We start from the raw sequence: 57,671 nt of genomic DNA, 5'->3' as shown, positions 1-57,671 counted from the left end.
CTTCTCCTTCTCCGACGACCTCTACGGGGCCGTCGCCCGGCTGCCGCAGGTCGCCTCCCTCAAGATCCCCGGCGTGCCGGAGGGACCGGGCGCCGCGGCGGCGCGCGTCAGCGAGATCCGGGCGCGGGTGCCGGAGGGGGTCACTGTCGGGGTCTCGGGGGACGCCGCGGGTGCGCGCGGGCTGCTCGGCGGCTGCGACGCCTGGTACTCGGTGATCGGCGGCATCTTCCCGCGGACGGCGCTGTCGATCGCCCGGGCGGCGCAGTCGGGCGACGACGCGGCGGCGATCGCGGGATCGGCGCGCCTGCAGCCCGTCTGGGACCTCTTCTCGGAGCACGGCGGCAGCTACCGCGTGGTCGCGGCGATGGCGGAGCAGCTCGGTCTCGCCGAGGCGCGCTGCCTCCCGCGTCCGGTCCGCGGGCTGGATGCACGGGCGCGGGCCCGGGTCGCGGAGGTCTTGGCGGAGCTGGGGCCTGTGCTGGAGTGATCCGCGGGCGGGTCGGCGGGAGGACAGGTCGGACGGCGTGGTCGTTCCGGACCGCTGGCGAGCGCGAGGAAGCCGGGAGCCTTCACACCGGGGGGCCGGACCGGTGTGGGGAAGTGCTCCCGAACGGAGCGAAAGGGTCGGAATCGGCGGGGCGGGCGATCAGGAACGGGCCTCTCCTTCGCTTCCGGAGCGCCTCGATCCGCCGCCGATGCGGTCGCCGAGCCGCCGACCGTTCCGCCCCTGCGGCGTCGTCCCTCCGCCGTCCCGCGACTGGCGCGCATCGACGGGTCGTCCGGCCGGTCCTCCGGCTAGCGTTGTGGGCACACCCCCCGCCGACCCGGACCGCTCCGCCGACCTCGTCGGCCCGCGGTCCCTGCACGAGGAGCTTCCGTGTCCCCCGACGATTCCGCAGGACCCCCCTCTCGAACTCCCGGCCTCCGGCGGCGCACCGTCGTCGGCGGCGCCCTCACGGGTGCTCTCGCTCTGGGCGCGGCGACGCTCCCGGCCGCCTCCGCCTCCGCCTCCCCCGTGCCCGGCCTGCCCGGGGAGAAGACCCGCACGATCAACGTGAGGACGAAGAACCGCGGCGTGCTCTACGACGTCCTCACGGTCTCGATCGCGGGTGACCTCGCGCGGATCTTCGTGCCGCAGACGGTGAAGCCGCGGCAGGCCGCGGCGGTACCGGTGATCTGGTTCATCCACTCCGCGCAGGCCGACCACACCTCGCTGTCCAGCGTCTTCGCGTACCCGGCCGAGCTCGCCGTCGAGCGGGGCGCCATCGCGATCTGCCAGACGCTCGGCGGAACGATCTGGACCAACGACACCGCGCAGAAGCACCAGCGGAACGGCTACGCCTACCTCTCCGGCCAGTTCCCGATCGCCGCGAGCTACCTCTGGGCGATGTCGGCCGGCGGTGCGCTCGCCTGCGAGGACTACGGCGCGCGGGTCTTCCCCGGCATCAACGGCGTCTACCTGGTCAACGGCGTCTACGACCTCCGCGACACCCACGACCGCACGACGCGGGGCCGCTTCTCGATCGGCGGTGCCTTCGGCGGCAGCACCGCTCAGATCGACTCCCACAACCCGAAGCGGCTGCCCGCCTCCGCCTGGGCCGGCGCGAACATCCGCGCGGTGGTGTCCGACACGGCCCACCCGGACCCGAGCGTGCCGCCGGCACTGCACGGGCTCGCCCTCGTGAAGAAGGCGACGGCCACGGCCAGGGAGGCGACCGTCCGGACGCACGCGCTCGGCCACAACGCACCGTCGTGGGTGAACCAGGACGGCATCGACGCGATCTTCCGCTGGCACGCCGGGCTGGCCGCCGCGCCGGCGCCGTCGGCGACGCCGACCCCGACGAAGACCCCCGTCGTCCGCCCGTCCACCGCGGGCCGCTGGGACTTCGACCAGGCGGACGCCCCGTACGCGGGAGAGCCGGGGTCTCCGTTCCGACCCCGCTGAGCGGTCCGGACGCGACGGCGTCCCTCGGGAAGCGCTGACCGTCACATGCGCTCGGCGCGGCGATCGGCGCAGCTGCGCGGGCCCGCCGCGGGACCGGGCGAGCACCCCTCCGCGGAGCTTCGCAGCGCCCTCTTCCGGACAGGGCCGCTAGAGGACATTGTCAGCGGCGGGACGGCCGTGCCACGGTTCGAGGACGGCCGATGGGGGCCGTCCCGATCGAAGGCAGCACATGCGCTCCAGCACCGTCCCTCGTCCGCCCGCCGTCGAGGACGGCACGTCGCAGCCGCGGGATCCAGGAGCGGCGCGGCGGCTCCGGCGGGGCCTGCTCGGGTTGACCGCGGCCGTCGCGCTCCTCGTCGGCACCGCCGTTCCTCTCGCGGCGGTCGCCGCTCCGTCCGCCCCTGTCCTCGGGGTGGCGGCCTGGGGAAGCGGCACCGACGGGAAGACCACGGTCCCGGCCGGGGTCGAGGGCGTCCTCTCCCTCGCCGCGGGCCGGACCCACAGCCTCGCCGCGAACGGCGACGGCGGGGTCGTCGCCTGGGGCCGCGGGTCGTACGGGCAGACCAGCGTCCCCGACGGTCTCACGGGGGTCGTCGCGGTCTCCGCCGGCGACTACAGCAGCCATGCGCTGAAGAGCGACGGGACCGTCGTCTCCTGGGGCTACGACGGCGACGGGCAGGTGTCGAGGAGTGCCGCGCTGACCGGGATCGTCGCGATCTCGTCCTCCCGCGACAACAGCCTCGCGCTCGGCAACGACGGCACCGTCACGTCGTGGGGCAGCAACGGGCTGGGCGAGGGCCTGGTCCCGGCCGGCCTCGGAGGCGTCACGGCCATCGCCGCGGGCCGGCGCCACAGCCTCGCCGTGTCCGGCGGGAGGGTGGTCGCCTGGGGCTGGGACCTCTACGGGCAGACCGACGTCCCCGCGGGGCTCGAGGGCGTGGTGGCCGTCGCGGCGGGAGAGACCCACAGCCTCGCGCTGAAGGAGGACGGCACCGTCGTCGCCTGGGGCGCGAGCTCCGACTCGGTCGTCGTCGACTACGGCCAGACCACGGTGCCGGAAGGCCTGTCCGGGGTCGTGGCGATCGCCGCCGCGTCCGACTACAGCCTCGCGCTGAAGGGCGACGGCACGATCGTCGGCTGGGGCCGGAGCTCGGCCGGGCAGCTGCAGTCCCCCGCCGGCCTCGCCGGCACGACGGCTCTCGCAGCCGGACCCGATCACGTGCTCGCCCGGGGCCCGCGTCCGGTCCTGACGGCGGATGCTCCTCCCGCGTCCGGGCCGCTCGGAGCGGCCGCCTCGTACACCTTCGCGGCCGACCGCCCCGCCTTGTTCGCGGTCGCCTCCGGCTCCCTCCCCGACGGCCTGACCCTCAGCGCGTCCGGGCTCCTCTCCGGCACGCCGACGACCGCGGGGACGTCCACCTTCGCCGTCTCCGCGCGGAACCCCTTCGGCGCCACCGTCGGGGCCTCGCACACGTTCGCCGTGGCGGAGACGACGGTCGCGCCGACCCTGGCCGGCGACCCGCCCGCCGCGACGGTGGGCACCTCGTACGACTTCGACTACAGCGTGACGGGCACACCGGCGCCGACGGTCTCGCTCGTCTCCGGAACGCTCCCCGCCGGCCTGAGCCTCGATGATCGTGGCGGCCTGACCGGGACGCCGACGACCGCCGGCCGCTCCACCTTCACCCTGCGGGCTCAAAACGCTGCGGGGAGCGCGGAGACCACCAGCACCGTCGTCGTCTCCCCCGCCGCCGCTGCACCGGCGATCTCCGGCACCCCCGGGCCGGGCGTCGTCGGCACCCCCTACGACTTCGGCTACACCGTCTCGGGCTTCCCCGCGCCGTCGGTGGCCGTCTCCTCCGGTGCGCTCCCGTCCGGCCTCACCCTGACTCCGGCCGGGCGCCTGACCGGGACTCCGTCCGCGCCGGGCACCTTCACGTTCACGCTGGCGGCCCGCGCCGGCACCGCCTCCGCGGAGACCACCAGCACCGTCACCGTCTCGTCGCCGACGGTCGCGCCGACCCTCTCCGGGACGGTCGCGGCCGGCGTCGTCGGCTCGGCCTACGACTTCCGCTACGCGGTGAGCGGCACGCCCGCTCCGTCGGTCTCCCTGGTCTCCGGCGCACTGCCCGCCGGGCTCACCCTCGACGCGACCGGGCGCCTCTCCGGGACGCCGACCACGGCCGGGACCACCACCTTCAGCATCCAGGCCGCGAACTCGGCGGGCACGGCTCGGGCGACGAGCACGCTGACGGTCTCGCCGAAGCAGGTCGCGACGAAGGCCGATCTGCGCGTCGACCTCTCCGGGCCGGCCTCGGCGGTGAAGGGGAGGACGCTCACCTACACCCTCATCACGACGAACGCCGGTCCGGCTGCGTCGGCGTCGGTCGTCTCGCAGGTCGTCCTGCCCGCGGGTGTGCAGTTCGTCTCTGCGACCGGCTCGTACACCAGGGTCGGGAACGTCGTGGTGTTCCAGCGGGCCGGCCTGGCGGACGGGCGGACCGTGTCGGAGAAGATCACGGTGAGGGCGGCCGTCTCGGGCACGGCGACCGCGCTGGCGGCGGCGTTCTCGACGAAGACGCCCGACCCGTCCATCCGCAGCAACGCGGACACGGCGAGCACGACGATCCGCTGACCGCGGGAGCGTGACGGCGGGCGGTCCCTCGCGGGCCGCCCGCCGTTCTCGATGCGGGAGCGTCGAGGTCCGCCGCGTCCGCGCCTCGTCTTCGACCGCTAGCCGGCCCGAGGGCGGTAGAAGCGCACGACCGGGAGGGCAGCCGTCGGAGCCTCGCGCACGACGATCTCGAGGCGCTGGATCAGGGCCGGGACGGTCGGCGTGGTCTCGAGCCGGCACTCGAGCTCTCCGTCGCGGCCCGGCAGGAGGAAGGCCGCCTGCGCCGCGGAGGCGCTCCAGAGCAGCCGCTCCACCAGCGGCCTCGCGGTCGGGTCCTCGGCGAGCCCGCCGATCTCCGCGATCGCCGTGGCGAGGCGGCGGGCGCGCACGTCGGCCGGCACATCGCTCAGCAGGTTGGGGCTGAACAGGGCGCCGCTGCCCGGCTCCCCCGCCCGGGTGAGGTCTCCCGCGACGATCGCGGCCTCGACGGCGGCGGCCGCGGCGAGCGTCGACGGGAGGAGGGTGATGGTCCGCGCCGGAGGAGCGGTGTCCTCGAGGGCGGCGCGGAGCAGTCCCGTCGCGGCGGCGGCGAGCTTCGCCCCGTTCGCGGTCGCGAAGACCACGGCCCCCAGGCCCGACTCCAGATGCCACCGCATGTTCGACGACCAGCCCGGCAGGCCGCCGGAGTGGTGGGCGATCCCGCCGAAGCGGACGTCGTGCTCGACGACGAGGCCGAACCCGTAGGCGGAGCCGTCGAGCGTGCTCTCGACGGCGCGAGGGCTCAGCGCGGGGACCGGCGTCCAGCCGCGCTGCATCTCGCGGCGGGACCCGCGGCTCAGCACCGGGTCGTCGTCCGCGCCGTCCTCGCCCTCGAACGCGGAGGAGAGCCAGCCGCTCCAGCGGGCGATGTCGCCGACCGCGCTGAACATGCTCGCGGCGCAGGCGCCCGCTCCGGTGCCGGTGACGGGGCGGGGCACCCAGGTCGCTCCGTCGTCGAAGGTGCTGAAGCCGGCCGCCAGATCCGTGCCGTCAGGGTAGTCGCCGCTGTCGTAGCGGGTGTCGTGGAGGCCGAGCGGCTCGAGGATCGTCCGCGTCGCGAAGGACGGGAAGTCCTCCCCGGTCACGTTCTCGACGAGCACGCCGAGCAGCCAGAAGCCGATGTTGGAGTACTGGTAGACCTCACCCGGCCGCTCCGTGAAGGTCAGCCCGCGGCGGACGACCTCGAGGAACTCCTCCCGCGTCAGAGCCATGACGTCGTCGGCCCAGCCGTTGTCCTCCGGGAGCCCCGAGCAGTTGCTGAGGAGCATCCTGACCGTCACGGGCAGCGGCCGGCCCGCGGAGTCGAGCGGGTCGGTGAACTCCGGCACGTGGTCGGCGACGCGGTCGTCGAGGCGGAGCAGCCCGCGGTCGCGCAGGATCAGCACCGCCGCCGCCTCGAAGCTCTTCGACATGGAGGCGATGCGGTGCACGGTCCCGGGCCCGGGAGCGGCCCCGTCGAGGCGGTGCTCGCCGCGGCCGTGGTGGACGAGGAGCCCGCTGCGGTCGAACAGGGCCCAGCTCAGCGAGGGGGCCGGCGGCGCCTCCTCGTCGAACCACCGGGCCAGCCGGTCCTGGAGCGGCGGGGAGAGGAGCGTCGGCCGAGGGAGCGTCATGCCCTCATCCTCCCGCACGCGGCACAGGCCGCCGCGGTCCCGCGGGTCGCCGCGGAAGGACGCCGTCCGGGCGCAGCCAGTCCGGGCGGCTCCGCTCGACCGCGTCCAGGACGTCCTCCTGCGTGCGGTCGCCGATCTCCGCGGCGACGATGATCCGGTCGTCGACGGGAGCGGAGGGGCCCGCCGTGCATCCGGCGAGCATCCCGATCAGCAGCACTCCCCCGGCGATGCGCCCCCTCGAACCCGTCCGCCCACCGTCGAGCGTCGCGGCGACGGCCGCTCCCGCGGGCGGACGGGTCCCGTCGAGAGCCCGGAGCGACCGCCGGCACCTGCGAGCCGGACGAGCAACTTCTCAGGTCCTCTTGCGTGTCGCAGGCGCGGAACCTAGTTTTGTCGAACCGGTTCGAAGCACTGTTGCTCCGACCCCGGACCGACGCCCGCCGTCGTCCGGCCGGCTGTCCCCACAGAAAGTGACCAGCGTGACAACGATGTCCTCCCCGAGGCGCGGCACCCGCTCCCTCGCCCTCGCGCTGAGTGCCGCGACACTCGCCGCCCTCGCCGTCGCTCTCCCGAGCGCCGAGTCGGCCTCCGCGGCCGACACCTCCGTCCCCGCCGACGCGCTCATCCTCCAGTACGACTTCGAGCAGGGGCAGGTGTCCGGATCCACGGTCGCCGACCTCTCGTCGAAGAAGCTCGACGGCACCGTCGTCAACAGCGCGAGAGCGACGTACGTCGCGGGTCGGAAGGCCGGTACGACCGCGATCGACCTTCCCGGGGGCGCGGCGGACTCGACCTCCGCGCCGTACCTGACCGTGCCGAACGGGCTCTTCCAGGGCGTGACGCAGACCACCGTCTCCGCCTGGACGAAGTGGTCCGGCACCGGAGGCTTCCAGTGGCTGTGGTGCCTGGGCATCAGCCCCGACGCCGCGTCGGCCTTCGCTCCGTCGTTCGACGGCGGCAGCGCCCGCGCGATCATCAAGCAGCTGAAGGACGGCGGCGAGACCGGGGTCTCCAGCTCCTCGCCGCTGCAGAAGGACCAGTGGGTCAACGTCACCGCGACGATGGACGGCACGACCGTGACCCTGTACCTCAACGGTCTGCAGGTCGCGACGGCTCCCGCCTCCGTCGACCTCGCGAAGCAGCTCTACTCCGCCTCCGCCTCCAAGAGCGGCAACATCGGCCGGGCGCTCTGGAACGTGCACCCCTACTTCGACGGAGCGATCGACGACTTCCGCGTCTACAACCGGGCTCTGACCGCCGCTCAGGTCCGGGGTCTGGCGGGCGACGCCGCGCCGGCCGTCTCCGGCGTTCTCTCGACGAGCGTCGCGGTCACCACCGGCATCGGCGTCGCGCCGGCCCTGCCGGGGGTCCCCGCCACCTACTCCGACGGCGTGAACCGCGACGCCCCGGTCACCTGGGAGAGCGTCCCCGCCTCCGCGTACGCGAAGCGCGGCACCTTCACCGTGAAGGGCACCGTCACCGGCCTCGGCACCGCAGTCACGGCGACCGTCACGGTGCGCGCACTCGACGAGATGACCATCGACCTCGGCACGAGCACCGGGGAGTTCATGGGCGGCGCGTCCGGCACCCTCTACGGGGTCTACGGCGAGGGCCTCCCCTCCGACAACCTCCTCGAGGGGATCGACCTGCGCACTGTCTCGACCAAGGCGCAGGACGGGCCGCAGCATCCGGGCGCCGACGCGCTCAGCGTCGCGAAGGCCGTCGCCGACACCTCGGACGGCGACACCTACATCTACATGACGGACATCTACCGCGGCTTCCCCTACGAGTGGCCGGGCAGCACTCCCCAGGAGAAGCTGGCCGACTACCAGGCGAAGATCGCCACGCAGGTCGACCAGGTGCTCGCGCTCCCCGAGGAGTACCAGGACAACATCGTGTTCGTGCCGTTCAACGAGCCCGAGGGCAACATGTTCGGCAACGGGAAGTGGAGCTACGACGGGAAGAGCTGGCTGGAGGACCCGACCGCGTTCTTCGCGGCCTGGGACAGCACCTACGCGCTGATCCGCGACAGGATGCCCGACGCCCGCATCGCCGGACCGAACACCAGCGTCCTCTACGACCAGGTCCGCGGGTTCATGACCCACACGCTCGAGCAGGACACCGTCCCCGACGTGATGACCTGGCACGAGCTGAGCGCCCCGGGTGAGATCCGCACCAACGTCGACCGCTTCCGGGCCTGGGAGGACGAGCTGTACGCGGGCACGTCCTACGCCGGGAAGCACCTGCCGGTGAACCTCAACGAGTACGCCTTCAACTACCACACCTCCGTGCCCGGCCAGATGGTCCAGTGGATCAGCGCGCTCGAGGACAAGAAGGTCGACGGCGACATCGCCTACTGGAACATCGACGGCAACCTCTCCGACTCCGCGGTGCAGGCCAACCGCGCCAACGGCCAGTGGTGGCTCCTCAACGCCTACGCCTCGATGACCGGCGACACCGTCGCGGTCACACCGCCCAAGCCCGGCCAGAGCTACACCCTCCAGGGCGTCGCGACCCTCGACACCGCGGCCAAGCAGGCGAGAGCCCTCTTCGGAGGCGTCGGCGGCTCGCAGAAGGTCGCGTTCGAGCGCATCCCGGCCGCCACCTTCGGCTCGAAGGTCCACGTGGAGGTCAGCGAGATCCGCTGGACCGGCCAGGTCGGCGACTCGGGAGCCCCGCAGACGGTGAAGGAGTTCGACGCGTCCGTCGTGGACGGCGCCCTCTCGCTCGACTTCGGCGGATCCCTCCCCGCACTCGACGTCGACTCCGCCTACGAGGTCGTCCTGACCCCGGGCGCCAACGCGTCGTCGCCGTCCGCCTCGCCCGTCGACTTCCGCCAGAAGTACGAGGCCGAGGACGCCCGCTACACCGGATCGCGGAATCTCAACGGACCCGAGGGCTCGCCGACCAACGTCGGCGGCTTCTACACCTCGGGCGGACGCAACGTCGGCGGGATCCGCACCGGCGGCGACCTGAAGCTCGACTTCGCGGTCACCGTCCCGAAGGACGGCGAGTACGACCTCAGCGTCTTCGCCAACTCCCTCAACACCTACGCCGCCAACGCCCAGCAGGGTCCGATCAACGCGTTCCTGAGCGTCGACGGCGCTGCGGAGCAGGAGATCCTCCTTCCGCTGGCCTACAAGTTCGTGGTCTGGGACCACGCGGACACGAAGGTGACGCTGACCGCCGGCACCCACACGATCTCGCTCGCCGCGAAGAACCTCGCCGGCACGAAGTCGACCGTGGGCGACGCGATCGTCGACAAGATCGAGCTCTCCCTCCCCAGCGCGGCCGCCGCGACCTCGATCCACGAGGCCGAGACCGGCACGCTCGAGAACGGAGCGACGGCCGACTACTCCCGCGCCGGCGTCTCCGGCTCGGGCACGGCGACGCTCACCAGCGGCGCCTCCACCACCGTCTGGGGCTACTCCGCGAAGGACGCGCCGTCCTCCGTGACGGTGGACACCCTGGGCGGCGGCACCGGCGACCTCTACGTCAACGACGTGAAGGTCGGGCCGGTGGGCGCGAGCTCGACCCGCCAGGTCTTCCTCTCGGGCGGCGTGAACAAGATCGAGGTCGTCGGCACGAGCGGCACGCTCCTCGTCGATCGGATCGTCGTCGGAGCGAGCGCGAACCCGCCCGCGACGACGAGCTACGAGGCGGAGGCGGCCACGATCACCGGCCCCGCCACGGTCCGCGACCTGTCCTTCGCGTCGGGCGGCAAGGCCGTCGGGAACATCGGCGGCGGACGCGACGGCGACTCGACCCTGACCTTCGGCGACGTGAAGGCCGAGCAGGACGGGACCTACGCGCTCACGCTGCGCTACTCCAACGAGGAGCAGTCCCCCGCGACGCACTACAACCCCGACCCGCTCGCCCGCCACGCGGACATCACGGTCAACGGAGTGACGCAGCGCGTGCTCTTCCCGCACACGTTCCACCAGAACCAGCTGTGGGACCTGAGCGTGCCGGTCACGCTCAGGAAGGGCTCGAACACCATCGCGATCACCTCGAAGGAGCTCCCGGGGTTCGACGGGACGACCTACCTCTCCGACACCTTCCCCGGCGTCCTGCTCACCTCGCAGTACGCGCCCAACATCGACAGGATCTCGGTCACGCCCTTCGTCGGGCGGACCACGAGCCTGACGGTGACCGGCACGGCGGCCTCGCGCTGCACCGCGGGGAAGGTCACGATCACGGGGACGGCGACCAACACCAGCGCGGTCGCCGCTGACATCACGATCGGCTCGGCCTGGGGCACGAAGACCTTCACCGGGGTCGCTCCCGGCAAGACGGTCTCGGCCGCCTTCAGCACCCGCGCTGCGAGCGTCGGAGCCGGCGCTCTCGACGTGCGGATCGCGGGGACGGTCGACGGCGCTGCCGCGAGCGGATCCACGGCACCGGCCTACGGTGCGGCGCGCTGCGGCTGATCCGTCCAGAACGCCCTCTACGCGGCCGGGCACCTCGTGCGCCCGGCCGCGTCGGCGTGTCGTCGGGACCGGACGGGCCGCGACGGCGACGAGCGCGCCGTGGACGAGCAGAGCGCCGGAGCCGCAGCGTCCGGTCCTCGGGCCGCGGACGCGGCGCCCGAGTTGCGTGCGCCGCGCCGCACTGCCACTCTCGACACGGTTCGAGCGGGGGTGGAGATGGCCACGATCGGAGACGTCGCGAAAGCGGCAGGGGTCTCGCGCAGCACGGTGTCGTACGTCCTCTCCGGCAAGCGCAGCATCTCCCCCGAGACGCGCAAGCGCATCGAGGACGCGATCGCCGAGCTCGACTTCACGGTCAACGCCGGAGCACGGGCGCTCGCGACGCGCCGCACCATGGCGCTGGGCCTGCTCGTCCACTTCGACCCGGACGAGTTCGCGCCCGCGATGGTCGAGTACGTGCTCCCCATCACGGCCCGCGCCCGCGAGCTCGGCTACGACGTGCTGCTGGCCACCGAGGCCGACGGGGCGGCTGCCGTCCGCCGGCTCACGCGCTCCGGCCAGGTCGACGGACTGATCCTCCTGAGCGTCGCGGACGACGACGACCGGCTGCCCGTCCTGCGCGCCTCGCGGCGGCCCGGTGCCGCCCTCGGCGTGCCCGCGGACGCCTCCGGGGTGGACGTCTTCGACCTCGACTTCGGCGACGCGGCCCGCCTGCTGATCGAGCACCTGGGCGCCCTCGGGCATCGGAGCATCGGTCTCGTCACCCCTCCTGAGCGCGTCTTCGACCGCGGAGGGACCTACGGGCTCCGGTTCCGCGAGTCGGCTCTCGAGACCGCCGGTCGGCTCGGGATCGAGCTGGTGGTGCGCCCGGCCGCCACCGCCGCCGACGCCGTCGAGCCGATGGTCACGGCGTTCCTCGACGACAACCCCGGCCTCACGGCGCTGGTCGTCCACAGCGACCGGACCATCGCGATGCTCCCCGCGATCCTGGGCCGACGCGCTGTCGCCGTGCCCGGGCAGCTGTCCGTCGTGAGCCTGTACTCGGCCGAGTTCGCCCGCGACTTCTCGCTCCCCTACAGCTACGTCGAGACGGGTGCCGCCGAGCTCGGCGCGCACCTGGTCGACACGCTCGTCGAGCGGATCGAGCAGCCGTCCCGCGGCGAGGAGCCGTCGATCCGCCTCCTGCCCGCGCGTCTCGTCGACCGCGGGAGCGCCCGCGCGGTCTGAGGACCGCTCCAGAGCCCCCGAGGCCCGGTCAGAAGCGCGAGGCGACCTCGTAGAGGACCTCGTCGTCGCCCGCGTAGACGCCGTCGCGCCGCGGCCAGTGCGCGATCACGTCCGTGAAGCCGAGCTCCTCCGCCCGGCCGGCCATGTCCTCGAACCGGGCGACGCTCTCGAGGGAGTAGTCGCTCCCGGAGTCGAGCGAGAGGTGGCGCTCGACGGTGCGCGGGTCGCGCCCGGCCGCCTCGAGCGCCGCGTCGAGCCGCCGGGAGAGGGACCCGACCGCCCGCCACCACTCCTCGCTCGACACTCCCTCCGGGCCGGTGGTGACCCAGCCCTGCCCGCGCTCGGCGACGAGCGCGAGGCCCTTCGGCCCGTTGGCGGCGAGGACGAACGGGACGCGGGGGCGCTGCACGGGCTCGCCCACCATGCGCGCCGAGCGGGCGGTGAACCACTCCCCCTCGAGGTCCACGCCGCCCGAGCCGGGCTCCTCGAAGCGCAGCAGCGCGTCGAGGGCCGTGACGAACTCGGTGAAGCGCTCGTGCCGCTGCCGGGGCGAGTAGTCGGGCTGCCCGAGCACGCGCGCGTCGAAGCCCGTGCCGCCCGAGCCGACCCCGAGGATGGTCCGACCGCCCGAGATCTCGTCCAGCGTCCCGATCTCCTTCGCGAACGGCACCGGGTGGCGGAAGTTCGGGGAGGCCACGAACGTGCCCAGGCGGAGCGTCTCGGTCACCATCGCGGCAGCGGTGAGGGTGGGGACGGTCGCGTGCCACGGCTGGTCGGCGAGGGAGCGCCAGGAGAGGTGGTCGTAGGTCCACGCGTGGTCGAAGCCCAGGCCCTCGGCCGACTGCCACTTCCGGCGGGCCTCGGCCCACGGGTCCTGCGGGAGGATGACGATGCCGTGTCGCATCGTCCGAGTGTACGAGCGCCGTCGGGTCAGAGCGCGGCGGGCGGCACCGGGGGCGGATCGGGCACCTCGTCCACGACCGAGCGCGGGACCATCAGGGTCGGCATCCGCACGCGCAGGCGCAGCGGTTCCCGCTCCGACGCGCCGAGCAGCTCGCGGGCGGCGCTCCGCACCTGCCGGGCGAGCGCCGGGTGCACGGCCCCCGGATCCTCGAACGCGGCGACCAGCTCGCGCAGCACTCGGGTGGTGCTCCGCGGGTCGCCCTCCTGCCTGGGCATCGGATCGGCCCCTCACTCTCGGCACGGCCGTCAGGGTCTCGGCGGTGCAGCGGATGTCTCGCGCCGACGGTAGGGCCGGGGACGGCGCCGTGGCACTGAGGTTGACAACGGGAGGTCCCGGCGGATCGCGGTGCGCGGGGTGCGATCCGCGGCGAGGGGGGCCCTGGCGTGGATCGACGGCCGCCGCCAGGAGAGCTTCATTCCACGACCGCGTCCGTCCGGTCGCGGCTACTCTCGGGGCGTGATCACGACGACGGAGCGGGTGGACGACTGGATCGAGGGCTGGTGCCGTGCACGCGGCGTGCAGCGCGTCCGCGAGGACGGAGCATGGCTGGTCGATGTCGGAGCGGAGTCGCGCACGCGGGAGCGGATCCTGGTCGATCCGTCGCCCTCCGCGCTGCAGGCGGGTGCCGAGCGGACGGCCGGTCCCCGGGAGTGGCTGACGGTCATCGGCCGGGGCGACGACGCCCGCCTCGCGCGCGCCGCCGGGCTGGAGCTCGTCGCGGGCGACGAGAGCCTGATGGCGGCGCTCCTCGGCCCCGGCCGCACCGCCGAGGGAGCCCTGCTCGAGGGAGCCGTGCTCGAGGCCGCCGACGGAGTGGCGAGCGTCCGGCTGCTGGTCGACGGAGTCGTCGCCGCTCAGGGCACCGCCGCCGTGCACGGGACGGTCGCGGTCCTGGACCGGATCGAGACCGATGCGCGGTTCCGCCGACGCGGGCTGGGACGGCGGGTCGTCGACGCCCTCACCGCCTGGGCCCGGTCCGAGGGCGCACGGAACGGTCTCCTCGTCGCCAGCACGGACGGCCGCGCCCTCTACCTCACCCTCGGCTGGGAGGTGGTCGCGCCGGTGCGCATCTGGCGCAGGGCCGCACTCCGAGATCCGGGACAGGGCTGCGCGGCCGCCGGGCGATGAATTCCCGATCCGCCCCTCCGGAAGCGCACGTCCGCGTGAGTGCGGAATCGCGCGCAGCGGACACAGGCGGCGGAGAACGGCGGAGCAGCAGTGGAGCGGCCGCCCGCAGATCCGAACTCAGCCGATAAAATCATCCTCGAAAGAGGGACACCGGCTATTGCTTACACGGCCTTGTCCGAGAAGCGGATCATCCGCTTCTCGGACTCGTGTCACCGCCCTCGTGTCGTCAGCCGAGTGCGCCCTTCTCGGCCGAGTAGAGCTGCTTCACCTGCTCCGCGGTCAGCGCCCGGTCCCACACCCGCAGTCGGGCGAGGGAGCCGGCGAAGCGGTTGATCATCGTGCCGTCCCGGCCGACCGCTCCGACCACGAAGTCGCCCGGAGCCGCGTTGAGGCCGTCGGGGTAGACGTAGGGGTTCTTGGCGTAGGTCGCGCCGAGCTTGTCCGTGTACACCGGGTACGCGGTGGCGGCGCCGTCGAGGTACGAGACCGCGACTGCGCCGTCGTACGTCCCGACGTGCAGCTGCCACACGCCGCGCGTGATCCGGCGGGGCTCCACCGAGTAGTCGCGCGAGTACGGGTAGCCGGGCGTCGGCCCGCCGAGCTTCGAGACGTGCATGCACACGCGCTCCCAGCCGCCGTACTCGGGGAGGTTGTTGAACAGCGCGTAGGAGCGCAGCGGCCCGACCGTCGACTCCTCCCAGACGCCCGCGATGCAGGCGCCGTCCGCGTCGGAGTTGAGCACCCACACCGCGATCGTCACCTGGCCGGTCGAGGCGCCCAGGTTGAGCGGGCCGACCTCGCCCTTGGGGACGACCAGGTGGTCCGTCGTCCCGTTGAGGGCGACTCCGGTGCCGAACGGCGTGGCGACGGCGCGGGCGGAGGAGCCCGCACCCTGCCGGAGCGCCGGAGCGCCCGCGACGGCCGAGGCGAAGGGGGCGGCGCTCTCGGCGAAGGACCACTCCGCGATCGGCGTGGGCACGGTGACCGTGGGGACCGGAGCGGCGTCGCCGACCACGAACGCGTCGAGGATCAGGTTGGTGCCGCTCGAGGAGGGATTGCGGCCGCTTCCGCGGCGGATGGTCACCGTGTGCGGCCCGGCCGCGAGCTGTCCGCTGCTCCAGACCGTCTGCTTTGATCGCGTCGCGGCGCTGTAGCGGTCGACGGACGCGACCTTGACTCCGTCGAGCTCGACGTCGTTGATGCCGGACGAGCCGGTGAGGCGGCTGATCCAGCTCACGCTGGTGCCCGTGAAGGCGAGGGTGGCGGAGGCGCCCGCGGTGGTCGAGTAGGCGATGCTGCCGCCGCTGTCCGTGCTCGCCTTCAGCGTCGACCACGTGCCGGTCGTGACGATCGGGGCGGCGCCGTTCTCGTAGGTGCCCGCTCCGGGCAGGGTCGTCGCCGGCGGAGGCGTCGCGTCGCCGACCACGAAGGAGTCGAGCAGCAGGTTGCTGCCGGTCGAGGCCGGATTGCGGCTGCTCCCCCGGCGGATCGTCAGCGTGTGCGGCCCGGCCGCGAGCTGTCCGCTGCTCCACACCGTCTGCTTCGAGCGGGTGGACGCGCTGTAGCGGTCGACGGAGGCGACCTTCACGCCGTCGAGCTCGACGTCGTTGATCCCGGAGGACGACGTGAGTCGGCTGATCCAGGCGATGCTCGTGCCGGTGAAGGCGAGCGTCGCGGAGGCGCCGGAGCTGGTCGAGTAGGCGATGCTCCCGCCGCTGTCCGCGGTGGCCTTCAGCGTCGTCCAGGTGCCGGTGGTGACGATCTGCGCGGCGCCGTTCTCGTAGGTGCCCGCGCCGGGCAGCGTGGACACGGGTGGCGTCTCGGGCTCGGGCTCCGTCTGCGGCACGGGGCCCTCGGCGATCCAGCGCTGGAAGGTGTCGAGCATCTCCTTGTTCGTGAAGCTCGGGACCTTGTGGCCGTCGGTGCCCTCCCCCGGGTGGGTGCGCAGCGTCGCCTCCTTCGCCAGGGGCAGGGCCGCGGCGTGCAGGGCGGCGCCGTGCAGGGCGAGCGGCACCATGACGTCGTCGGGAGATCCGGTGATCCTCAGCCGGGCGCCGCGCCACACCGACGCGGGCAGCCGCGCCGGGTTGGTGGCGGCGATCGCCGCCGCATCCGCGTACTCGGGGCCGATCTTGTCCGGCTCGCTCGCCGCGCGCTCCTCCATGTCGTAGGAGCTGCTGCAGAGGTACGCGCCCCGGATGTTCGGCACCATCCGCTTCCCGTAGGCCCAGGCCAGGAGCGGCCCGCCTCCGGAGTCGGAGCGCAGGAGGCTCGCGTCGATCCGCCACACCGACGAGGCCCAGGCGGCGACAGCGGCCTGGATCTCGATCGCCCGCGGGCTCGACCAGATGCTGCCGCCGTAGGTCGGGCAGATGCTGACGATGCCGCGGTCCACGGCGAGGTCGGCGGAGTAAGCGAACGCGCTCGAGAGCGCCGTGTGGGTGCCGTTGCGGGCGTGGTAGTACCAGAGCATCGATGCGCCCCTGGTCTGCGACGGAGGCGTCGCGTGCGGCACGAACAGGCGCGCCCGGTCCCCCGCGACGACGACGTCGATGATCTCGTAGCGCTTCCCGCCCGTCTTCGACGTGGCGGTGGACAGGCGCGAGACCTCGCCGGGCAGTCGGGGCACCGCGGTGAGGTCGCCGGCCGCGAGGGCCGGCGTCGCGAACGCGATCGCGCCCGCGCCGGCGACGGATCCGGCGAGGATCGTGCGGCGGGAGAGAGCGGAGAGGGCCTTGACGCCCGACCGGGAGCCGGTGCGGGAGGAGTCGGCGGAGTCGCCTACGGCAGTGTCCTGAGGAGTCACGGAAGAGAGAGCCTTTCCGATCGTCACCGTTCCGGGTACACCGATCGAAAGAGGAGGAGAAGGCGTTCAGTGAACGAGCGGCAGTGCTCGCGCTACTGATGCGGATCACCTTCTCCTCGAGAAGGAAAGGGAAGCCGGATCAGGCTAACAGAGGGGATGAGAAAGGGTTCAGTATTTCTACCCACCGCTTTATCAACCGGAAGAGAACGCACCAGGAATCGCTTATCCGGCCGCTTATCGTCCCTTTTCCGGTGACACGACGCGCGCCGGACACCGCCGTCTGGCAGGATGCCCCCGTGTCGGAGACGGGTCGGCTGCAGCGGGGCGGTGCCCTCCCCGTGCTCCTCGTGTTCCTCCGCCTCGGGCTGACCTCGTTCGGCGGGCCGATCGCGCACCTCGGCTACTTCCGCGAGGAGTTCGTGGTGCGCCGCGGCTGGCTGACCGATCGCGCGTACGCCGACCTCGTCGCGCTGTGCCAGTTCCTCCCCGGACCCGCGTCCAGCCAGGTCGGGATGGCGGTCGGCCTGCAGCGCGCGGGACTCGCCGGACTCATCGCCGCGTGGTGCGGATTCACGCTCCCCTCGGCGATCGCCCTGGTCCTCGTCGCCGGTCTCGTCGCCGCTGCGGGCGATGTCGCCTCCGCCGGCTGGCTCCTGGGCCTCCAGGCGGCGGCGGCCGCGGTCGTCGCGCAGGCCGTGCTCGGGATGGCGCGCTCGCTCGCACCGGACCGCCGCCGCGCGACGATCGCCGGCGCGGCGGCCGTCGCCGTGCTCCTCGCCCCGGAGCCCGCGCTGCAGGTGGCGGTGATCGCGGCGGCGGGCCTGGCCGGCGTCCTGTGGCTGCGCGGCGAGGAGGCGGCTCCGGACGAGGGCCCGGGCTTCGCGGTCCGGATCCCGACGGCGCTCGCGGTCTCGGCGCTCGCCCTCTGGGGGCTCCTCCTGGCCGGCCTCCCCCTGCTGGCCGCTCTCACGGGCGAGGGAGCGGCGGGTCTCGCCTCCGTCTTCTACCGCGCGGGCGCTCTGGTGTTCGGGGGCGGCCACGTCGTGCTGCCTCTGCTGGAGGCGCAGACGGTCGGCGCCGGCACGGTCGGGCAGAGCGAGTTCCTGGCCGGCTACGGCGCGGCGCAGGCGGTGCCGGGCCCGCTCTTCACCTTCTCCGCGTTCCTCGGCGCGGTGGGCGCGGGGACGCCGGACGGCGTTGCGGGGGCGGCGATCGCGCTGGTCGCGATCTTCCTGCCGGGCGCTCTGCTCGTGGTCGGCGTGCTCCCGTTCTGGCAGCGGCTGCGGCACCTGCCGGTCGCGCAGAGGGCGCTGGCCGGCGTGAACGCCGGCGTGGTGGGACTGCTCGGCGCCGCCCTCTACGACCCGGTGCTGACGGAGGGCATCGGCTCGACCGGCGCCCTGGCGCTCGCGATCGGCGCCTTCGTGGCGCTGACGCGCTGGACCGTGCCCCCGTGGATCGTCGTCCTCGCCGCCGCGGGCCTCGGCACCCTGCTCCTCTGACTCCCTCCGGGGACGACGATCCGGACCAGCCCTGGCAGTCTGGACGCATGAGGGCTCGGGGGACGACAGCAGCAGTGGCGACGACGGCAGCGGCGGGGCTCCTGCTGCTGGGCGGGTGCACCGCCGGCGGCGGGGCCGAGGCGGTCGCCACGGCGTCCGCGCCCGCCTCGCGGACGCCGAGACCCGCCATCACCGACCTGATCACTCCGAGCCCGACCCCCTCCGCTCCGGCGACCGCCGAGCCGGTCGGAATCGTCGTCGACGCCGGGCCGGTCGGCGAGGGAGTCCCCGCCACCGTCTCGGGCACCGGCCCGGCCGACGTGTCGTTCCAGCGGCAGGGCGAGTTCGCGGTCGTCCTGAGCCTGGACTGCTCGGCCTGCACCGGCACGGCGATCGTCACCGCCGCGGGCCGGATGACGCCCTTCGGCGAGGCCGCCGCCCCGATGACGGGGTCGTTCCTGACCGGGATCTTCCGCGACGACCCCGTCGAGCAGCAGGTGATCGTCCGAGCCGACGGGCCGTGGACGCTCGGCCTGCAGAGCTGGAACGATCTCGCGACGGTGAGCGGTGCACAGTCCGGCACCGGCCCGGCCGTCCTGTTCTTCTCCGACGACGTCCCGCGCGTGACGGTCGACTACACGCCCGCGGGTCCGGACGACTCGTTCTCCGGCCGCGTGTTCACGACCTCCGATCAGCCGCAGCTGTTCGGCGACTCCGTCGCCTTCTCCGAGGTGTTCGAGGCCGACCTGCCCGGCGTCATGGCCGTCCAGACCGAGGGGACCTGGACCGTCACGCCGACGCCCTGACCCGGGGTCGCGACGCGCCGGCCGCGGAGTCGGGGAACGGGCGCCCCTCGGCCCAGACCCGCTGCACGCGGAGCGACGCGTCGAGCAGGACGACGTCGGCGCGGTACCCGGGGGCCAGCAGGCCGAGGTCGCCACGGCCGAGCACGCGGGCGGGAACGGCGGTGAGGGCGGCGACGGACGCCTCCAGCCCGAGCCGGCCGGGCCCGACGGCGCGCCGCAGGGCCTCGTCCTGCGTGAGCGTGGATCCGGCGAGCACAGCGGTGCCCGCGAGCCGGGCGACTCCGCCGAGCACCTCGACGTCGAGCGGGCCGAGGCGGTGCGCTCCGTCGCCCGCCCCGGCCGCCGCCATCGCGTCGGTGACGAGCGCGATCCGCGCGGGAGCCGCCGCGAACGCGAGCCGCACCACCTCGACGTCCACGTGCCGGCCGTCGAGGATCAGCTCGAGCGCGACCCGCTCGTCTCCCAGGGCCACCGGGATCGGGCCCGGGGAGCGGTGGCCGATCCCGGGCATGGCGTTGAACGCGTGCGTGACCAGCCGGGCTCCGCGGTCGAACGCGGCCCGCGCCTGGTCGGCGTCCGCCTCGGTGTGGCCCACCGCGACCACCGTGCCGGCGCCGGCGAGCCGCTCCACCGCCGCGAGGGCTCCCGGCAGCTCGGGCGCGAGCGTGATCTGCGCGAGGCGTCCGCGGGCGGCGTCCAGCAGCCGGTCGACCGCGCCGGAGGAGGGGTGCACGAGAGCCGCGGGGTCGTGCGCTCCCCTGCGCGAGGGCGCGAGGAACGGGCCCTCGAGGTGCGCGCCGAGCACGAGCGGGTCGGCGGCCGCGAGAGCCGAGACCGCGTCCAGAGAGGACTCCAGCTGCTCCAGCGGCGCCGAGACCAGGCTGACCAGCGAGCGCGTGGTGCCACGGGAGCGGTGCAGCGCGAGGCCCGCGCGGATCGCCTCCGCTCCTCCGTCGAAGCCGTGACCGCCCCCTCCGTGCACATGGAGGTCGAGGAAGCCCGGGACAGCGGTGAGGCCCCGCGCGTCGTGCAGCTGCGCCCCCTCCGCCTGCGCCTGCCAGCCGGTGCCGCTGCCGGTCGCCGTGATCGCGCCGTCCCGCGCGAGGAGCCAGTGGTCCTCCACCGTCCCGGCCTCGTCGACCTTCCGTGCGCTGTGGATGATCAGCGCGGCGTGCGCCATGCGGTCGTCTCCTGGGTGTCGGTTCCGGATCGGCGGGGACTCCGCCCCCTCCCGACGATGGCACAGCCCCTGCCGGTCGAGCCGGTCCGACACCGATCACTGCGCCACCCCGGACGCATTCTGCGCCTCCGCGTCACGAACAGGGACCTCGCGCGTCTCCTGTGCATGCCTCCCTTGGACACCCGAACCTCCACCCCCCGCCTCGCCGCCTCCCGCCGGCCGCTCGACGTCGTCGCCATCGCGGCGGCCGCCCTCGTCAACGAGCGCTACCTCGATCGGCGCTTCACCGTCCACCACCTCGCCGCCGAGCTGCGGATGCCCGCCCTGCTGCTGCGGCTGCGGTTCCGCCGCTGCTACGGGCTCGGCCTCGACGAGCACCTCGCCCTCCGCCGACTCGAGCTGGCCGCCGTCCTGATGGCGAGCACCCCCGTCGCTCTCGGCGGCCTCGACCGCATCGCCCGGGGCTCCGGCTACCGAGGCACCGCCGAGCTGGACCGCGACCACCGGAGGCACCGCCGGTCCTCCGCGCTGGCCGCCTGGTTCCGGGCCGCCCCGCGTCCCGAGCGCGAGCATCGGCCCGGCACCCGGCCCGAGGAGGAGCTGCTCGCCGCAGCGCCGGGCGCCGCGACGCCGGACCGCCCCAGCAGCGTCCGCTCGGCACCTGTCACCCCGCTGAGGCGCCGCGCCTGAGCCCGGCCGCGGAGCGGTACAGTGCCACGATGCGCACCTCCGGAACCCGCCGATGACGGCCGTCCGCTACGTCGCGATCGGCGATTCCTTCACCGAGGGCGTCGGCGACGAGCGGCCGGACGGCACCCCGCGGGGCTGGGCCGATCTGACGGCCGCGGGATGGGCGGCGGCCACGGGCGAGCGGATCGAGTACGCCAATCTCGCGATCCGGGGCCGGCTCATCGCGCCGATCCTCGCCGAGCAGCTCGAGCCCGCGCTCGCCCTGGGCCCGACCCACCTCTCCTTCAACGGAGGCGGCAACGACATGCTGCGCCCGCGCGCCGACATCGAGCGGATCGCCGACGCCTACCTCCGCGTCCTCGAGCGCTGCGACGAGCAGGGCGTCGTGCTGATCGCCCTGGCCGGCGCCGACCCGTCGCCGCGGCTCCCGCTCGGCTCGCTCATCCGCCGCCGCGGGGACGCGCTGACCGACGCCGTCCTGCGTCGGACGAGCCATCGGACCGACGTGGTCGTCGCCGACAACTGGCACGACCCCGCTTTCGCCGATCCGGAGCTGTGGTCGGAGGACCGCCTGCACCTCGGCCCGCGGGGGCACCGGCGGGTGGCCGACCGGGTCCTGCGGGCGCTCGGGCTCACGCCGCACGCCGCGCTACCCGACGCTCCCGAGGCCGCACTCCGGCGCGGCGGAACCGTGCAGTACTACCGGCAGCACGTCGCGCCGTGGGTGCGGCGCAGGCTCACCGGCACGTCCTACGGGGACGGCCGCGCCGCGAAGTACGCGGGCTTCGTGCCGATCGACCCGGTCTGACGCCTCCTCCGAGGAGCACGGCCCTCGTTCGACGGGCAGGGACCTCCCCTGAGGCGCTCAGCGGCGACCTCTCGTGGCCGTTCGACGACGTCGAGCGCTCAGTGCCAGCCGTACCGCGCCGAGAGCACCCGGGCGACGGCGTCGTACCGAGCACGCTCCAGAGCTGCTCCTTCGCGACGCATCCCGGCGGGGTGCACGCGGAACACGCGCTCCGGGTCGACCCAGCTGGGGCGCCCGTCCGGGTCCCAGCCGCCGGTCCCGACGGCCAGGTAGTCGGAGTGCTCCTTCGAGCTCAGCCGCACGGCGAGCACCGTCCCCGACTTCTCGACCGCGAGCACGAGCACCGGGCGGTCCTTGCCGCGGCCGTCGTCCTCCTCGTACGGCACCCAGGTCCAGACGACCTCGCCCGGGTCCGGGTCGCCGTCGGGCGTGGGCGCGTAGCCCAGGCGGACCCCGCGGAGCCGCGACGGGTCGACCTCGACGGTGCGGCCCACTCCGCTCGCGCCCGGGGTCGGCGCCGTCGTGCTCAGGTACGGGCGCTGCGGGCGGGGCCCGGCGTCCGGCCGCGGGGCGACCGCGCGGCCGAGGAGTCGGAGGAGCAGGGACACGACCGAGCGCGAGGAGGGCACCCCGGAACCCTAGCCCGGATTCTCAGCCGCCCGCCCGCGGGGGCGCGCCCGGCGGTCGCCCGTCGCGGACGCGCCGACGGGGTGCCGGCTCCGGAGAGCCGGCACCCCGTCGGGTGCTGCGGATTAGGGCGTCAGTCCGCCAGGACGTAGCCCGCCTCTCCGTGGATGGCCGTGTCGATGCCGGCGATCTCGTCCTCGTTCTTCACGCGGAAGCCCATCGTCTTCTGGATGATCCAGCCGATGAGGAGCGTCATGACGAAGGAGTAGGCGAGGACGGTGAAGGCCGCGAGGGCCTGCTTGCCGAGCTGGCTCGCGTCGCCGGTGAGGAACAGGCCCACGCCGGTGCCGAAGAAGCCGATGTAGAGCGTTCCGATGAGGCCGCCGACCAGGTGCACGCCGACCACGTCGAGCGAGTCGTCGTAGCCGAGGCGGTACTTCAGGTCGATCGCCAGGGCGCAGACGGCGCCGGTGATGACGCCCAGGACGATCGCCCAGAACGGCGACAGGCTGGCGCAGGCCGGGGTGATCGCGACGAGGCCCGCGACCGCGCCCGAGGCGGCGCCGATCGAGGTGGGCTTGCCGTCCTTGATCTTCTCGACGACGAGCCAGCCGAGGATCGCGGCGGCCGGAGCGGCGATGGTGTTCAGGAAGGCGACGGCCGCGATGCCGTCGGCGGCGAGCTCGGAGCCGGCGTTGAACCCGAACCAGCCGAACCACAGCAGTCCGGCGCCCAGGAGCACGAACGGCGGGTTGTGCGGCTGGTGCGCGCCCTTGGTGAAGTTGACGCGCTTGCCGAGCACCAGGGCGAGGGCGAGGGCCGCCGCTCCGGCGTTGATGTGGACGGCGGTGCCGCCCGCGAAGTCGATCGCGCCGACGCCGTAGGCGATCCAGCCGCCGTCGACGACGGTGGCGTCGTCGCCGAGGGTGAAGTTGAAGACCCACGAGGCGACCGGGAAGTACACGACGGTGGCCCAGACGCCGGCGAAGACCATCCAGGCGCCGAACTTCGCGCGGTCCGCGATGGCGCCGGAGATGAGCGCGACGGTGATGATCGCGAACGTCGCCTGGAACGCGGCGAAGGCCAGCGTCGGGTAGGCCGACGTCTGCTCGCCGAGCGCGTCGTTGTAGATGCCCTGCAGGCCGATCTGGGCGGTGTCGATGCCGAGGACGCCGTCGATGCCGACGAAGGTGTCGGTCCCGGCGGGGCCGGACGGGCCGTTGCCGAACGCGATCGCGTAGCCGTACAGGACCCAGAGGACCCCGATGAGGCCCATGGCTCCGAAGCTGAGCATCATCATGCTGATGACGCTCTTCGCACGCACCAGGCCGCCGTAGAAGAAGGCGAGCCCGGGGGTCATGAGCAGGACCAGCGCGGCTGCGATGAGCAGGAACGCGGTATTGCCTTGATCCATTGTTGAACCTCTCGTGAGTGTGCAGAGAAAAGCCCGGAGCGAGGACGCTGCGTCGGAGCACGGCCTGGAGACACGCGGGTGTCGGGTCACCTCGGGTAGCCGACAGTCTGGTGGCGCGAGGTTTCGTCCCGTGAGGCACCGCGTTTCGCGGAGGTTACGGCCGAGGCCCCTGTGTAAAAAGCGCGTTACGGCGCGCTGGCGGACGGCACGACGACGACCCCGGGAACGCCGGGAGGAGAGCGGATCCGCCCCTAGGAGCGGGGCGCCATCGAGGTGAGCGCGATGAGCCGCGACATCGAGCGCAGGTACTTCTTGCGGTAGCCGCCGCTCAGCATGTCGCCGCCGAAGACCTCGTCGAGGGGCGTCCCGGAGGCGAGGACCGGGATCTGCGCGTCGTAGACCCGGTCGATGAAGGCCACGAGGCGCAGGGCGTCGGTCTGGTCGGTCAGAGCGGTGACGCCCCGGAGCACGATGGTGTCGACGCCGTCGATCACCTTGATGTAGCGGGAGGGGTGCACGGTGCCCAGGTGGTGCACGGCGTCCGCGAACGGGTCGTCGGTGACGACGGAGCCGGCGGGGGCGGCCGCGACGAGAGCGTCGATCTCCTCGTCGGTGCGCACCACGGCGTGGCCCTCGATGTCGCGGCGCCGGTAGTCGGTGCCGTCGATCCGCATCGTCTCGAAGTGGGCGGCCATCGACTGGATCTCGCGGAGGAAGTCCGCTGCGGCGAAGCGCCCCTCGCCCAGCGCGTTGGGCGGGGTGTTCGAGGTCGCGGCGATGCGGGTCCCGGAGGCGACCAGCTCGCCGAGGAGCCGCGTCATCAGCATCGTGTCGCCCGGGTCGTCCAGCTCGAACTCGTCGATGCACAGCAGCGCCGAGCCCTTGAGGAGCGAGACGGTCGCCGCGTAGCCGAGCGCGCCGACGAGTGCGGTGTACTCGATGAACGTCCCGAAGTAGGTGCGGCCCGGCACCGCGTGCCAGATCGCCGCGAGCAGGTGGGTCTTGCCGACGCCGAAGCCGCCGTCGAGGTACACGCCCGGCATGACCGCGGGGGCCTTCTTCCGGCCGAAGCCCAGGAAGCCGCCTCCGCCTCCCTTGGATCCGCCGCCGGCGGCGAACGCGCGGAGAGCCTCCACCGCGTCGGCCTGCGAGGGGTACTCCGGGTCGGGACGGTAGCTCTCGAAGGTGGCGCCCTCGAACTGGCGCGGGGGCACCAGCGTCGACGCGATCTCGTGCCCGCTGATCTGGGGCGAGCGGGCGGTCAGGCTGCTCGTCGATCGGACGTCGTCGGGGCTCACTCGCGTCTCGCATCCTGCGCACGGCGGGGTCCGTGCGCTCAGTGGCGGCGGCCGCACCGGGCACGGAGCCGCCGCGGTTCTGTGTCGAACTCTTACGGCGCCCTCCGTGCGGCGTCGTCCGCGGACGCGTACTGTCGCTGAAGGGCGGGCTCCAGCGTAGCCCGCCGTGGAATCACGCCCGCGCTCCGCGCACCATCCTGGAGGTCCTCCTTGTCCGTCGAAACCGATCCGTCGCCGAAGTTCGCCTCCTACGCGCACCCCGAACGGCTCGTCAGCGCCGACTGGCTCGAGCAGCGCCTCGGCACTCCCGGTCTCGTCGTCGTCGAGTCCGACGAGGACGTCCTGCTCTACGAGACCGGCCACATCCCCGGCTCCGTCAAGATCGACTGGCACACCGACCTCAACGACCCGGTGCAGCGCGACTACATCGACGGCGCCGCGTTCGCCGCGCTCGTCGGCGGCAAGGGCATCGCCCGCGACACCACCGTCGTCGTCTACGGCGACAAGAACAACTGGTGGGCCGCCTACGCGCTCTGGGTCTTCACCCTCTTCGGTCACGAGGACGTCCGTCTGCTCGACGGCGGCCGCGACAAGTGGCTCGCGGAGGGCCGCCCGACGACCACCGACGCCTCCTCCCCGGAGCCCGCCGAGTACCCCGTCGTCGAACGCAGCGACGCCGAGATCCGCGCCTTCAAGGACGACGTCCTCGCGCACTTCGGCAACCCGCTGATCGACGTCCGCTCCCCGGAGGAGTTCACCGGGCAGCGCACCACGGCGCCGGCCTACCCGGAGGAGGGCGCCCTGCGCGCCGGTCACATCCCGAGCGCGCAGAACGTGCCGTGGGGCAGGGCCGCCGCCGAGGACGGCACCTTCCGCCCCCTCGACGAGCTGAACGGCATCTACCGCGAGGGCGCGGGGCTGAAGGACGGCGACTCCGTCATCGCCTACTGCCGGATCGGCGAGCGCTCCGCCCACACCTGGTTCGTGCTGACCCACCTCCTCGGCTTCGAGGGCGTCCGCAACTACGACGGCTCCTGGACCGAGTGGGGCAGCGCCGTCCGCGTCCCGATCGTGCAGGGCGCCGAGCCCGGCGAGGCCCCCGCGGCCCGCTGACGCGTCACGACGGAGGCCGGGAGCGCCGATCCGCCCGTCGACGGGCCGGATCCGGGCTCCCGGCCTCCGCTGCGACCGCCCGCCGCCCCTCCCCCGATGAGACACTGGACCGGATGACCGACACCACGCTCCCCGACGCTCTGCGCGACATCCGCGAGGAGTTCCTCGCCCTCGAGAAGCCGGAGCGCCTGCAGCTCCTGCTCGAGTTCTCGAACGAGCTCCCCGACCTGCCCGAGCGCTACCGCGACCACCCGGACCTCTTCGAGCGCGTGGAGGAGTGCCAGGCGCCCGTCTTCATCGTCGTCGACGTCGAGGGCGGGATCGTGCACCTGCACGCCACGGCTCCCCGCGAGGCGCCCACGACGCGCGGCTTCGCGTCGATCCTGGCGCAGGGCCTGGCCGGGCTCACCCCCGAGCAGGTGCTCGCCGTCCCCGACGACTTCCCGCAGACCATCGGCCTCTCGGAGGCGGTCTCGCCGCTGCGCCTGCGCGGCATGACCGCGCTGCTCGGCCGTACCAAGCGGCAGGTCCGCGCGCACCTGGCCGCATGATCCTCCGGCCGCTCGTCCCCGCCGGTCCGCCGATCGTGATCGGCGAGGAGGGCGCGCGAGCGGCGGTCGCGGACGCCTGGCGTCCCGACGAGGCGGTGCGCGTGCGCCTGAACATGATCGCGAGCGTCACCGGCTCCAGCACCGGCTCCGACGGCACGAGCGAGACGCTCACCAACCGCGTCGACCGCACGATCCTCGGAGTCGTCCGCGAGCAGGCCGACGTCGTCCTCGTCGGAGCCGCGAGCGTCCGCGCCGAGGGCTACCGCGTCCCCCGGCGGGTCCCGCTCGCCGTCGTCTCCGCCTCGGGCGATCTCGCCGGGCACCGCCTGGAGCTGCAGGAGGGCTCCCGGGTCCTGCTGCTGGTGCCGGAGTCGCGCGGCGCGGTGGAGGGGCTCCCCGCCGGCGTCGAGGTGGTCCGGGTCCCGTCCTCCTCGGAGCGGATCGGCGTCGACGAGCTCCTGGAGGCTCTCGCCGGGCTCGGCCTGCACCGCGTCGTCTGCGAGGGCGGCGCCTCGCTCTCGGGCCAGTTCCTCGCCTCGGGCCGGGTCGACGAGCTGTGCCTCACCACCTCGCCGCGCGTCGTCCTGCCGGGCCTCCCGGTCGCGACGGGCACGGCCGTCGTCGACGACGCCTACGCCCTGACGCTCCTGGCCGCGGACGATTCCGGGGCCGTCTACGCCCGCTGGAGCCGCACGCGCTGAGAGCCGCCCACCCGGCGTGCCTCCGCGTCCCGGGCGCGTCGGAACCCTAGTCTGCGACCGTGCCCGAATTCCCAGCGTCGTCCCAGCTCCCCGAGGAGTTCCGGGTCGCGACGGAGTCGATCCGCGCCGCTGCCACGCGCGCCGAGCTCACCGTGTCCGAGATCGCCTCGCCGTCGGGTCTCGCGCCCTGGGCCCTCGCCCTGTCGGGCGACGTCGCGCCGCACGCGCACGGACGCGACTCCGAGCTGGGCACGGGGCGCTTCATCCTGCTCTACGACCCCGAGGAGCCCGAGCAGTGGGGCGGCCCCTTCCGTGTCGTCTGCTTCGCCCAGGCCCCGCTCGAGGTCGAGATCGGCACCGATCCGTTCCTCGCCGAGGTCGCCTGGTCCTGGCTCATCGACGCCCTCGGGGCGCGGGGCGCCTCCTATTCCGCCGCGTCCGGCACGGCCACCAAGGTGCTCTCCACCGGTTTCGGCGAGCTGGCCGCTCAGGGGGACGGTGCGCAGATCGAGATCCGCGCCTCCTGGAGCCCGGATGATGCGCAGCTCGCCGCTCACGTGGAAGGGTGGGGGGAGCTGTTGTGCATGCTCGCGGGTCTCCCGCCCGTATCGAGCGACGGTGTGACCCCGCTCGCCTTCCGACGGAACAACCGTGACTGATTACCGTGTCCTCTCCACGCCCGACGAGTTCCTCGCCGCGGTCGACGCCCTCGCCGCCGGCGAGGGCCCCGTCGCCGTCGACGCCGAGCGCGCCTCCGGCTTCACCTACTCGCAGCGCGCGTACCTGATCCAGGTCTACCGGCGCGGTGCCGGCGCGTTCCTCTTCGATCCCCCCGCCATCGGCCGGATGGACGCCCTGCAGGCGGTCATCGGCCAGGAGGAGTGGGTCCTCCACGCCGCCAGCCAGGATCTCGCCTGCCTGCGCGAGGTGGGCCTGGACCCGGTGCGGATCTTCGACACCGAGCTCGCCGCCCGGCTCCTCGGACTGCCCAAGGTGGGCCTCGGCGCCGTCGTCGAGGACCTCCTCGGCATCCACCTGGCCAAGGAGCACTCGGCCGCCGACTGGTCGACCCGCCCCCTCCCCCAGAGCTGGCTCGTCTACGCCGCGAAGGACGTGGAGCTCCTCGTCGACCTCCGCGACCGCATGGAGGAGAAGCTCATCGCCGCGCGGAAGACGCGCATCGCCCGCGAGGAGTTCGAGGCGACGCTCGCGCGCGCCCCGAAGGCGGTCCCGCCGGACCCGTGGCGCCGCCTCTCCGGCATGCACTCGCTCCGCGGCCCGCGCCCCCTCGCCGTGGCGCGCGAGCTCTGGCTGGCCCGGGACGCGTTCGCCCGCGAGCGCGACATCGCTCCCGGCCGCCTGATCCCCGACTCCTCGATCATCGCGGTCGCCCGCAACATCCCGACCAGCATCGGCCAGCTCTCGGGCCGCCGCGACTTCACTGGCCGCGCCAGCCGCGGCGAGGTCGAGCGCTGGTGGGCCGCGATCGAGCGCGGGACGACGACCGAGGACCTGCCGAGCCCGACCCGCCCGGCCGCCGACACGCTCCCCCCTCCCCGCGCGTGGGGCGATCGCAACCCGGCCGCCGACGCGCGCCTGAAGGCGGGACGCGCCGTGGTCACCGAGATCGCCGAGCTGCTCTCGCTCCCGGTCGAGAACCTGCTCACGCCGGAGCTGCTGCGCCGGGTGGCCTGGAACCCGCCCGAGCCGTTGACCGCGGAGTCGGTCGCCGCGGAGCTCACCCGCGCCGGCGCCCGCGCCTGGCAGGTCGAGGCCACGTCGGGCTCGATCGCCACCGCGTTTGTCGAAGCGGCCCAAGCGCCGGCCGAGGGCACCGAAACCCCTTCGTAGGAAGCGGCAAAGGATTCCGGCTGCGCGGTGCCGGTTCCTACGATCGACGGCGACCGTGAGTTCCTGGGAGGCATTGTGGCCGAGAGATCCGAAGTCGTGTTCGTCGACGGAGTCCGTACTCCGTTCGGGCGTGCCGGCGAGAAGGGCATGTACTGGCAGACCCGAGCCGACGACCTCGTCGTCAAGGCGATGATCGGTCTGCTGGAGCGCAACGGCGCGCTGCCGAAGGAGCGGGTGGACGAGGTGGCGATCGCCGCCACCACCCAGCAGGGCGACCAGGGCCTGACCCTCGGCCGCACGGCGGCGCTGCTCGCAGGGCTGCCGAAGTCGGTGCCCGGCTTCGCCATCGACCGCATGTGCGCCGGAGCGATGACCTCGGTCACCGCGACCGCGGGCGGCATCGCGTTCGGCGCCTACGACGTGGTCCTCGCCGGCGGCGTGGAGCACATGGGCCGGCATCCGATGGGCTTCGGCGCCGACCCCAACCCGCGCTTCCTCTCCGAGCGCCTCGTCGGCGAGGACGCGCTCAACATGGGCCGCACGGCGGAGCGGATCCACGACCGCTTCCCGCACCTGACGAAGGAGCGCGCCGACCACTACGCCCTGCGGAGCCAGCAGAAGCTCGCCGCCGCGTACGCCGCCGGCAGCATCCAGCCGGACCTCGTCCCCGTCGCCACGCGCAGCGCCGCGGGCTGGGGCCTCGCGACCGCCGATGAGGCACCGCGCCCCGAGACGACCCTCGAGGGCCTCGCGGGCCTGCGGACCCCGTTCCGCCCCCACGGCCGGGTGACCGCGGGCAACTCCTCCGGGCTCAACGACGGAGCGACGGTGTCGCTCCTGGCCAGCGCCGACGCCGCGCAGGAGCTGGGCCTGTCCGCGAAGATGCGGATGGTGAGCTTCGCGTACGCCGGCGTCGAGCCCGAGATCATGGGCATCGGCCCGGTCCCCTCGACCGAGAAGGCGCTCCGCAAGGCGGGCCTGGGCATCGAGGACATCGGGCTCTTCGAGCTCAACGAGGCGTTCGCCGTGCAGGTGCTCTCCTTCCTCGACCATTTCGGCCTCGACGACGACGACCCGCGCGTCAACGAGTACGGCGGAGCGATCGCGATCGGCCACCCGCTCGCCTCCTCCGGGGTCCGGCTGATGATCCAGCTGGCCCGGCAGTTCGAGTCGCACCCCGAGGTCCGCTACGGCGTGACGGCCCTCTGCGTCGGCCTCGGCCAGGGCGGCACGGTGATCTGGGAGAACCCGCACTACGACGGCAAGCGCGGACGACGGAAGGGACGCTGACCCATGCTCGACGGATTCGAGAACCTCGTGGACCTCGTCGAGGGCGAGGTCGTCACCCACTCCTACGTCCGCGACGTGCCGCTGCCCAGCGGCCGCACGCTCGCCCTGATCACGCTCGACAACGACCGCGACCACACCCGCCCCAACACCTTCGGACCGGCGTCGCTCTTCGAGCTGGCGGACGTCCTCCTCACGCAGAAGGAGCGCGCCTCGCGCGGCGAGATCCAGGCGGTCGGCATCACCGGCAAGCCGTTCATCCTCGCCGCGGGAGCCGACCTCAGCAAGGTCGGGGCCATCCCGAGCCGTGAGCTCGGCCGCCAGCTGGCGCGCCTGGGCCACCGCACGCTGGGGATGCTGGCCGAGCTGGGCGTGCCGTCCTTCGCCTTCATCAACGGCCTCGCCCTGGGCGGCGGCACCGAGATCGGCCTGAACGCCGACTACCGCACGGTCGACTCCTCCATCCCCGCGCTCGGGCTCCCCGAGGTCTTCCTCGGCATCATCCCCGGCTGGGGCGGCGCGTGGCTCCTGCCGAACCTGATCGGCATCGAGAACGCCCTCAAGGTCGTCGTCGAGAACCCGCTCAAGAACAACCGCACGCTCAAGGGCCAGGAGGTGTTCGACCTCGGCATCGCCGACGCGATCTTCCCGCCCGCCGCCTTCCTCGAGGACTCGCTCCGCTGGGCCGACGGCGTGATCGGCGGCTCCGTGAAGGTGGAGCGGCCGAACGCGCCCGGCAAGCTGGAGCGGCTGGTCAAGTGGGACGTCGCGATCTCGATCGCGCGCAAGCAGCTGGAGTCGCGGATCGGCACGGTCGCGGCGTCTCCGTACCGCGCGCTGGAGCTGCTCAAGGCCGCGAAGAACACCACCCGCGAGGAGGGCTTCGCCGCCGAGGACGAGGCGCTGGCCGACCTGATCTCGGGCGACCAGTTCCGCGCGAGCATCTACGCGTTCGATCTGGTGCAGAAGCGCGCCAAGCGTCCCGCGGGAGCGCCCGACAGGGCGCTGGCCAAGCCCGTCACCAAGGTCGGGGTGGTCGGCGCGGGCCTCATGGCCTCGCAGTTCGCGCTGCTCTTCCTCCGCCGCCTCCAGGTGCCGGTGGTCATCACCGACCTCGACCAGGAGCGGGTCGACAAGGGCGTCGCGGGCATCCGCGCCGAGATCGACGCGCTGCTGGCGAAGGGACGCGTCTCCCCCGACGACGCGAACCGCCTCCGCGCGCTGATCACCGGCACGACCGACCGCTCCGACTTCGCCGACGCCGACTGGGTGATCGAGGCGGTCTTCGAGGAGCTGTCGGTGAAGCAGGACGTCTTCGCCGATATCGAGCGCTACGTCTCGCCCACGGCGGTGCTCGCGACCAACACCTCGTCCCTCTCCGTCGAGCGCATCGGCGAGCGGCTGGAGCACCCGGAGCGCCTCGTCGGCTTCCACTTCTTCAACCCGGTCGCGGTCATGCCGCTGATCGAGGTGGTCCGGACGCCGCACACCGACGACGAGACCCTCTCGACGGCGATGGTCACCGCCGCGAAGCTCAAGAAGAACGCCGTCATCACGCGCGACACCCCGGGCTTCGTGGTGAACCGCGTGCTGGCGAAGGTCCTGGGCGAGGCGATGCACGCGGTCGACACGGGCACTCCCTTCGAGGTCGTCGAGCAGTCGCTGGCTCCGTTCGGCCTGCCGATGACCCCGTTCGAGCTGCTCGAGCTGGTGGGCCTCAAGGTCGGCGCGCACGTGCTCGACACCCATCACACCGCGTTCCCCGACCGCTTCTTCGACAGCCCCAACCTGCACCGCCTCGCCGAGCTCGGCCGCGTCTTCGAGCGCGACGCGAAGGGGCGTGTGAAGGGCGTCGACAAGCGCGCGGTCGCGATCGTCGCCGGCGGCACGGAGCCGATGACGGCCGAGCAGCTGCGGCTGCGCGTCGAGACGGGTCTCGCGGACGAGGTCAAGCGGATGCTGGACGACGACGTCGTGCACGCCGCCGAGGACATCGACCTCTGCCTGATCCTCGGCGCGGGCTACCCGTTCCAGATGGGCGGACTCACGCCCTATCTCGACCGGGTCGGCGCGAGCAAGCGGGCGTTCGGGGACACGTTCCACCACCCCGCGATCCGCGGCGTCGACTGACGCGGAGTGCAGTGACGCGGAAGGGGCGCCGGATCGGATCCGGCGCCCCTTCCGCGCGTCGCCTGAGGGACGGGTCCCGACGGCCGATCAGTCGCTGCGGGCGTCGTCCCGGGCCTCGACCTCGTCCGGGAGCGGACGGGCGACCGGGATCTTGCTGCCCAGCACCTGCGCGACGACGTCGCGAGCGATGTGCTGGGGAGTGAGCCCGACGTCCTCGAGGATCTCCTCGCGCTTGGCGTGGTCGAGGAACTGGTCGGGCAGCCCGAGCTCGGTCACCGCGGTGTCCACGCCGGCCTCGCGCAGGTCCTGGCGGATGCGCGTGCCGATCCCGCCGACGCGCACCCCGTCCTCGATCGAGACGACGATGCGGTGCTCGCGGGCGAGCTCGATGATGCTGGTGGGCACGGGCACGACCCAGCGGGGGTCCACGACGGTGGCTCCGATACCCTGGGCCGCGAGCCGCTCAGCGACCTCGAGACCCATCGCGGCCATCGGTCCGACGGTGACCAGCAGCACGTCCTTGCGCTCGGCGCGGGCGAGCACGTCGACGCCGTCGCCGAGACGCTCGACGGCGTCGATCTCGTCGCCGACGCTCCCCTTCGAGAAGCGCACCACGGTCGGCGCGTCGGTGACGCCCACGGCCTCGCGCAGCTCCTCGCGCAGGCGCACGGAGTCGCGCGGAGCGGCGAGGCGGATGTTCGGGACGACCTGCAGGATCGCCAGATCCCACATGCCGTGGTGGCTCGGACCGTCGGGCCCGGTGACTCCGGCGCGGTCCAGTACGAAGGTGACGCCCGCGCGGTGCAGTGCGACGTCCATCAAGACCTGGTCGAAGGCGCGGTTCACGAAGGTGGCGTACAGCGCGACGACCGGATGCAGCCCGCCGAAGGCGAGACCGGCGGCCGAGGTCACGGCGTGCTGCTCCGCGATGCCGACGTCGAAGACGCGCTCCGGGTACTTCTCCGCGAGGCGGTCGAGACCGACGGGCCGGAGCATGGCGGCCGTGATGCCGACGATCGTCGGGTCCTCGTCGGCCAGGGTGACGATCTCCTCGGCGAACACCGAGGTCCACGATCGGGCCCCGGCCGCGCTCAGCGGCTCGCCCGTCTCGGGGTCGATCTGCCCGACGGCGTGGAACTGGTCGGCGAGGTCGTGCACGGCCGGACCGAAGCCCTTGCCCTTCTGGGTGATCGCGTGGACGATGACCGGCTGGCCGTAGTCCTTCGCCTGCTGGAGGGCCTCCTCCATCGCCGTCAGGTCGTGTCCGTCGATCGGCCCCAGGTACTTGATGTCGAGGTTGGAGTAGAGCGCCTCGTTGTTGATGAAGCGGCTGAGGAAGCCGTGGAGCCCGCCGCGCACGCCGCGGTAGACGGCGGCGGCGGGGCCGCCCAGCCGCTCCGAGACGGCCCGGGAGCCGCGGTGCATCGTGCGGTAGGTCGGCCGCGTGCGGACGCCGTTGAGGAAGCGGGCCATGCCGCCGATGGTCGGGGCGTAGGAGCGCCCGTTGTCGTTGACCACGATGACCAGCCCGCGGGAGTTGTCGTCGCTGATGTTGTTCAGCGCCTCCCAGGTCATGCCGCCGGTGAGGGCGCCGTCGCCCACGACCGCGACGACGTGGCGGTCGGTCTGACCGGTCATCGTGAAGGCGCGGGAGATGCCGTCCGCCCAGGACAGCGAGCTGGAGGCGTGCGAGCTCTCGACGATGTCGTGCGGCGACTCCCTCCGCTGCGGGTAGCCGGCGAGGCCGCCGCGCTGCCGGAGCTTCGAGAAGTCCTGGCGACCGGTGAGCAGCTTGTGGACGTAGGACTGGTGACCGGTGTCGAACACGATCGCGTCGTGCGGCGAGTCGAAGACCCGGTGGATCGCGATGGTCGTCTCGACGACGCCGAGGTTCGGGCCCAGGTGGCCGCCGGTCTTCGAGACCTCGCGCACGAGGAAGTCGCGGATCTCCTGCGCCAGCGTCTCGAGCTCGGCCGCGGTCAGGCGATCGAGATCGCGAGGACCGCCGATGGTCTCGAGAACAGCCATGCGCGCCGCCTTCCGGGGTCGTGAGCGAGGTGGGACGTCTCCCGAGTCTACGCACGGGGCCCCCGGGAACGCGTGTGCGCCTCCCCCGCAGGGAAGGCGCACACGCTCTGCGGCTGATCTAGACGAGCGAGCGCAGCACGTACTGCAGGATGCCGCCGTTGCGGTAGTAGTCCGCCTCACCGGGGGTGTCGATGCGGACGACCGCGTCGAACTCGACGGTCTGCTTGCCCTCGGCCGAGTGCTCGGTCGGCTCGGCGACGACGTGGACCGTCTTGGGGGTGACGCCCTCGTTCAGCTCCTCGATGCCCGAGATGCTGATCGACTCGGTGCCGTCCAGGCCCAGCGACTCCCAGCTCTCGCCCGCGGGGAACTGCAGCGGGACGACGCCCATGCCGATGAGGTTCGAGCGGTGGATCCGCTCGAAGCTCTCGACGATGACCGCCTTGACGCCCAGCAGGCTCGTGCCCTTGGCCGCCCAGTCGCGCGACGAGCCGGAGCCGTACTCCTTGCCGCCCAGGATGACGAGCGGGGTTCCCTCGGCCTGGTAGTTCTGCGACGCGTCGTAGATGAACGACTGCGGGGCGTCCGGCTGAGTGAAGTCGCGGGTGTAGCCGCCCTCCACGCCGTCGAGCAGCTGGTTGCGCAGGCGGATGTTCGCGAACGTGCCGCGGATCATCACCTCGTGGTTGCCGCGGCGCGAGCCGTAGGAGTTGTAGTCCTTGCGGTCGATGCCGTGCTCGTCGAGGTAGCGGCCGGCGGGGCTGTCGGCCTTGATCGAGCCGGCGGGGCTGATGTGGTCGGTCGTGACGGAGTCGCCGAGCTTGGCGAGCACGCGGGCACCGGCGATGTCGGTGACCGGGGTCGTCTCCATCGTCATGCCGTCGAAGTACGGGGGCTTCCGCACGTAGGTCGACGACTCGTCCCACTCGAAGATCGAGCCCTCGGGGGTCTGCAGCGCCCGCCAGCGCTCGTCGCCGTCGAACACGCCCGCGTACTGCGTGTCGAACATCGACTTGTCGATCGACGAGTCGATCGTCGCCTGAACCTCGGCCGCGTCGGGCCAGATGTCCTTGAGGAACACGTCGTTGCCGTCGGAGTCGGTGCCGAGCGCGTCGACCTCGAAGTCGAAGTTCATCGAGCCGGCGAGCGCGTAGGCGATGACGAGCGGGGGGCTCGCCAGGTAGTTCATCTTCACGTCCGGGTTGATGCGGCCCTCGAAGTTGCGGTTGCCCGAGAGCACGGCGGTCACGGCGAGGTCGTTGTCCTGCACCGCGGCCGAGATCTCCTCGAGCAGCGGGCCGGAGTTGCCGATGCAGGTCGTGCAGCCGTAGCCGACCGTGTAGAAGCCGAGCGCTTCGAGCGACTCGGTCAGGCCGGCCTTCTCGTAGTAGTCGGTGACGACCTTCGATCCGGGCGCCAGCGTGGTCTTGACCCACGGCTTGGCCTTCAGGCCCTTCTGCGCCGCGTTGCGGGCCAGCAGGCCGGCCGCGAGCATGACGGACGGGTTCGACGTGTTGGTGCACGAGGTGATCGCCGCGATCGCGACAGCGCCGTGATCGATCGTGAAGGTCCCGCCCTCGCCGAGCTCGACCGTGGTCGGCTTGGAGGCGGTCGCCGGCGCGTGCGAGCGGTGGGTGTGCTCGTGGCTGCTGTGCTCGTCCTGCGGCTGCAGCTCTCCGGGGTCGGAGGCGGGGAACGACTCCGCGATGGTCAGGTCGACGATGTCGTGCGAGACGTCCGCGTAGTTGGTGAGGTCCGATTCGAACTGCGTCTTGGCGGACGAGAGCTCGATCCGGTCCTGCGGGCGCTTCGGGCCGGCGATCGAGGGGACGACGGTGCCGAGGTCGAGCTCGAGGTACTCGCTGAAGACCGGCTCGACCGCGGGGTCGTGCCAGAGCTTCTGCAGCTTGGAGTACTGCTCGACGAGGGCGATCTGCTCGTCGCTGCGGCCGGTGAGGCGCAGGTAGTCGAGGGTCACGTCGTCGATGGGGAACATCGCGGCGGTGGAGCCGAACTCGGGGCTCATGTTGCCGATGGTGGCGCGGTTGGCGAGCGGCACCGCGGCGACGCCGGCCCCGTAGAACTCGACGAACTTGCCGACCACGCCGTGCTTGCGCAGCATCTGCGTGATGGTGAGCACGACGTCCGTCGCGGTCACGCCGGTCGGGATCGAGCCGGTGAGCTTGAAGCCGACGACCTTCGGGATGAGCATCGAGACGGGCTGGCCGAGCATCGCGGCCTCGGCTTCGATGCCGCCGACGCCCCAGCCGAGCACGCCGAGGCCGTTGACCATCGTCGTGTGCGAGTCGGTGCCGACGCAGGTGTCGGGGTAGGCGCGCAGCGCGCCGCCCACCTCGCGGGTCATGGTGACGCGGGCCAGGTACTCGATGTTGACCTGGTGCACGATGCCGGTTCCGGGCGGGACGACCTTGAAGTCGTCGAAGGCGGTCTGGCCCCAGCGGAGGAACTGGTACCGCTCGCCGTTGCGCTCGTACTCGAGCTCGACGTTGCGCTCGAGCGCGTCCTCGGTGCCGAAGAGGTCGGCGATGACGGAGTGGTCGATCACCATCTCGGCGGGCGCGAGCGGGTTGATCCGGTTCGCGTCGCCGCCCAGGGCAGCGACGGCCTCGCGCATCGTGGCGAGGTCGACGATGCAGGGCACGCCGGTGAAGTCCTGCATGACCACGCGGGCCGGCGTGAACTGGATCTCGGTGTCGGGCTCCGACTCCGGGACCCACTCGCCGAGGGCGCGGATGTGGTCGGCGGTGATGTTCGCGCCGTCCTCCGTGCGGAGGAGGTTCTCGAGCAGCACCTTGAGGCTGAACGGGAGCTTCTCGTGACCGGGGACCCGGTCGATGCGGAACACCTCGTAGTCGGTCGAGCCGACCTTCAGGGTGTCTTTCGATCCAAAGCTGTCTACCGCGGACACGTCGCCCTCTCCTTCGCTGACTGCAGCGTCCGCCGACGGGCGGAGCCGCTCTCCGTCCTCATCTTGACGACCGCGCACAGCGGCCTGCCACCAAGGAGGACCTAACTCCTCGACGCCGAGGCGCCCGGTCGACCTCGCCGCGACGGTGCGGGGAGGCGAGCGCTATTTATCTCGACGTCGAGACAATTCTATGCACGATCCGGAGCATCGCCCGCATCGGCGCGCTCGCCGGCTCCGCGGTACTCGGCCCGGACGGCGAGCACGGTGAGCACCAGCAGCGGCGCGTACAGGGGCAGGCCCAGCGCCAGCTTCCAGATGCCCAGCGCCGTGGTGTCCTCGGCGAGGAACAGCGGGTACTGCACGGCCAGGCGCAGGAGGAAGAGCCCCGCCCACGCGAGGGTCAGGGCGCCGAAGAGGCGGCGCTTGCGCCGATCGGACCGCCAGGAGGTGCCGTCCCCCATCAGGAAGCCGGCGGCGACGCCGATCAGGGGCCAGCGCACGAGGACGGAGAGGAGGAAGACGAGCCCGTAGACGAGGTTGGTGAGCAGCCCCAGGGCGAAGTTGTCGACGCCCCGCCCGGTGAACAGCGCCAGTGCGGCCGAGACCACCACGGCGAGCAGCCCGCCGACGGCCTGGATCACCGGCGTCCGGCCGAGCACCCGCGCCACCGTGAACGCCACGGCGAGCCCGACGGAAGCGACCAGCGAGAGCACGAGCTCCGAGGTGACCGTGTAGAGCAGGACGAAGGCTATGCCGGGCACGACGGCCTCGAGGATCCCCCGGACGCCGCCCATGGTGCGCAGCAGCGCCTTCCCGTCGAACGGCTCGCCGTCGGCGACCGCGCCGAGTCCCGAGCGGCGGGCGGCCTGCGCGATCGCGTCGCCGACCTCGGGCCGGACCGGCTCCTCCGATCGGGCCGGGTCCTCGGGCCGCACCGGCTCCATGCCGGTCAGCTCGCGCTCTGCTGGGTCTGGCTTCCGGTCGGCACCTTCAGCGGGATCAGGTCGCGCGGAGGCATCGGGCCGCTGCCGCGGACCACGACGATGCTGCGGAAGAGCTCCTCGACCGAGGCGGCCGCCTGCTCGTCGACGGCTCCGGCTCCGGCGATCACGCCGCGGAGGAACCAGCGCGGACCGTCGACGCCGACGAACCGGGCGACGCGGGTCTGGCCGCCGGCGATCGGGAGCTCGGCGACGAGCTCCGGACCGAAGACGCCGTCGCGCTCCGTCGTCGATCCGCCCTGACGGCCGATCTGCTCGGCGATCTGGCCGCGGATCTCGTGCCAGAGGCCCGAGGAGCGCGGCGCGGAGAAGGGCTGCACCTGCAGCGTCGACCCTGCGTAGTCGAGGCCGACGGCGATGACGCGCTTGGTCCCCTCCTCGACCTCGAGGCGGATGTGCATGCCCTCGCGGGGAAGCACCTTCACCCCGCCGAGGTCGATGTAGGGGCGGACCGGGTTGGCCTCGCGCTCGTCCAGGGGCCCGGCCTCCGCGCGGTCCTCCGGCGCCGACTTCTCGAAGTCCTGCTGGACGGGCTCGGCGGCCTCGCCGGCCGTGGGCTGGATGTCGCTCATGCGCTCTCCTCGTGGATTCTGGTCTCCTGGGCGCCGGCGGCGTACCCGGTGGATCCGAAGCCGCCCGTGCCGCGGACCGACTCGGGAAGCTCGTCGACGGCCGTGAACCTCGCCTGGACGACGGGGACGATCACGAGCTGCGCGATCCGGTCCCCCGCCGAGACGCGGTACGTCTCGCGGCTGTCGGTGTTCAGCAGCGCCACCCGGATCTCGCCGCGGTAGCCCGCGTCGATCGTTCCGGGGGCGTTGACGACGGTGATGCCGTGCGTGAAGGCCAGCCCGCTGCGGGGGACGACGAAGCCGGCGTGGCCCTCCGGGAGGGCGACGGCCACTCCGGTGCCGACGGAGGCGCGCTCACCGGGGGCGAGCACCACGTCCTCCGTCGAGTGGAGATCGGCTCCCGCGTCGCCCGGACGGGCGTAGGAGGGGAGCCGGTCCGCGGTGATCGGGACGTCGACGGTTGCAGGCACGTGACGAGGGTAGACCAAACGTCTGATCCAATAGGGTCATGCCGTCCTACCGAGAGAGGCTGTGGCCCGCGCCCTGGCTCTTCGTCGCCACCGCCCTCGTGATCCCCGCCAGCATCCTGGTGTTCGCGCCCATCGACCTCGCGGTGGGGGTGATCGTCGCGGTCGTTCTGTACGCGGGCTGCGTGCTGTCGCTGCTGGCCCTCTCCCCCGTGATCGAGGTGGCGGAGGGGGAGCTGCGCGCCGGCCGCGCGCACATCCCGCTGGACCTCGTGGGCGAGCCGTCCTCCTACTCGGGGGACCAGGCGTTCGCCGAGCGCGGGACGCGCCTGGACGCGCGGGCGTACCTGGTCATCCGCGGCTGGGTGAAGGAGGTGGTGCGGGTCCCGATCGAGGATCCGGCCGACCCGACGCCGTACTGGCTGGTCTCCACCCGCCGCCCGGACGACATCGTCGCCGCGATCCGGGGATCACGGCGACGGAGCGGTCGTCCTTCGGAGCCGGGAGGCGCTTAAGCGGCGCACTCCAGGCAGATCGGTCCGAGCTTCTCCTCGTGGTCGATCTGCGAGCGGTGCTTCACGAGGAAGCAGCTCACGCACGTGAACTCGTCCGCCTGGGGCGGAAGGACCACGACGTCCAGATCGAGGTCGGACAGATCGGCACCGGGCAGTTCGAATCCGCCCGGGTTGTCGGCGTCATCGACGTCGACGACTCCGGACATCTTGTCGGGGACTCGCTCCTTCAGGGCCTCGATCGACTCGGAGTCGTCATCGGTCTTGCGGGGGGCGTCGTAGTCCGTAGCCATTCCCATCCACTTCTTATTTCTGCTGTTCAACAAATCGGCGGGGTCAGTGTGCATCACGACGCATCGATTCGCAAACCACCTCGAACGGCTCTTGACACCCGCTCGCCCCGCCTCCTTCCGCACCAACTTTCGACCCGCCCGGGGTATTCCCGGCCGATCGCCCGGGCGCGTGGCATCCTTGCCCGGTCCGCGTCCAGAAGGAGGGTCCCCACGATGATGGAACTGAAGGTGATCGGCGTCGAGGGCGGATCGCTCGTCCTCGTGTCCGAGGGCGGCGAGCGCTTCTCGGTCCGCATCGACGAGACGCTGCAGAGCCAGCTGCGGCCGCGGGTCCACACCCTCCCGCCGCGCGAGAAGCGCGTCTCCCCCCGCGAGATCCAGGCCCACATCCGCTCCGGGCTCTCCGCCGAGGAGGTCGCCGAGCTCACGGGCGCCGACCTGGGCTACGTCCAGCGCTTCGAGGGACCCGTCACGGCCGAGCGCGAGCACATCGTCGCGTCCGCCCTCGCCGTGCGCGTCTACACGACCACCGACCCCGATCCCCTCGAGGAGGGCACGCCCTTCGGCGACGTCATCCGCGACCGCCTCGCGTCGCTCGGCGCCGAGGGCGAGCAGTGGTCGAGCTGGAAGGAGGAGGAGGGCTGGGTCGTCAAGCTCCTCTTCCGCTCGGACGAGATCGACCACGACGCCCGCTGGCGCTTCGACCCGCGGAAGGCGCTGCTGTCGCCGCTGACCTCCGAGGCGATCACGCTCTCGCAGCAGGGCGAGATCCGGCCGACCCTCATCCCGCGCCTGCGCGCCGTCATCCCCGCAGCCGTCGACGAGCTCGCCACGCGCTTCGACACGGAGTCCGCGGAGGCGCCGAGCCGCTCCGCCCGGGCCGACCACCCCACCGCCGGCCGCCCCGCCGCGATGCCGCACGCCCGGCCGGCCGCCGTCCGCCCCTCCGACACGGAGCCGCAGCCGGCCCTCTCCGAGACCCCGCGCCCGATCTCGACGCTCCCCCGCCCCGTCACGAGCACGACGGAGCAGCGCGAGCGCAACCTCAACGACACCGCCGACCTGCTCGACGCCCTGCGGCGGCGCCGGGGCGAGCGCGATCATGCCTCGAGCCTCCGCGTCCGCGAGGAGCCGGAGCCCGAGGCCGAGGCCGCTCCTCCCGTCGAGAAGGCACCTGAGCCGCCGCGCACCGCTCCCCCGGTCCCCGAGCAGCCGTCGGGCGTGCGCGGGAGCCTCCGCAGGGGGCGGGCGTCGATGCCGAGCTGGGACGAGATCGTCTTCGGAGCGCGCAGCGACGACTGACCCTCAACCGGCGCGGCTCCGCCGGGGTGGACGGTGCCCCCCGTCCCCTCGGCCCGGCTCAGGCCAGCGCGCCGAAGCGGAGGAGCGGCACCTGCGTCTCCTCCGGCGTGAGCGACCCGTGCTGCCCGATCATGGAGCGGCCGGAGGAGTCGTCCGCCGCGTAGTAAGCGATGGTCCTCCGCGCCGCGACGAACACGTCGCCCATCCGCTCGGCCGCCGCCGGAGAGACCTCGCCGAACCAGCCGCTCGCGGCGACCTCGTCGCGCGTCGCGATCCAGGCGCGTGCGCCCTCCGCCTCGATCCAGCGCCGCGCCACCTCGTCGGGGTCCACACCCGGCTCGAGGTGCAGCTGCAGGCAGCGGGGCTCTCCGCCGAGGTGCCGGACGCCCTCGAGCAGCGGTCCCCGCTCGACGAGCACGTGCGAGGACGCCGGGACGTCCACGATGCCGTGGTCGGCGGTGACCAGCACGCTCTCGCGGGCGGAGAGCCCGCGGACCGCTCCGCCGACCTCCCCGTCCAGGAGCTCGAGCGCTGCCGTCCACTCCGGCGACTCCCAGCCGCGCGCGTGCGCCGCCTGGTCGAGCTCGGGGACGTAGAGGTACACGAGCTGTCGCCCGCCCTCGTCGAGCAGGGCGCGCGCCGCCGTGAAGCGCTCGGCGACGCCGCCGGCGGAGTGGTACTCGGCGCCGCGCAGGATCGCCCGCGTGAGACCGGAGCGGGCGTACCGCGCGGGGCCGATCACTCCGGCCCGGACACCGGCGGAAGAGGCCTGCTCGAAGACCGTGGGGTGGGGCTGCCACGTCTCGGGCACCATGCCCTCGTCCCAGCCGGAGAGCTGGTTGACCAGGCGGTCGGAGGCGCGGTCGAGCACGCGGTAGCCGACCATCCCGTGCCCGCCCGGGCGCAGGCCCGTCGTCAGGCTCGCCAGGGCCGCCGCGGTGGTCGTCGGGAATCCCGAGACGAGCGTGGTGCCGCGGTTGAGGGCCGGAGCGAGCGTGCGCGAGTGGCCCCCGCGCTGGCGGAGGTTCGCGGCACCCAGACCGTCGACGAGGACGACCACGATCCGCTCGACGCGGGGCGAGCCGAAGAGGCCGGGGCGGCCCAGGAGCGCGTCGAGGGCGCCCGGCAGGACGTCGGCGAGGCTCCGCCGCCCGTCGGGGGCTGGCGGTAGCATGTGGGTCATCGCGCCCAGTTTCGCACAGCGCCGCCGTCCCCGCCGGGCCGGTGCAGCGGAGCGTCCGCGTGAACGGGAGGGCCGGTCCCGTCCGCGAGGCGCCGTCTCCGCTCCGCCCGTCCCGTCGAGCGCCGCAGGGCGGTGCAGTCCCCCGCCGCCGCCCCGCGCCCGCCACCGAATCGAGTCATGAACGCTGCAGCCCCCTCCTCCGGATCCTCGCTCACCGAGCGCATCGAGGACGTCGACGTCTCGGCCGAGATGGAGGGGTCCTTCCTCGAGTACGCGTACTCGGTCATCTACTCGCGGGCCCTGCCCGACGCCCGCGACGGCCTCAAGCCGGTGCAGCGCCGGATCCTCTACATGATGAGCGAGATGGGGCTGCGGCCCGATCACGGCCACGTGAAGTCGGCCCGCGTGGTCGGCGAGGTGATGGGCAAGCTGCACCCGCACGGCGACGCCTCGATCTACGACTCCCTCGTCCGCCTCGCCCAGCCGTTCACGATGAGGGTCGCCCTCGTCGACGGGCACGGCAACTTCGGCTCCCTCGACGACGGCCCGGCCGCGGCCCGCTACACCGAGGCCCGCCTCGCCCCGGCCGCCACGGCCATGACCGAGCACCTCGGCGAGGACGTCGTCGACTTCGTCCCGAACTACGACAACTCGCACGACCAGCCCGAGGTCCTCCCCTCCGCGTTCCCGAACCTGCTGGTCAACGGGGCCAGCGGCATCGCCGTCGGCATGGCGACGAACATGGCGCCGCACAACCTCGTGGAGGTGATCGGGGCGGCCCGGCACCTGATCGCTTATCCCGACGCGTCCCTGGACGACCTGATGTCGTTCGTCCCGGGACCGGACTTCCCGAGCGGTGGCACGATCGTCGGCCTCGCCGGCGTGCGCGACGCCTACGCGACCGGCCGGGGCGGCTTCAAGACCCGCGCCCGCGTCTCGGTCGAGAGCATCACCGCGCGCAAGTCCGGCCTGGTCGTCACCGAGCTGCCCTACCTCGTCGGCGCCGAGAAGGTCATCGACAAGATCAAGGACGGCGTCCAGAACAAGAAGCTCAGCGGCATCTCGGACGTCACCGACCTGACGGACCGGGACAACGGCCTCCGGCTCGTCATCGGGATCAAGACCGGCTTCAGCCCCGAGGCCGTCCTCGAGCAGCTCTACCGCTACACGCCCCTCGAGGACGCGTTCTCGATCAACAACGTCGCGCTGGTCGACGGCGGCCCGCGCACCCTCGGCCTGAAGGAGCTGCTGCAGGTCTACATCGGCCACCGGGTGCAGGTCGTCACCCGGCGGACCCGCTACCGACTGCGCAAGCGCCAGGAGCGGCTGCACCTGGTCGAGGGCCTGCTCATCGCGATCCTCGACATCGACGAGGTCATCCAGCTGATCCGCGGGAGCGACGACACCGCGGCGGCGCGGGCCCGGCTGATCGAGGTCTTCGACCTCAGCACCCTGCAGGCCGACTACATCCTCGAGCTCCAGCTCCGCCGTCTCACGAAGTTCTCGCGCATCGAGCTCGAGACCGAGCGCGACACCCTCCTCGCCGAGATCGCCGAGCTCGAGGCCCTCCTCGCCAGCCGATCACGGATCGACGAGCTGGTCTCGGACGAGCTCGACGAGGTCGCCCAGCGCCTCGGGACCCCGCGGCGCACCCTGCTCACCGAGGCGCGCCCCTCCGTCGCCACCACCGGGCGGAAGGCCGCCGCGGTGCTCGAGATCGCGGACGTGCCCTGCCGGGTGCTGCTGAGCACCACCGGCCGCATGGTGCGGGTCGACCGCGACCCCGAGGCCGCTCCCCACCCCGAGCGCGCCACGCGCCGCTCGAAGCACGACGCCGTCCTCAGCGTGCTCGACACGACCAGCCGGACGGAGATCGGCGCGGTCACCAGCGCCGGTCGGCTCCTCCGCTTCTCGCCGGTCGACGTGCCCGCCGTCCCCTCCTCCTCGGTGCAGCTGGGCGCGGGCGTGCGCATGAGCGACTACCTCCCGCACCTGGCGAAGGACGAGCGGGTGCTCGCGCTCGTCGCCCTCGACGACGAGCGGCCGATCGCGCTCGGCACCCAGCAGGGCGTCGTCAAGCGCGTCGCGCCGGGCGAGCTGCCCAACCGCCCGGACATCGAGCTCATCGCCCTGAAGCCGAAGGACGCCGTCGTAGGCGCGGCCGCGTCGGCGGAGGAGGACGAGCTGGTCTTCGTCACCGGCGAGGCCCAGCTGCTGCGCTTCTCCGCGTCCGCCGTCCGCCCTCAGGGCCGGACCGCCGCGGGGATGGCCGGGGTCAAGCTGGCCGAGACCGACGACGTCGTGCACTTCGCCGTCGTCGCCGCCGAGGACCGGGACGAGGCCGTCGTCGCGACGGTCGCCGTCGACAGCTGGGCCCTCTCGGGGACCGATACCGGCAGTGCGAAGGTCTCGCCGTTCTCGGAGTTCCCCGCCAAGGGCAGGGCCACCGGCGGAGTCCGTGCGCAGCGCTTCCTCAAGGGTGAGACCGCCCTCGGAGTGGCGTGGGTCGGCCCCGGTCCCGCGCACGCCCTCGAGGCCGACGGCTCGGTGGCCGCGCTGCCCGACTCCGGGATGAAGCGCGACGGCTCCGGTGTGGCCCTCGCGACGCCGATCGCGACGATCGGAGCGGCGCCCGAGGTGTTCTGAGCCCCGCGGCTCAGACGTCGATGCGGTCCCGCGACAGCGACTCGGACCCGCGGACGATGAACTCCTTGCGGGGCGCCACGTCGTTGCCCATCAGCAGCTCGAACACCCGGCCGGCGTTCTCGGCGTCGGCGACCCGCACCCGGCGGAGGGTGCGGCGGGAGCGGTCCATGGTCGTCGTGGCCAGCTGGTCCGCGTCCATCTCGCCGAGCCCCTTGTAGCGCTGGATCGGGTCCTGGTAGCGGCGGCCCGCCTTGCCGAGGGCCGCGAGCACGCTCTGCAGCTCCTTCTCGGAGTAGGTGTAGATCGTCTCGTTCGGCTTCTTCCCCGCGTTCATCACCACGAGCCGGTGCAGCGGAGGCACGGCGGCGAAGACGCGCCCCGCCTCGACGAGCGGCCGCATGTAGCGGAAGAAGAGCGTGAGCAGCAGGGTGCGGATGTGGGCGCCGTCGACGTCGGCGTCGCTCATCAGGATGATCTTCCCGTAGCGGGCGGCCGAGAGGTCGAAGGAGCGGCCGGAGCCGGCTCCGATCACCTGGATCATCGAGGCGCACTCGGCGTTCGAGAGCATGTCGGCGATGCTCGCCTTCTGCGTGTTGAGGATCTTCCCCCGGATCGGCAGCAGAGCCTGGTACTCGCTGTTGCGGGCGAGCTTGGCGGTGCCGAGGGCGGAGTCGCCCTCGACGATGAAGAGCTCGCTGTTCTCGACGTCGCTGCTGCGGCAGTCGACCAGCTTCGCCGGAAGGGAGGAGGACTCCAGCGCGTTCTTGCGGCGCTGCGTCTCCTTGTGCGCGCGGGCCGAGATCCGCGACTTCATCTCGGCGACGACCTTCTCGAGGAGCTGGGAGGTCTGCGCCTTGTCCTCGCGGCGCGTCGAGGAGAACACCGCGCCCAGCGTCGAGGCGATGGTGGAGGCGACGATCGCGCGGACGGCGGGCGTGCCCAGCACCTCCTTCGTCTGGCCTTCGAACTGCGGCTCAGGGAGCCGCACGGTCAGCACGGCGCTGAGCCCAGCGAGGACGTCGTCCTTCTCGAGCTTGTCCGAGCCGACCTTGAGGCGGCGGGCGTTCGCCTCCACCTGGGAGCGGAGCAGCTTCAGCAGGCCCTGCTCGAAGCCGGTCTGGTGCGTCCCGCCCTTGGGCGTCGAGATGATGTTCACGAAGCTGCGCATCACCGTCTCGTAGCCGGTGCCCCAGCGCAGGGCGATGTCGACCTCGCAGGTGCGCTCCACCTCGGTGGGCACCATGGCGCCGCCGGGGGTCAGCACCGGCACGGTCTCGGTGAAGGTGCCGGAGCCGGTGAGGCGCAGCACCTCGGTCACGGGAGCGTCGGGGGCGAGGAACTCGACGAACTCCGAGATGCCACCGTCGTAGCGGAACATCTCGGCGCGGCGCTCGTCCGCCCGGTCGTCGACGATGTCGATCGTCAGGCCGGGGACGAGGAACGCGGTCTGCCGGGCACGCGTCACCAGGTCGTCCGTCTGGAACGAGGCGCCCTTCGTGAAGATCTGGCGGTCGGCCCAGTAGCGCACGCGCGTTCCGGTGACGCCCTTGGCGACCTTCCCGACGACCGTCAGCTCCGACCCGTTCTCGAACGGCGTGAACGGAGCGTCGGGGGTGGGCTCGCCCGCGTCGGCGAAGCGCCCGGGCTCCCCCCGGTGGAACGACATCCGGTAGGTGCGGCCGTTGCGGTCGACCTCGACGTCCAGGCGCTCCGAGAGCGCGTTGACCACGGAGGCGCCGACGCCGTGCAGACCGCCGGACGCCGCGTAGGACCCCGAGCCGAACTTGCCGCCCGCGTGCAGCTTCGTGAACACGACCTCGACTCCGGAGAGCCCCGTCTTCGGCTCGATGTCGACCGGGATCCCGCGCGCGCGGTCGCGCACCTCGACGCTGCCGTCGGCGTGCAGGAGCACGCTGATCTCGGTCCCGTGCCCGGCCAGCGCCTCGTCGACGGAGTTGTCGATGACCTCCCAGAGGCAGTGCATGAGGCCGCGCGAGTCGGTCGATCCGATGTACATGCCGGGCCGCTTCCGGACCGCCTCGAGACCCTCGAGGACGGAGAGGTGGCGGGCGTTGTAGTCGGTGGAGGCCATCCGCCCAGTCTACTTTCGGGAACCGCTCCGGCCGCGGTGGCGCGGCACCCGGCGACAGCACGATGGCCGCTCGGCGCGGGGCCCCTACGCGCAGAGCGAAATGCCGACCGATCGACTCCGTGCGGAAACAATGGCGTGCTTGGATGGGTTCCACTAAGCAGAGATCGAAGACCGAGTGCAGGAGGCCAAGTCATGTCGACCACAGCAACCCAGAACGGCGTGGACGAGCTCGCCGGTGCCCACCAGCTCTCCGCCGCCGACCGCTGCGACAGCTGCGGTGCCCAGGCGTACATCCGAGTGGTCGTGAACAACGGAGAACTGCTGTTCTGCGCACACCACGGGAAGAAGTACCAGGAGAAGCTCTCCAGCATCGCCCAGAGCTGGCACGACGAGTCCGCCCGACTCTTCGAGGAGCAGCGTCCCTAGCGCGTCCCCGATCAGCCCGGACGGCGCGTCAGCGCCCTACCGACCGACACCGAGCCGCTTCGCGATCACTTCGCGAGCGGCTCGTGCCGTTTCATCGACCAGGCGGAGACGCTCGTCCGACGGGGAGTAGGCGGCGCCGAGGGCGCGCCGCAGGATCGCGTCCGCGAGCGACGGGTTCTTCGCGAGGACGGGGCCGTGCAGGTGCGTGCCCAGAAGGCCTCCCACCGCGTAGCCCTCGTGGCCGGCGCCGTCGCCGGTGCCGTGCAGCACTCGGCCGAGCGCGTCCTCGGGCGCGATCCCGGTCATCCGGCGCTCGTGGTTCTCGAAGCCGACGAGGACGCCGCCCGGCGTCTCGACGAGGAGGTCGTCGGTCGCGCGCTCGCCCGTGACCGAGTCTCCGGGGAACAGCCCGATCCCCCGGGCTCCGCCCGCGGCCGTGCTGATCGAACCGGCCAGCATCTCCCAGCCGGCTCCGACCGCGACCACCTGAGTGCCCTGGTCGACCCAGGCCCGCAGCGTCGGCGCGATCTCGTGGAGGAGAGCCAGGACGCCCGGGAGGTCCTCGTCCGCTCCCGTCCCGGCGACCAGGACGTCCGGACGGACCTCGGCGTCGGAGGCGGTCGCCAGCGGCACCACCTCCGCCTCGACGCCCGACCAGCGCGCCCGAGCCGCGAGGACCCGAGCGTTCGCCGCGTCGCCGTTGCTGTCCAGGACGTCGGGAGCGAGCACGGCGATGCGGAGGGTGGTCACGCGGTCTCCTCGCGGTTGGTGACGAGCTGCAGGTGCGCACGGGTGCGGCGCATCGAATCCGCCGAGAAGACGATGGTCTTCCGGCCGGAGGCGGGGGTCGGCAGAGCGAGGAACGCGTCGAGCGCGCGACCCAGGTCCTCGTCGACGGAGTCGACGCGCACGCCGTCGTAGCGCAGGTGCAGCGCCGCCTCGTGCGCCTTCGACCCCGAGACGACCCGGACGTGCCCGAGCACGGAGGTGTCCACGGGCCAGAAGTAGGAGGGGTCTCGGACGTCGGAGCCGATCGCGAGCATGATCTGCTCGGTCCCCCCGGGGATCTCCGCGATGTTCAGGCGGTAGCTCGCCGGGTTCTGGACCAGGACGAACTCGACCTCGTGGCCGCGCACGGTGACGATCTCGCCCCGCCCGAAGACGGGGTCGATGCTCGAGAGCGCGGAGGCGGCGAGGGCCGGGTCGAAGCGCTCGGCGAGCACGGCGCGGGCCGTGGAGACGGCCGCCGCGGCGTCCACCGCGTAGTGGACGCCCCGCGCGGGGAGCCGGACCTCGAGCGGGTCGCCGTCGCTGACGATGTGCGCGGCCGCTCCCGTCGTGCTCTCGACGACGGTGGTGGCACGGTCGGTCCCGGCCTCCGCCTCCGCGGCGTAGCCGAGACCGCCGGACGCGGAGTCGCGGACGGAGGAGGAGACGCCGTACCAGCGGATCCGCTCGTCGGGGAGGGAGGTCGCGACATCGGCGATGTGGCGGTCGTCGGCGTTCAGCACGACGGGACCGGTCGCGCGGGAGGCGATGGTGCCGAGCATCCGGGCGACCATCGCCGGGTCGAAGAAGCGGTCGATCTGGTCGACCACCACGTTCGTCAGCAGGACGACGCGGGGGCGCATCCGCGGGGCGAGGCGCGCGCCGTGACCCTCGTCCATCTCGAGGACGGCGATGTCGGCGTCGATCCGTCCGCGGAGGTCCGCCCGCTCCAGGAGCGCGGAGGTCAGCCCCTGGGCGATGTTGGCCGTCGAGGGGTTGGTGAAGACCCGGAGCCCGTGCGCGCGGAGCACCGCGACCAGCATCTTGGTCGTGGTCGACTTGCCCGCCGATCCCGTGACGACCACGAGGCCGTCCCGGAACCCGTCGAGCACCGCGGGCAGGAATCCGGGCGCGACGCGGTTCACCACGAGTCCGGGCACGGCGGATCCCCCGCCGGGCTTCCGGACCCGCGCGGCGAACCGGGCGGCCCTCCCGAGGAGGACCGCCGGCGCGTAGCGGATCACCGGCCTACTCGAGGTAGTCGCGGAGCGACTGCGAGCGGGACGGGTGGCGGAGCTTGGCCATCGTCTTGGACTCGATCTGACGGATGCGCTCGCGCGTCACGCCGAAGGTGTCGCCGATCTGGTCGAGCGTCTTCGGCATGCCGTCGCCGAGGCCGAAGCGCATGCGGATCACGCCGGCCTCGCGCTCCGAGAGCGAGTCGAGCAGCGACTCCAGCTGCTTCTGCAGCATGGTGAAGCCCACGGCGTCGGCCGGGACGACCGCCTCGGTGTCCTCGATGAGGTCGCCGAACTCGCTGTCGCCGTCCTCGCCCAGGGGCGTGTGCAGCGAGATCGGCTCGCGCCCGTACTTCTGCACCTCGATGACCTTCTCGGGGGTCATATCGAGCTCGCGCGAGAGCTCCTCGGGCGTGGGCTCGCGGCCCAGGTCCTGGAGCATCTGGCGCTGCACGCGGGCCAGCTTGTTGATGACCTCGACCATGTGCACCGGGATGCGGATGGTGCGGGCCTGGTCGGCCATCGCGCGGGTGATCGCCTGGCGGATCCACCACGTGGCGTAGGTCGAGAACTTGAAGCCCTTGGTGTAGTCGAACTTCTCGACCGCACGGATGAGGCCCAGGTTGCCCTCCTGGATGAGGTCGAGGAACTGCATCCCGCGACCGGTGTAGCGCTTCGCGAGGCTGACGACGAGCCGGAGGTTCGCTCCGAGCAGGTGGCTCTTCGCGCGCTGGCCGTCCTTCGCGACCCAGCGCAGCTCGCGGACGAGCTCCGGGCTGAGGTCGGTCGAGTTGGCGAGCTTGTCTTCGGCGAACAGGCCGGCCTCGATGCGCATCGCGAGCTCGACCTCCTCGGCCGCGTTCAGGAGCGCGACCTTGCCGATCTGCTTCAGGTAGTCCTTGACCGGGTCGGCGGTGGCACCGGTGATCGCGGTCGAGTAGACCGGGACCTCGTCGTCCTCTCCGCCGAACGACAGGACGAGCGCACCGCTAGGGAGCGGCTCGGCCGGAGCGGCGACGGCAGCGGCGGCCGGGGCCTCCGGCGTCTCCGCGTCGTCCTTCGCTTCGGTCTCGGTGTCCTCGGCGACGACCTCGGTCTCCTCCTCCTCCGCCGCCTCGTCGGGCTCGACGGCGTCGGTCGGCTCCTCCTCGGTGTCGGCAGGAGCGGCGGCCTTGGTCGTGGCGCGCGAGCGGGTCGTCTTGGCCGCGGTGGTCTTGGCCGCCGTGGTCTTCGCCGCGGGCTTGCGCGTCGCGGGCTTCTTGGTGGTCGTCGTCACGTCGTCGTCGACGGCGTCGAGCGTTGCGGTCTTGGTAGCTCTGGTGGCCATGGCGGCACCTCTCCATCCGTTGCGTCCCGGGGGCGGGCGGCGCGGGAGGGCGTCGTCCGTCGGTGGGCATTACGAGGACCCATGTCAAGTCGAGGACGTCGCACGCCCGACGTGGGCCTGGTGCTCCTCGACCCGAACGGGTCCTATTGACAATTATTGCACGTCTGAGTAGTGCAGCCGTGCGGTGCGGTGCGAGTGGGGCTCGATCCGGCGGGATCCGGGCCGTTCCGCTGGGACATCGCGTCTGCAGAAGGGCGGATCGACGGGGACGACCGTCAGTGCCCCGCGCGGCCGCGGCGCATCCGGTCACTCAGTGCAACCCAGAGAGGGGCCACGGTTATTCCCTCGTCCTCGGCCAGGCGGCGGCGGGTCCGGCGGCGCGCGACGACGAGTCCGACGACTCCGGCGCCGACCACCACGTACTGCACGCACCACGCCAGGCGGAAGTGCTCGAGCGAGTAGGTCTGCTCGGAGGAGGCACCGGGACCGGCCAGTGCGTCGAGGATCAGGCCGATCGCGAACATCATCGTGAAGCTGGCCAGGAACCCGCCCACGTTGACGACTCCGTTCGCCGCGCCGAGGCTCCGCGAGGGGTTGAACGTGCGGGCGAAGTCGAACCCGATCATGGAGCCGGGGCCGCCCGCTCCGACGACGATCAGGAGCAGCACCACGAGCCAGTACGGCGGGACGCCGGGCCAGAGCAGCACGACGGTCCAGGCGACCGCCATCGCCGAGACGATCCCGAGCACGAGGTTGCTGCGGCGCATGGGGTGGCGGGCGGTCAGGACGCCGAGCACGGGCCCGACGACGATCCCCGCGATCACGACGATCGTGAGGGTCGGCGCTGCGACGGTCGGCGGCAGGCCGATCGCGTAGACGAGGAAGGGGTAGCCCCAGAGGAGCGTGAAGACCGTGCCGGAGGACTGCGTGACGAAGTGCGACCAGAAGCCGAGCTGCGTCCCAGGCCGGCGCAGGCTCACTCCGAGCTGCGCGATCGTCGCCCGGAGCGTCGGCGGCACCAGGGTGATCGGCTCGGTGCGCGGCGGGACGTCGGCGACCAGGAGGAGCACGCCGAGGAAGGACACGGCCCCGAGGCCGGCGGCGCTGAGGAACGCGGGCTCCCAGCCGAACGTGTGGAGGATCGCCGCGAACGGGAGTGCGGAGAGGATCTGGCCCACCTGGCCGATGTTGCCGATCCACTGCGAGAGCTGCGGCACGATCGGTCCGCTGAACCAGGTCACCGTGAGGCGGATCACGGAGGTGAAGATCGCGGCGTCCCCGGCTCCCAGCAGGATCCGCCCGACGATCGCGACGCCGATGCCCGGCGCGATCGCGACCACGACCTGGCCCGCCATCATCAGGGCCGTGCCCGAGAGGATCAGGGTCCGCGGGCCGAACCGGTCGATGAGGATCCCGACCGGGATCTGCATCCCGGCGTAGACGATCAGCTGGACGACGGCGAGCGACGAGAGGACGGCGGCGGCCACCCCGAACCGCTCCGCGGCGTCCACTCCTGCGACGCCCAGCGTCGTGCGGTCCAGGACCGCGACCAGGTAGGCGAACGCTCCGGCACCGAAGACGAACCAGGCTCGACGATCACGCACTCGTCCGATCCTACGGCCGCTCAGGAGGCGGTGGGCTCCTCGCCCGGGCGACGGATCGCGAGGAACTTCTCGAGCTCGGCGGCGATCGCGTCGGCGCTGGGCACGAAGCCGTCCTCGTCGGTGAGCGGCGAGCGGAGGCTCGTCCCCTCCATGTAGGTGTCGTGCCGCGCCTCGAGGGCCGAGACCAGCTTCTGCAGCTCGTCGTTGCCGCCGACCTGCTCGTCGACCTTGCCGAGGAACTCCCGCCCGCTCTCGCGCAGGCGGTCCGTCGGGAAGATGAGGCCGGTCGACGCCGAGATGCTCTCGAGCGCCGCGACCGCCGCCTGCGGGTACTCGGTGTCCGACAGGTAGTGCGGGATGAGCAGCGCGAAGCCGACCACGGTCAGACCGCGCTCGTAGAGGCGCAGCTCGAGCAGGTGGAGGACGTTCGAGGGCACCTGCGTGTGCGGCTTCCAGACCGACATCGCCTCGATCAGGTCCTCGCGGTTCCCGCTCACGGTGACGCCGACGGGCCGGGTGTGCGGCACGGGCATCGGGATCGCCTGGACCCACGTGGTCGAGGCGACGTCGAGCCGCTCGAGGAGGGAGACCACCGCGCGGGTGAACCGCTCCCACTGGAAGTCGGGCTCGAAGCCGGTGAGCAGGAGGAACGGCTGGTGCAGCTCGTCGTGCGCGAGCGAGAGCCGGAGCATCGCAGGACGGTAGTCCGTCAGGTGGTCCTGGTCGAACGTGATGATGGGGCGGCGGGCCCGGTAGTCGAGCAGCTGATCCTGGTCGAAGACCGCGACCTCGCGGTGCTCGAGGGTCTCGAAGAGGTACTCCCCCAGCTGCCCCACCGCTCCCCCGGCGTCGGCCGAGCCGGTCAGGCCCGCGACGAGGTGCAGCCCGCGCGGGATCTCGGAGAGGTCGCCCTCGATCTCGAACAGGTCTTCCGGATCCAGCATGCGTCCAGTCTAAACGGGGGTCCCGGCGCCCCGGCCGGGTCCGCTGAGCCCTCAGCGAACAGCGCCTAGCATTGCCGCCATGCCCCTCTCCTCTCTCGAGTACTCGACCGTTCCCGCCTCCGACATCGACACCGACGCCCTCGTCCTCGGCGTCGCCCCGGGACCCGATGGTCCCCGGCTCGTCGGCGCGGAGGGCTTCGAGGAGCTGGCCCCCGCGCTGACCGCGCTCGGCGCGACCGGCGCCGCCGAGACGCTCGTGCGCGTGCCGTCCTCGGTCCGTGCCGGAGTGATCGTCCTCGTCGGACTCGGCTCGGCGGAGCCCGACGACACCGCGCTGCGGAACGCCGCGGGCGCCGCCGTCCGCCTGCTCGCGGGGTCCGCCTCCGTCGCCCTCTCCCTCCCGGCCGGCTCCGACGGCACGCTCGCCGCGGTCGCCGAGGGCGCCGCGCTCGGCTCCTACTCCTTCACCGCCTTCCGCGGCAGCACCGCCGCCGCGGCGAAGGCGCCCGTCGAGCACGTCGTCCTGCTGGGCGGCGGCGAGTCGGCCGACCCCGCCGTCCTGGACCGGGCGCTCGTGCTCGGCCGCGCGGTCGGCACGGTGAAGGACCTCGTCAACACTCCCCCGTCGCACCTCTACCCGCAGACGCTGGCCGAGGCCGTGCAGACCGGCGCAGAGGGACTGCCCCTCGAGGTCACCGTCTGGGACGAGGAGGCCCTCGCGGAGGAGGGGTTCGGCGGCATCCTCGGAGTCGGCAGCGGCTCCTCCCGCCCGCCCCGCCTCGTGAAGGTCGCCTACGCGCCCGAGGGCGCGAGCACCCACCTCGCCCTGGTCGGCAAGGGCATCACCTTCGACAGCGGCGGACTCTCGCTCAAGCCGCCGGCCTCGATGATCGGGATGAAGACCGACATGGCGGGCGCGGCGACCGTGTACGCCGTCGTGCGCGCCATCGCGGAGCTCGGCCTCCCGCTCCGCGCGACCGCCTGGCTCTGCATCGCCGAGAACCTCCCCTCCGGGACCGCGATCCGCCCGGACGACGTGCTCACCGTGCGCGGCGGGACCACGGTGGAGGTGCTGAACACCGACGCCGAGGGCCGGCTGGTGCTCGCCGACGGCCTCGTCGCCGCCAGCGAGGAGCAGCCCGATGCGATCATCGACGTCGCGACGCTGACCGGCGCCTCCGTGGTCGCCCTCGGCAACCGGACCGTCGGCGCTCTGGGCGACGACGAGCTGGTCTCCCGCGTCCTCGACGCCGCCCGCGCGGCGGGAGAGCCCTTCTGGCAGATGCCCCTCCCCGCGGAGCTGCGACCGCTGCTCAACTCGGACATCGCCGACATCGCGAACGTCAAGCCGGGCAACACCGCCGGCGGCATGCTCCTCGCCGGCCACTTCCTCCGCGAGTTCGTCGGGAAGCGCGGCGAGGGCGAGGACGCGACCACGATCCCGTGGGCGCACCTCGACATCGCCGGCCCCTCGAGCAACGGAGGAGGCGGCTACGGCTTCACCGGAGCCGGCGCCACGGGGGTCTCGGTGCGCGCGCTGATCGCCCTGGCCGAGGGCTTCGCGAGCGCGTAGTAGGGTCGACGGGGCGGGAGATCCCGCCTCGTCCCCCCTCCCGATCCGCTCGGCGCTCAGCGCCGGAGCCGGTCGGCCGGGAAGCGGGACCGCACGTCGCGAGGGAGTCACTGGGTGTCGGAAGAGCGCTACGACCTGGTCGTGCTCGGAGGTGGCAGCGGCGGGTACGCGGCGGCCCTCCGGGCGACGCAGCTCGGGATGAGCGTCGCGCTCGTGGAGCGCGACAAGCTCGGCGGCACCTGCCTGCACCGCGGGTGCGTGCCCACCAAGGCCCTGCTGCACGCCGCCGAGCTGGCGGACGGCGCCCGCGAGGGAGAGAAGTACGGCGTGCTCTCGAGCTTCACCGGGATCGACATGGCGGGCGTCACGCGCTACCGCGAGGGCGTCGTCGCCGGCAAGTACAAGGGGCTCCAGAGCCTCGTGTCCTCGCGCGGCATCACGGTCGTCACGGGCGAGGGCCGTCTCACCGCGCCCGGCACGGTGACCGTCGGCGAGCACCTGCTCCACGGCGCGTCGGTCGTCGTCGCCACCGGGTCCGCCTCCCGCACCCTCCCCGGGATCGAGATCGGCGGCCGCATCCTGACGAGCGACCAGGCTCTCGAGCTCGACCACGTGCCCGCGAGCGTCGTCGTCCTCGGCGGCGGAGTGATCGGCGTCGAGTTCGCGAGCGTCTGGCGCTCGTTCGGCGCCGAGGTCACGATCGTCGAGGCCCTCCCCCACCTCGTCCCCAACGAGGACGAGAGCGTCAGCAAGCAGCTGGAGCGCGCCTTCCGCAAGCGGGGCATCGCCTTCCAGCTGGGATCCCGCGTCGCATCGGTCTCGCAGAGCGAGGGCGGCGTCTCCGTGTCGCTCGAGAGCGGCGCAACGGTGGAGGGCGAGATCCTGCTGGTCGCCGTCGGCCGCGGCCCGGTGACCGCGGGCATCGGCCTCGAGGAGGCCGGGGTCCGCCTCGACCGCGGCTACGTGCTGACCGACGAGCGCCTGCAGACCTCCGTCCCCGGCGTGTACGCCGTGGGCGACATCGTGCCGGGGCTCCAGCTCGCGCACCGGAGCTTCCAGCAGGGGATCTTCGTCGCGGAGGAGATCGCCGGTCTGGGGCCGCAGGTCGTCAGGGACGTCAACGTCCCGAAGGTGACCTACAGCGACCCCGAAGTGGCCTCCGTCGGCCTCGGCGAGGCCCGCGCGATCGCCGAGTACGGCGCCGAGCGCGTCGCCGTGTACGACTACGGCCTCGGCGGCAACGCCCGGAGCACGATCATCGGGACCACCGGCTCCGTGAAGGTCGTGCGCCTGGTCGACGGCCCCGTCGTCGGCGTGCACATGGTCGGAGCCCGCGTCGGCGAGCTGATCGGCGAGGCTCAGCTCATCGTGAACTGGGAGGCGCACCCCGAGGACGTCGCGCCCCTCGTGCACGCGCACCCCACTCAGAACGAGGCGCTCGGCGAGGCGCACCTCGCTCTGGCGGGGAAGCCGTTGCACGCCCTGTAGAACCACTGCGGTGCGGCGATCCGCCGCTTCCGCATCAGTAAGCTGGACAACGAAACACAAGCGTCTTAAGGAGACAGGCTCATGAGCGAATCCGTCAGCCTCCCGGCACTCGGAGAGAGTGTCACGGAAGGAACGGTCACCCGCTGGCTGAAGAACGTCGGGGACCGCGTCGAGGTGGACGAGCCCCTGCTCGAGGTCTCGACCGACAAGGTCGACACCGAGATCCCGTCGCCCGTCGCGGGAGTGATCGAGGAGATCCTCGTCCAGGAGGACGAGACCGTCGAGGTCGGCGCCGAGCTGGTGCGCATCGGAGACGGCTCCGGAGCCGCGTCGGCGTCCGAGCCCGAGGCTCCCGCCGAGGAGGCCCCCGAGGTCCAGGCCGCCGAGACCGAGGCCACTGACGAGGCGACCCCGTCGGTCGACGCCGAGAGCGACGCCGAGGCCCCCGCCCCGGCGGAGCCCGAGCCCGCGCCGGCCGCCGACTCCGGTTCCCGTGAGGGTGGAGAGGTCGATGCCGTTCTCGCCGGCGAGCTTGCGCACGAGCGGGGTGACGT

The 57,671-nt window shown here is 72.7% G+C and carries 45 protein-coding genes and 1 pseudogene (1 of these 46 running past the window's edge); 24 read left to right on the top strand and 22 right to left on the bottom strand.

Annotated elements, in window-relative coordinates; genetic code table 11:
* From C5D50_RS12410 to C5D50_RS12400, 3 genes are all read left to right on the top strand, one after another.
* Window positions 1-487: the 3' portion of a dihydrodipicolinate synthase family protein gene (locus tag C5D50_RS12410; RefSeq protein WP_104283642.1), read on the top strand. The gene continues 413 nt to the left of window position 1, outside the view; the window shows 487 of its 900 coding nt (coding positions 414-900); its start codon lies beyond the left edge, outside the window; the stop codon is at window positions 485-487.
* 390 nt (window positions 488-877) lie between these two features.
* Entirely contained in the window at window positions 878-1,945 is a 1,068-nt protein-coding gene (locus C5D50_RS12405) for a hypothetical protein (protein WP_104283641.1), read from the top strand.
* 229 nt (window positions 1,946-2,174) lie between these two features.
* Window positions 2,175-4,580 (top strand): putative Ig domain-containing protein, encoded by a 2,406-nt coding sequence (locus C5D50_RS12400; RefSeq protein ID WP_104283640.1) that lies wholly within the window; start codon window positions 2,175-2,177, stop codon window positions 4,578-4,580.
* A 98-nt stretch (window positions 4,581-4,678) separates the two neighbouring features.
* Here C5D50_RS12400 and C5D50_RS12395 read toward each other — a convergent pair whose 3' ends face one another.
* A complete protein-coding gene (locus C5D50_RS12395) occupies window positions 4,679-6,211 on the bottom strand; it encodes a serine hydrolase (protein WP_104283639.1) in 1,533 nt (510 codons plus the stop codon).
* Window positions 6,212-6,215: 4 nt separating this feature from the next.
* On the bottom strand, window positions 6,216-6,428 hold the full coding sequence (locus tag C5D50_RS12390; protein WP_104283638.1) for a hypothetical protein: 213 nt from the start codon (window positions 6,426-6,428) through the stop codon (window positions 6,216-6,218).
* 271 nt (window positions 6,429-6,699) lie between these two features.
* On the opposite strand from C5D50_RS12390, the gene C5D50_RS12385 reads away from it, so the two are divergent.
* Together C5D50_RS12385 and C5D50_RS12380 are read left to right on the top strand one after the other, a co-directional pair.
* A complete protein-coding gene (locus C5D50_RS12385) occupies window positions 6,700-10,641 on the top strand; it encodes a LamG-like jellyroll fold domain-containing protein (RefSeq protein ID WP_104283637.1) in 3,942 nt (1,313 codons plus the stop codon).
* A gap of 216 nt (window positions 10,642-10,857) precedes the next feature.
* The gene (locus C5D50_RS12380) at window positions 10,858-11,868 is read left to right on the top strand and encodes a LacI family DNA-binding transcriptional regulator (protein WP_104283645.1); all 1,011 of its coding nucleotides are present in this window, start codon (window positions 10,858-10,860) and stop codon (window positions 11,866-11,868) included.
* Between the two features lie 28 nt (window positions 11,869-11,896).
* Here C5D50_RS12380 and C5D50_RS12375 read toward each other — a convergent pair whose 3' ends face one another.
* On the bottom strand, window positions 11,897-12,772 hold the full coding sequence (locus C5D50_RS12375) for an LLM class flavin-dependent oxidoreductase (protein ID WP_104283636.1): 876 nt from the start codon (window positions 12,770-12,772) through the stop codon (window positions 11,897-11,899).
* 26 nt (window positions 12,773-12,798) lie between these two features.
* Window positions 12,799-13,047 carry a hypothetical protein gene (locus C5D50_RS12370; RefSeq protein ID WP_146086930.1) on the bottom strand — a complete coding sequence of 83 codons (249 nt, stop codon included), beginning with the start codon at window positions 13,045-13,047 and terminating at the stop codon, window positions 12,799-12,801.
* A 241-nt stretch (window positions 13,048-13,288) separates the two neighbouring features.
* On the opposite strand from C5D50_RS12370, the gene C5D50_RS16720 reads away from it, so the two are divergent.
* Window positions 13,289-13,960, top strand: coding sequence for a GNAT family N-acetyltransferase (locus C5D50_RS16720; protein ID WP_219814718.1), 672 nt, complete (start codon window positions 13,289-13,291; stop codon window positions 13,958-13,960).
* A 226-nt stretch (window positions 13,961-14,186) separates the two neighbouring features.
* On the opposite strand, the gene C5D50_RS12360 is transcribed toward C5D50_RS16720, so the two are convergent.
* Window positions 14,187-16,766, bottom strand: a complete 2,580-nt coding sequence (locus C5D50_RS12360; RefSeq protein ID WP_104283635.1) for a LamG-like jellyroll fold domain-containing protein — start codon at window positions 16,764-16,766, stop codon at window positions 14,187-14,189.
* Between the two features lie 296 nt (window positions 16,767-17,062).
* Between C5D50_RS12360 and chrA the strand changes: the two genes are divergently transcribed.
* A complete protein-coding gene (gene chrA / locus C5D50_RS12355) occupies window positions 17,063-18,268 on the top strand; it encodes a chromate efflux transporter (RefSeq protein WP_258069619.1) in 1,206 nt (401 codons plus the stop codon).
* Window positions 18,269-18,315: 47 nt separating this feature from the next.
* Window positions 18,316-19,074 (top strand): hypothetical protein, encoded by a 759-nt coding sequence (locus C5D50_RS12350; protein ID WP_146086929.1) that lies wholly within the window; start codon window positions 18,316-18,318, stop codon window positions 19,072-19,074.
* Here the strand turns inward: C5D50_RS12350 and C5D50_RS12345 are convergent.
* Window positions 19,058-20,254 (bottom strand): N-acetylglucosamine-6-phosphate deacetylase, encoded by a 1,197-nt coding sequence (locus C5D50_RS12345; RefSeq protein ID WP_104289016.1) that lies wholly within the window; start codon window positions 20,252-20,254, stop codon window positions 19,058-19,060. The two genes, C5D50_RS12350 and C5D50_RS12345, sit on opposite strands and share 17 nt — an antisense overlap.
* A 174-nt stretch (window positions 20,255-20,428) precedes the next feature.
* Here C5D50_RS12345 and C5D50_RS12340 point away from each other — a divergent pair, with 174 nt between their 5' ends.
* Window positions 20,429-20,944 (top strand): hypothetical protein, encoded by a 516-nt coding sequence (locus C5D50_RS12340; RefSeq protein ID WP_104283631.1) that lies wholly within the window; start codon window positions 20,429-20,431, stop codon window positions 20,942-20,944.
* Window positions 20,945-20,996: 52 nt separating this feature from the next.
* Complete coding sequence (locus C5D50_RS12335) at window positions 20,997-21,752, top strand: SGNH/GDSL hydrolase family protein (RefSeq protein WP_104283630.1); 756 nt, start codon at window positions 20,997-20,999, stop codon at window positions 21,750-21,752.
* Window positions 21,753-21,850: 98 nt separating this feature from the next.
* Here C5D50_RS12335 and C5D50_RS12330 read toward each other — a convergent pair whose 3' ends face one another.
* The 3 genes from C5D50_RS12330 to zapE form a co-directional block, all read right to left on the bottom strand.
* Entirely contained in the window at window positions 21,851-22,381 is a 531-nt protein-coding gene (locus C5D50_RS12330; protein ID WP_167299028.1) for a type II toxin-antitoxin system PemK/MazF family toxin, read from the bottom strand.
* 131 nt (window positions 22,382-22,512) lie between these two features.
* Entirely contained in the window at window positions 22,513-23,793 is a 1,281-nt protein-coding gene (locus tag C5D50_RS12325) for an ammonium transporter (RefSeq protein WP_104222080.1), read from the bottom strand.
* A gap of 251 nt (window positions 23,794-24,044) precedes the next feature.
* Window positions 24,045-25,091 (bottom strand): cell division protein ZapE, encoded by a 1,047-nt coding sequence (gene zapE, locus C5D50_RS12320; RefSeq protein ID WP_104283629.1) that lies wholly within the window; start codon window positions 25,089-25,091, stop codon window positions 24,045-24,047.
* A 210-nt stretch (window positions 25,092-25,301) separates the two neighbouring features.
* On the opposite strand from zapE, the gene C5D50_RS12315 reads away from it, so the two are divergent.
* The 7 genes from C5D50_RS12315 (at window position 25,302) to C5D50_RS12285 (ending at window position 32,724) form a co-directional block, all read left to right on the top strand.
* Entirely contained in the window at window positions 25,302-26,204 is a 903-nt protein-coding gene (locus tag C5D50_RS12315) for a sulfurtransferase (RefSeq protein ID WP_104232576.1), read from the top strand.
* A 113-nt stretch (window positions 26,205-26,317) separates the two neighbouring features.
* On the top strand, window positions 26,318-26,755 hold the full coding sequence (locus C5D50_RS12310) for a SufE family protein (protein ID WP_104222086.1): 438 nt from the start codon (window positions 26,318-26,320) through the stop codon (window positions 26,753-26,755).
* Window positions 26,752-27,456, top strand: coding sequence for a dihydrofolate reductase family protein (locus C5D50_RS12305; RefSeq protein WP_104232575.1), 705 nt, complete (start codon window positions 26,752-26,754; stop codon window positions 27,454-27,456). Before C5D50_RS12310 ends, C5D50_RS12305 begins: the two co-directional genes overlap by 4 nt.
* A 59-nt stretch (window positions 27,457-27,515) precedes the next feature.
* Window positions 27,516-28,115 (top strand): DUF3000 domain-containing protein, encoded by a 600-nt coding sequence (locus tag C5D50_RS12300; protein ID WP_104222090.1) that lies wholly within the window; start codon window positions 27,516-27,518, stop codon window positions 28,113-28,115.
* The gene (locus C5D50_RS12295; protein ID WP_104283628.1) at window positions 28,108-29,307 is read left to right on the top strand and encodes a ribonuclease D; all 1,200 of its coding nucleotides are present in this window, start codon (window positions 28,108-28,110) and stop codon (window positions 29,305-29,307) included. The genes C5D50_RS12300 and C5D50_RS12295 overlap by 8 nt, the downstream gene beginning before the upstream one ends.
* A 75-nt stretch (window positions 29,308-29,382) precedes the next feature.
* Window positions 29,383-30,597 (top strand): thiolase family protein, encoded by a 1,215-nt coding sequence (locus C5D50_RS12290; RefSeq protein WP_104250321.1) that lies wholly within the window; start codon window positions 29,383-29,385, stop codon window positions 30,595-30,597.
* A 3-nt stretch (window positions 30,598-30,600) separates the two neighbouring features.
* Window positions 30,601-32,724 carry a 3-hydroxyacyl-CoA dehydrogenase NAD-binding domain-containing protein gene (locus C5D50_RS12285; RefSeq protein WP_104283627.1) on the top strand — a complete coding sequence of 708 codons (2,124 nt, stop codon included), beginning with the start codon at window positions 30,601-30,603 and terminating at the stop codon, window positions 32,722-32,724.
* A gap of 87 nt (window positions 32,725-32,811) precedes the next feature.
* Here the strand turns inward: C5D50_RS12285 and dxs are convergent, their stop codons facing one another.
* From dxs to dut, 5 genes are all read right to left on the bottom strand, one after another.
* On the bottom strand, window positions 32,812-34,752 hold the full coding sequence (gene dxs / locus C5D50_RS12280; protein ID WP_104268674.1) for a 1-deoxy-D-xylulose-5-phosphate synthase: 1,941 nt from the start codon (window positions 34,750-34,752) through the stop codon (window positions 32,812-32,814).
* Window positions 34,753-34,870: 118 nt separating this feature from the next.
* Entirely contained in the window at window positions 34,871-37,681 is a 2,811-nt protein-coding gene (acnA, locus tag C5D50_RS12275; protein ID WP_104267882.1) for an aconitate hydratase AcnA, read from the bottom strand.
* Between the two features lie 188 nt (window positions 37,682-37,869).
* Window positions 37,870-38,625, bottom strand: a complete 756-nt coding sequence (locus C5D50_RS12270) for a DUF3159 domain-containing protein (RefSeq protein WP_104273659.1) — start codon at window positions 38,623-38,625, stop codon at window positions 37,870-37,872.
* Between the two features lie 5 nt (window positions 38,626-38,630).
* Window positions 38,631-39,254 (bottom strand): DUF3710 domain-containing protein, encoded by a 624-nt coding sequence (locus C5D50_RS12265; protein WP_104248032.1) that lies wholly within the window; start codon window positions 39,252-39,254, stop codon window positions 38,631-38,633.
* Complete coding sequence (dut, locus tag C5D50_RS12260; RefSeq protein WP_104283626.1) at window positions 39,251-39,724, bottom strand: dUTP diphosphatase; 474 nt, start codon at window positions 39,722-39,724, stop codon at window positions 39,251-39,253. The genes C5D50_RS12265 and dut overlap by 4 nt, the downstream gene beginning before the upstream one ends.
* Before the next feature lie 38 nt (window positions 39,725-39,762).
* Between dut and C5D50_RS12255 the strand changes: the two genes are divergently transcribed.
* Window positions 39,763-40,236, top strand: a complete 474-nt coding sequence (locus tag C5D50_RS12255; protein ID WP_104232568.1) for a DUF3093 domain-containing protein — start codon at window positions 39,763-39,765, stop codon at window positions 40,234-40,236.
* On the opposite strand, the gene C5D50_RS12250 is transcribed toward C5D50_RS12255, so the two are convergent.
* Window positions 40,233-40,526, bottom strand: coding sequence for a DUF4193 domain-containing protein (locus C5D50_RS12250; protein WP_055792269.1), 294 nt, complete (start codon window positions 40,524-40,526; stop codon window positions 40,233-40,235). The two genes, C5D50_RS12255 and C5D50_RS12250, sit on opposite strands and share 4 nt — an antisense overlap.
* A 213-nt stretch (window positions 40,527-40,739) precedes the next feature.
* Between C5D50_RS12250 and sepH the strand changes: the two genes are divergently transcribed.
* A complete protein-coding gene (gene sepH, locus C5D50_RS12245) occupies window positions 40,740-41,828 on the top strand; it encodes a septation protein SepH (RefSeq protein ID WP_104232567.1) in 1,089 nt (362 codons plus the stop codon).
* Window positions 41,829-41,886: 58 nt separating this feature from the next.
* On the opposite strand, the gene C5D50_RS12240 is transcribed toward sepH, so the two are convergent.
* Window positions 41,887-43,011: an alkaline phosphatase family protein gene (locus C5D50_RS12240; protein ID WP_258069616.1), complete on the bottom strand. Its 1,125-nt coding sequence runs from the start codon at window positions 43,009-43,011 to the stop codon at window positions 41,887-41,889.
* 177 nt (window positions 43,012-43,188) lie between these two features.
* On the opposite strand from C5D50_RS12240, the gene C5D50_RS12235 reads away from it, so the two are divergent.
* Complete coding sequence (locus tag C5D50_RS12235; protein ID WP_104283624.1) at window positions 43,189-45,657, top strand: DNA topoisomerase (ATP-hydrolyzing) subunit A; 2,469 nt, start codon at window positions 43,189-43,191, stop codon at window positions 45,655-45,657.
* Between the two features lie 10 nt (window positions 45,658-45,667).
* On the opposite strand, the gene C5D50_RS12230 is transcribed toward C5D50_RS12235, so the two are convergent.
* Window positions 45,668-47,749, bottom strand: a complete 2,082-nt coding sequence (locus C5D50_RS12230) for a type IIA DNA topoisomerase subunit B (RefSeq protein WP_104225230.1) — start codon at window positions 47,747-47,749, stop codon at window positions 45,668-45,670.
* 192 nt (window positions 47,750-47,941) lie between these two features.
* Here C5D50_RS12230 and C5D50_RS12225 point away from each other — a divergent pair, with 192 nt between their 5' ends.
* A complete protein-coding gene (locus tag C5D50_RS12225; protein ID WP_068212876.1) occupies window positions 47,942-48,175 on the top strand; it encodes a hypothetical protein in 234 nt (77 codons plus the stop codon).
* A gap of 36 nt (window positions 48,176-48,211) precedes the next feature.
* Here the strand turns inward: C5D50_RS12225 and C5D50_RS12220 are convergent, their stop codons facing one another.
* The 5 genes from C5D50_RS12220 to C5D50_RS12200 all read right to left on the bottom strand — a co-directional run bounded on the left by C5D50_RS12220 (window position 48,212) and on the right by C5D50_RS12200 (window position 54,056).
* On the bottom strand, window positions 48,212-48,925 hold the full coding sequence (locus tag C5D50_RS12220) for a type 1 glutamine amidotransferase (RefSeq protein ID WP_181137346.1): 714 nt from the start codon (window positions 48,923-48,925) through the stop codon (window positions 48,212-48,214).
* Window positions 48,922-50,187, bottom strand: a complete 1,266-nt coding sequence (locus tag C5D50_RS12215) for a Mur ligase family protein (RefSeq protein ID WP_104283622.1) — start codon at window positions 50,185-50,187, stop codon at window positions 48,922-48,924. Before C5D50_RS12215 ends, C5D50_RS12220 begins: the two co-directional genes overlap by 4 nt.
* A 4-nt stretch (window positions 50,188-50,191) precedes the next feature.
* Entirely contained in the window at window positions 50,192-51,508 is a 1,317-nt protein-coding gene (locus C5D50_RS12210; protein ID WP_104283621.1) for an RNA polymerase sigma factor, read from the bottom strand.
* 275 nt (window positions 51,509-51,783) lie between these two features.
* Window positions 51,784-53,112 (bottom strand): nitrate/nitrite transporter, encoded by a 1,329-nt coding sequence (locus C5D50_RS12205; protein ID WP_104283620.1) that lies wholly within the window; start codon window positions 53,110-53,112, stop codon window positions 51,784-51,786.
* Between the two features lie 20 nt (window positions 53,113-53,132).
* Entirely contained in the window at window positions 53,133-54,056 is a 924-nt protein-coding gene (locus C5D50_RS12200; protein WP_104238748.1) for a proteasome assembly chaperone family protein, read from the bottom strand.
* A gap of 79 nt (window positions 54,057-54,135) precedes the next feature.
* On the opposite strand from C5D50_RS12200, the gene C5D50_RS12195 reads away from it, so the two are divergent.
* The 3 genes and pseudogenes from C5D50_RS12195 to C5D50_RS17015 form a co-directional block, all read left to right on the top strand.
* Complete coding sequence (locus tag C5D50_RS12195) at window positions 54,136-55,629, top strand: leucyl aminopeptidase (protein ID WP_104283619.1); 1,494 nt, start codon at window positions 54,136-54,138, stop codon at window positions 55,627-55,629.
* A 114-nt stretch (window positions 55,630-55,743) separates the two neighbouring features.
* On the top strand, window positions 55,744-57,117 hold the full coding sequence (lpdA, locus tag C5D50_RS12190) for a dihydrolipoyl dehydrogenase (protein ID WP_104283618.1): 1,374 nt from the start codon (window positions 55,744-55,746) through the stop codon (window positions 57,115-57,117).
* 81 nt (window positions 57,118-57,198) lie between these two features.
* Window positions 57,199-57,366: pseudogene (locus tag C5D50_RS17015) on the top strand (biotin/lipoyl-containing protein); the annotation flags it as partial.
* Window positions 57,367-57,671: the final 305 nt, after the last annotated feature.

This window comes from Rathayibacter sp. RFBD1, from assembly GCF_002932915.1.
Taxonomy (GTDB): Bacteria; Actinomycetota; Actinomycetes; order Actinomycetales; family Microbacteriaceae; genus Rathayibacter.
This window is presented reverse-complemented; position numbering and strand designations above follow the sequence as displayed.

Excerpts from the sequence above, each read along its gene's own strand:
- sepH (WP_104232567.1), top strand. The coding sequence starts at position 40,740 with ATGATGGAACTGAAGGTGATCGGCGTCGAGGGCGGATCGCTCGTCCTC.
- C5D50_RS12305 (WP_104232575.1), top strand. The coding sequence starts at position 26,752 with ATGATCCTCCGGCCGCTCGTCCCCGCCGGTCCGCCGATCGTGATCGGC.
- C5D50_RS12370 (WP_146086930.1), bottom strand. The coding sequence starts at position 13,047 with ATGCCCAGGCAGGAGGGCGACCCGCGGAGCACCACCCGAGTGCTGCGC.
- C5D50_RS12310 (WP_104222086.1), top strand. The coding sequence starts at position 26,318 with ATGACCGACACCACGCTCCCCGACGCTCTGCGCGACATCCGCGAGGAG.
- C5D50_RS12350 (WP_146086929.1), top strand. The coding sequence starts at position 18,316 with ATGAGGGCTCGGGGGACGACAGCAGCAGTGGCGACGACGGCAGCGGCG.
- C5D50_RS12385 (WP_104283637.1), top strand. The coding sequence starts at position 6,700 with ATGTCCTCCCCGAGGCGCGGCACCCGCTCCCTCGCCCTCGCGCTGAGT.
- C5D50_RS12270 (WP_104273659.1), bottom strand. The coding sequence starts at position 38,625 with ATGGAGCCGGTGCGGCCCGAGGACCCGGCCCGATCGGAGGAGCCGGTC.
- C5D50_RS12325 (WP_104222080.1), bottom strand. The coding sequence starts at position 23,793 with ATGGATCAAGGCAATACCGCGTTCCTGCTCATCGCAGCCGCGCTGGTC.
- C5D50_RS12265 (WP_104248032.1), bottom strand. The coding sequence starts at position 39,254 with ATGAGCGACATCCAGCCCACGGCCGGCGAGGCCGCCGAGCCCGTCCAG.
- C5D50_RS12255 (WP_104232568.1), top strand. The coding sequence starts at position 39,763 with ATGCCGTCCTACCGAGAGAGGCTGTGGCCCGCGCCCTGGCTCTTCGTC.
- C5D50_RS12240 (WP_258069616.1), bottom strand. The coding sequence starts at position 43,011 with ATGACCCACATGCTACCGCCAGCCCCCGACGGGCGGCGGAGCCTCGCC.
- C5D50_RS12380 (WP_104283645.1), top strand. The coding sequence starts at position 10,858 with ATGGCCACGATCGGAGACGTCGCGAAAGCGGCAGGGGTCTCGCGCAGC.
- C5D50_RS12195 (WP_104283619.1), top strand. The coding sequence starts at position 54,136 with ATGCCCCTCTCCTCTCTCGAGTACTCGACCGTTCCCGCCTCCGACATC.
- C5D50_RS12230 (WP_104225230.1), bottom strand. The coding sequence starts at position 47,749 with ATGGCCTCCACCGACTACAACGCCCGCCACCTCTCCGTCCTCGAGGGT.
- C5D50_RS12400 (WP_104283640.1), top strand. The coding sequence starts at position 2,175 with ATGCGCTCCAGCACCGTCCCTCGTCCGCCCGCCGTCGAGGACGGCACG.
- C5D50_RS12395 (WP_104283639.1), bottom strand. The coding sequence starts at position 6,211 with ATGACGCTCCCTCGGCCGACGCTCCTCTCCCCGCCGCTCCAGGACCGG.
- C5D50_RS12210 (WP_104283621.1), bottom strand. The coding sequence starts at position 51,508 with ATGGCCACCAGAGCTACCAAGACCGCAACGCTCGACGCCGTCGACGAC.
- C5D50_RS12250 (WP_055792269.1), bottom strand. The coding sequence starts at position 40,526 with ATGGCTACGGACTACGACGCCCCCCGCAAGACCGATGACGACTCCGAG.
- C5D50_RS12285 (WP_104283627.1), top strand. The coding sequence starts at position 30,601 with ATGCTCGACGGATTCGAGAACCTCGTGGACCTCGTCGAGGGCGAGGTC.
- C5D50_RS12335 (WP_104283630.1), top strand. The coding sequence starts at position 20,997 with ATGACGGCCGTCCGCTACGTCGCGATCGGCGATTCCTTCACCGAGGGC.
- dxs (WP_104268674.1), bottom strand. The coding sequence starts at position 34,752 with ATGGCTGTTCTCGAGACCATCGGCGGTCCTCGCGATCTCGATCGCCTG.
- C5D50_RS12375 (WP_104283636.1), bottom strand. The coding sequence starts at position 12,772 with ATGCGACACGGCATCGTCATCCTCCCGCAGGACCCGTGGGCCGAGGCC.
- C5D50_RS12235 (WP_104283624.1), top strand. The coding sequence starts at position 43,189 with ATGAACGCTGCAGCCCCCTCCTCCGGATCCTCGCTCACCGAGCGCATC.
- C5D50_RS12225 (WP_068212876.1), top strand. The coding sequence starts at position 47,942 with ATGTCGACCACAGCAACCCAGAACGGCGTGGACGAGCTCGCCGGTGCC.
- C5D50_RS12345 (WP_104289016.1), bottom strand. The coding sequence starts at position 20,254 with ATGGCGCACGCCGCGCTGATCATCCACAGCGCACGGAAGGTCGACGAG.
- C5D50_RS12200 (WP_104238748.1), bottom strand. The coding sequence starts at position 54,056 with ATGCTGGATCCGGAAGACCTGTTCGAGATCGAGGGCGACCTCTCCGAG.